General features: G+C 73.0%; 46 protein-coding genes. 17 read left to right on the forward strand and 29 right to left on the reverse strand.

The genetic code is table 11. The features are described 5' to 3' along the window. Positions 1-13: 13 nt before the first annotated feature. Positions 14-466: a VOC family protein gene (locus AB0I91_RS29100; RefSeq protein WP_498779438.1), complete on the reverse strand. Its 453-nt coding sequence runs from the start codon at positions 464-466 to the stop codon at positions 14-16. 126 nt (positions 467-592) lie between these two features. Between AB0I91_RS29100 and AB0I91_RS29105 the strand changes: the two genes are divergently transcribed. Beyond that, entirely contained in the window at positions 593-1,138 is a 546-nt protein-coding gene (locus tag AB0I91_RS29105; protein WP_498779439.1) for a cysteine hydrolase family protein, read from the forward strand. A 53-nt stretch (positions 1,139-1,191) separates the two neighbouring features. Here AB0I91_RS29105 and AB0I91_RS29110 read toward each other — a convergent pair whose 3' ends face one another. The 5 genes from AB0I91_RS29110 to AB0I91_RS29130 all read right to left on the reverse strand — a co-directional run bounded on the left by AB0I91_RS29110 (position 1,192) and on the right by AB0I91_RS29130 (position 6,601). Then, positions 1,192-1,941, reverse strand: a complete 750-nt coding sequence (locus tag AB0I91_RS29110) for a GH12 family glycosyl hydrolase domain-containing protein (protein ID WP_498779440.1) — start codon at positions 1,939-1,941, stop codon at positions 1,192-1,194. Positions 1,942-2,043: 102 nt separating this feature from the next. After that, the gene (locus AB0I91_RS29115; protein ID WP_498779442.1) at positions 2,044-2,649 is read right to left on the reverse strand and encodes a hypothetical protein; all 606 of its coding nucleotides are present in this window, start codon (positions 2,647-2,649) and stop codon (positions 2,044-2,046) included. A gap of 41 nt (positions 2,650-2,690) precedes the next feature. Next, positions 2,691-4,526, reverse strand: a complete 1,836-nt coding sequence (locus AB0I91_RS29120) for a WD40 repeat domain-containing protein (RefSeq protein ID WP_499639771.1) — start codon at positions 4,524-4,526, stop codon at positions 2,691-2,693. Positions 4,527-4,570: 44 nt separating this feature from the next. After that, positions 4,571-5,953 (reverse strand): FAD-binding oxidoreductase, encoded by a 1,383-nt coding sequence (locus AB0I91_RS29125; RefSeq protein WP_499614205.1) that lies wholly within the window; start codon positions 5,951-5,953, stop codon positions 4,571-4,573. A gap of 66 nt (positions 5,954-6,019) precedes the next feature. Further along, positions 6,020-6,601 (reverse strand): TetR/AcrR family transcriptional regulator, encoded by a 582-nt coding sequence (locus tag AB0I91_RS29130; protein WP_498779447.1) that lies wholly within the window; start codon positions 6,599-6,601, stop codon positions 6,020-6,022. A 45-nt stretch (positions 6,602-6,646) separates the two neighbouring features. Between AB0I91_RS29130 and AB0I91_RS29135 the strand changes: the two genes are divergently transcribed. After that, entirely contained in the window at positions 6,647-7,855 is a 1,209-nt protein-coding gene (locus AB0I91_RS29135; RefSeq protein WP_499639773.1) for a YbfB/YjiJ family MFS transporter, read from the forward strand. Here the strand turns inward: AB0I91_RS29135 and AB0I91_RS29140 are convergent. Next, positions 7,773-8,711 (reverse strand): helix-turn-helix transcriptional regulator, encoded by a 939-nt coding sequence (locus AB0I91_RS29140; RefSeq protein WP_498779450.1) that lies wholly within the window; start codon positions 8,709-8,711, stop codon positions 7,773-7,775. The genes AB0I91_RS29135 and AB0I91_RS29140 overlap by 83 nt on opposite strands. Before the next feature lie 53 nt (positions 8,712-8,764). Next, positions 8,765-9,112: a hypothetical protein gene (locus AB0I91_RS29145; protein WP_498779452.1), complete on the reverse strand. Its 348-nt coding sequence runs from the start codon at positions 9,110-9,112 to the stop codon at positions 8,765-8,767. Between the two features lie 103 nt (positions 9,113-9,215). On the opposite strand from AB0I91_RS29145, the gene AB0I91_RS29150 reads away from it, so the two are divergent. Then, positions 9,216-9,791: an RDD family protein gene (locus AB0I91_RS29150; protein WP_499614197.1), complete on the forward strand. Its 576-nt coding sequence runs from the start codon at positions 9,216-9,218 to the stop codon at positions 9,789-9,791. Between the two features lie 54 nt (positions 9,792-9,845). Here AB0I91_RS29150 and AB0I91_RS29155 read toward each other — a convergent pair whose 3' ends face one another. Together AB0I91_RS29155 and AB0I91_RS29160 are read right to left on the reverse strand one after the other, a co-directional pair. Continuing rightward, on the reverse strand, positions 9,846-10,649 hold the full coding sequence (locus tag AB0I91_RS29155) for a hypothetical protein (RefSeq protein WP_498779454.1): 804 nt from the start codon (positions 10,647-10,649) through the stop codon (positions 9,846-9,848). After that, positions 10,649-11,149: a SigE family RNA polymerase sigma factor gene (locus tag AB0I91_RS29160; protein WP_498779455.1), complete on the reverse strand. Its 501-nt coding sequence runs from the start codon at positions 11,147-11,149 to the stop codon at positions 10,649-10,651. The genes AB0I91_RS29155 and AB0I91_RS29160 overlap by 1 nt, the downstream gene beginning before the upstream one ends. A gap of 159 nt (positions 11,150-11,308) precedes the next feature. Between AB0I91_RS29160 and AB0I91_RS29165 the strand changes: the two genes are divergently transcribed. After that, positions 11,309-12,454 (forward strand): acyl-CoA dehydrogenase family protein, encoded by a 1,146-nt coding sequence (locus tag AB0I91_RS29165; protein WP_499639776.1) that lies wholly within the window; start codon positions 11,309-11,311, stop codon positions 12,452-12,454. Here AB0I91_RS29165 and AB0I91_RS29170 read toward each other — a convergent pair whose 3' ends face one another. Then, positions 12,455-13,381, reverse strand: coding sequence for an NAD(P)-dependent alcohol dehydrogenase (locus AB0I91_RS29170; protein ID WP_498779459.1), 927 nt, complete (start codon positions 13,379-13,381; stop codon positions 12,455-12,457). Positions 13,382-13,473: 92 nt separating this feature from the next. Between AB0I91_RS29170 and AB0I91_RS29175 the strand changes: the two genes are divergently transcribed. Beyond that, entirely contained in the window at positions 13,474-14,091 is a 618-nt protein-coding gene (locus AB0I91_RS29175; RefSeq protein ID WP_498779460.1) for a TetR/AcrR family transcriptional regulator, read from the forward strand. A 94-nt stretch (positions 14,092-14,185) separates the two neighbouring features. On the opposite strand, the gene AB0I91_RS29180 is transcribed toward AB0I91_RS29175, so the two are convergent. The 3 genes from AB0I91_RS29180 to AB0I91_RS29190 all read right to left on the reverse strand — a co-directional run bounded on the left by AB0I91_RS29180 (position 14,186) and on the right by AB0I91_RS29190 (position 18,491). After that, positions 14,186-15,004 carry a siderophore-interacting protein gene (locus AB0I91_RS29180; RefSeq protein WP_499639778.1) on the reverse strand — a complete coding sequence of 273 codons (819 nt, stop codon included), beginning with the start codon at positions 15,002-15,004 and terminating at the stop codon, positions 14,186-14,188. Positions 15,005-15,420: 416 nt separating this feature from the next. Further along, positions 15,421-16,512: a hypothetical protein gene (locus tag AB0I91_RS29185; protein ID WP_499639780.1), complete on the reverse strand. Its 1,092-nt coding sequence runs from the start codon at positions 16,510-16,512 to the stop codon at positions 15,421-15,423. 218 nt (positions 16,513-16,730) lie between these two features. After that, on the reverse strand, positions 16,731-18,491 hold the full coding sequence (locus AB0I91_RS29190; RefSeq protein ID WP_499639782.1) for an aminotransferase-like domain-containing protein: 1,761 nt from the start codon (positions 18,489-18,491) through the stop codon (positions 16,731-16,733). Between the two features lie 58 nt (positions 18,492-18,549). Between AB0I91_RS29190 and AB0I91_RS29195 the strand changes: the two genes are divergently transcribed. The 3 genes from AB0I91_RS29195 to AB0I91_RS29205 all read left to right on the forward strand — a co-directional run bounded on the left by AB0I91_RS29195 (position 18,550) and on the right by AB0I91_RS29205 (position 20,705). Further along, positions 18,550-19,155: a LysE family translocator gene (locus AB0I91_RS29195; RefSeq protein WP_499639784.1), complete on the forward strand. Its 606-nt coding sequence runs from the start codon at positions 18,550-18,552 to the stop codon at positions 19,153-19,155. Between the two features lie 48 nt (positions 19,156-19,203). Beyond that, a complete protein-coding gene (locus tag AB0I91_RS29200; RefSeq protein ID WP_498779469.1) occupies positions 19,204-19,824 on the forward strand; it encodes an L-threonylcarbamoyladenylate synthase in 621 nt (206 codons plus the stop codon). A 101-nt stretch (positions 19,825-19,925) separates the two neighbouring features. Then, the gene (locus tag AB0I91_RS29205; protein ID WP_498779470.1) at positions 19,926-20,705 is read left to right on the forward strand and encodes a hypothetical protein; all 780 of its coding nucleotides are present in this window, start codon (positions 19,926-19,928) and stop codon (positions 20,703-20,705) included. Between the two features lie 78 nt (positions 20,706-20,783). Here AB0I91_RS29205 and AB0I91_RS29210 read toward each other — a convergent pair whose 3' ends face one another. Continuing rightward, on the reverse strand, positions 20,784-21,326 hold the full coding sequence (locus tag AB0I91_RS29210; protein WP_498779472.1) for an RICIN domain-containing protein: 543 nt from the start codon (positions 21,324-21,326) through the stop codon (positions 20,784-20,786). A gap of 309 nt (positions 21,327-21,635) precedes the next feature. Between AB0I91_RS29210 and AB0I91_RS29215 the strand changes: the two genes are divergently transcribed. Next, the gene (locus tag AB0I91_RS29215) at positions 21,636-23,129 is read left to right on the forward strand and encodes a methionine--tRNA ligase (protein WP_498779474.1); all 1,494 of its coding nucleotides are present in this window, start codon (positions 21,636-21,638) and stop codon (positions 23,127-23,129) included. A gap of 45 nt (positions 23,130-23,174) precedes the next feature. On the opposite strand, the gene AB0I91_RS29220 is transcribed toward AB0I91_RS29215, so the two are convergent. Then, positions 23,175-24,677, reverse strand: a complete 1,503-nt coding sequence (locus AB0I91_RS29220) for a chitinase (protein ID WP_499639786.1) — start codon at positions 24,675-24,677, stop codon at positions 23,175-23,177. A gap of 140 nt (positions 24,678-24,817) precedes the next feature. On the opposite strand from AB0I91_RS29220, the gene AB0I91_RS29225 reads away from it, so the two are divergent. Then, positions 24,818-25,006: a DUF3072 domain-containing protein gene (locus AB0I91_RS29225; RefSeq protein ID WP_498779476.1), complete on the forward strand. Its 189-nt coding sequence runs from the start codon at positions 24,818-24,820 to the stop codon at positions 25,004-25,006. 70 nt (positions 25,007-25,076) lie between these two features. Here AB0I91_RS29225 and AB0I91_RS29230 read toward each other — a convergent pair whose 3' ends face one another. Further along, positions 25,077-25,274: a hypothetical protein gene (locus tag AB0I91_RS29230; protein WP_499639788.1), complete on the reverse strand. Its 198-nt coding sequence runs from the start codon at positions 25,272-25,274 to the stop codon at positions 25,077-25,079. Between the two features lie 167 nt (positions 25,275-25,441). Between AB0I91_RS29230 and AB0I91_RS29235 the strand changes: the two genes are divergently transcribed. Genes AB0I91_RS29235 through AB0I91_RS29250 form a run of 4 tightly spaced genes read left to right on the forward strand, consistent with a single transcriptional unit; the run spans position 25,442 to position 30,253 of the window. Further along, a complete protein-coding gene (locus tag AB0I91_RS29235; protein ID WP_498779479.1) occupies positions 25,442-27,904 on the forward strand; it encodes an ABC transporter permease in 2,463 nt (820 codons plus the stop codon). Continuing rightward, the gene (locus AB0I91_RS29240; RefSeq protein ID WP_498779480.1) at positions 27,897-28,562 is read left to right on the forward strand and encodes an ABC transporter ATP-binding protein; all 666 of its coding nucleotides are present in this window, start codon (positions 27,897-27,899) and stop codon (positions 28,560-28,562) included. The genes AB0I91_RS29235 and AB0I91_RS29240 overlap by 8 nt, the downstream gene beginning before the upstream one ends. Continuing rightward, complete coding sequence (locus tag AB0I91_RS29245) at positions 28,559-29,203, forward strand: ABC transporter ATP-binding protein (RefSeq protein WP_498779482.1); 645 nt, start codon at positions 28,559-28,561, stop codon at positions 29,201-29,203. The genes AB0I91_RS29240 and AB0I91_RS29245 overlap by 4 nt, the downstream gene beginning before the upstream one ends. 6 nt (positions 29,204-29,209) lie before the next feature. After that, positions 29,210-30,253, forward strand: coding sequence for a GDSL-type esterase/lipase family protein (locus AB0I91_RS29250; protein ID WP_498779483.1), 1,044 nt, complete (start codon positions 29,210-29,212; stop codon positions 30,251-30,253). A 13-nt stretch (positions 30,254-30,266) separates the two neighbouring features. Here AB0I91_RS29250 and AB0I91_RS29255 read toward each other — a convergent pair whose 3' ends face one another. Both AB0I91_RS29255 and AB0I91_RS29260 read right to left on the reverse strand, forming a co-directional pair. Further along, entirely contained in the window at positions 30,267-30,887 is a 621-nt protein-coding gene (locus AB0I91_RS29255) for a histone deacetylase (protein ID WP_498779485.1), read from the reverse strand. 17 nt (positions 30,888-30,904) lie between these two features. Beyond that, positions 30,905-31,495, reverse strand: a complete 591-nt coding sequence (locus AB0I91_RS29260) for an ArsR/SmtB family transcription factor (protein ID WP_498779486.1) — start codon at positions 31,493-31,495, stop codon at positions 30,905-30,907. 76 nt (positions 31,496-31,571) lie between these two features. Between AB0I91_RS29260 and AB0I91_RS29265 the strand changes: the two genes are divergently transcribed. Continuing rightward, positions 31,572-32,780, forward strand: a complete 1,209-nt coding sequence (locus tag AB0I91_RS29265) for an MFS transporter (RefSeq protein WP_499639791.1) — start codon at positions 31,572-31,574, stop codon at positions 32,778-32,780. A gap of 4 nt (positions 32,781-32,784) precedes the next feature. Here the strand turns inward: AB0I91_RS29265 and AB0I91_RS29270 are convergent, their stop codons facing one another. The 6 genes from AB0I91_RS29270 to pdhA are packed head-to-tail and all read right to left on the reverse strand — an operon-like array spanning position 32,785 to position 37,743. After that, positions 32,785-33,036: a hypothetical protein gene (locus AB0I91_RS29270; protein WP_498779489.1), complete on the reverse strand. Its 252-nt coding sequence runs from the start codon at positions 33,034-33,036 to the stop codon at positions 32,785-32,787. 7 nt (positions 33,037-33,043) lie between these two features. Further along, positions 33,044-33,625: a GNAT family N-acetyltransferase gene (locus tag AB0I91_RS29275; protein ID WP_498779491.1), complete on the reverse strand. Its 582-nt coding sequence runs from the start codon at positions 33,623-33,625 to the stop codon at positions 33,044-33,046. Positions 33,626-33,635: 10 nt separating this feature from the next. Further along, a complete protein-coding gene (locus AB0I91_RS29280) occupies positions 33,636-34,412 on the reverse strand; it encodes a class I SAM-dependent methyltransferase (protein WP_498779492.1) in 777 nt (258 codons plus the stop codon). A 10-nt stretch (positions 34,413-34,422) separates the two neighbouring features. Then, positions 34,423-35,658 carry a dihydrolipoamide acetyltransferase family protein gene (locus tag AB0I91_RS29285; protein WP_499639793.1) on the reverse strand — a complete coding sequence of 412 codons (1,236 nt, stop codon included), beginning with the start codon at positions 35,656-35,658 and terminating at the stop codon, positions 34,423-34,425. After that, positions 35,651-36,673: an alpha-ketoacid dehydrogenase subunit beta gene (locus tag AB0I91_RS29290; protein ID WP_498779495.1), complete on the reverse strand. Its 1,023-nt coding sequence runs from the start codon at positions 36,671-36,673 to the stop codon at positions 35,651-35,653. Before AB0I91_RS29290 ends, AB0I91_RS29285 begins: the two co-directional genes overlap by 8 nt. After that, the gene (gene pdhA / locus AB0I91_RS29295) at positions 36,670-37,743 is read right to left on the reverse strand and encodes a pyruvate dehydrogenase (acetyl-transferring) E1 component subunit alpha (RefSeq protein ID WP_499639795.1); all 1,074 of its coding nucleotides are present in this window, start codon (positions 37,741-37,743) and stop codon (positions 36,670-36,672) included. Before pdhA ends, AB0I91_RS29290 begins: the two co-directional genes overlap by 4 nt. A gap of 131 nt (positions 37,744-37,874) precedes the next feature. Here pdhA and AB0I91_RS29300 point away from each other — a divergent pair, with 131 nt between their 5' ends. Beyond that, positions 37,875-38,357, forward strand: coding sequence for an Lrp/AsnC family transcriptional regulator (locus tag AB0I91_RS29300; RefSeq protein ID WP_498779499.1), 483 nt, complete (start codon positions 37,875-37,877; stop codon positions 38,355-38,357). Here the strand turns inward: AB0I91_RS29300 and AB0I91_RS29305 are convergent. The 4 genes from AB0I91_RS29305 to AB0I91_RS29320 form a co-directional block, all read right to left on the reverse strand. Continuing rightward, positions 38,339-39,058, reverse strand: a complete 720-nt coding sequence (locus tag AB0I91_RS29305; protein ID WP_499639796.1) for a CAP domain-containing protein — start codon at positions 39,056-39,058, stop codon at positions 38,339-38,341. The two genes, AB0I91_RS29300 and AB0I91_RS29305, sit on opposite strands and share 19 nt — an antisense overlap. Positions 39,059-39,279: 221 nt before the next feature. Further along, positions 39,280-40,560, reverse strand: coding sequence for a HAMP domain-containing sensor histidine kinase (locus AB0I91_RS29310; RefSeq protein WP_499639798.1), 1,281 nt, complete (start codon positions 40,558-40,560; stop codon positions 39,280-39,282). After that, positions 40,557-41,237 carry a response regulator transcription factor gene (locus tag AB0I91_RS29315; protein WP_499618567.1) on the reverse strand — a complete coding sequence of 227 codons (681 nt, stop codon included), beginning with the start codon at positions 41,235-41,237 and terminating at the stop codon, positions 40,557-40,559. The genes AB0I91_RS29310 and AB0I91_RS29315 overlap by 4 nt, the downstream gene beginning before the upstream one ends. Before the next feature lie 49 nt (positions 41,238-41,286). Next, on the reverse strand, positions 41,287-41,847 hold the full coding sequence (locus tag AB0I91_RS29320) for a TetR/AcrR family transcriptional regulator (protein WP_499639800.1): 561 nt from the start codon (positions 41,845-41,847) through the stop codon (positions 41,287-41,289). Between the two features lie 135 nt (positions 41,848-41,982). On the opposite strand from AB0I91_RS29320, the gene AB0I91_RS29325 reads away from it, so the two are divergent. Continuing rightward, a complete protein-coding gene (locus tag AB0I91_RS29325) occupies positions 41,983-42,765 on the forward strand; it encodes an SGNH/GDSL hydrolase family protein (RefSeq protein WP_498779508.1) in 783 nt (260 codons plus the stop codon). Positions 42,766-42,797: the final 32 nt, after the last annotated feature.

A 42,797-nucleotide genomic window follows, 5' to 3' on the forward strand; every position in this document is an offset into this window, starting at 1 on the left:
AAGTTCTCCCGCCCTACGACGCGCAGAACTCGTTGCCTTCCGGGTCCCGCATGACCCACCAGTGCCCGGCCGGACCCTTGTCGAACTCGGTGACGCGGGTCGCGCCGAGACCCTCCAGGCGGGCCACCAGCTCGTCCAGGCCGCCCGGCTCGCCGTGGATGTCGATGTGCAGGCGGTTCTTGCCGGACTTGGCCTCGGGCACGTCCTGGAACAGCAGCCGCCGCCCGCGCCCGACGCCGCTGGTCGCGTCGAACGGGTCCTCGGGGTGGCGGACGGCGGCGAAACCGCGGAAGTTCTTGCGACCGTTGTGCTCGATGACCGCTTCCGCGCCGAGGTGACCGGCCGCCAGCAGCTGCTCGATGAGCGCGCTCGGGTCCTCCACCTCGTAGTCCAGGGCCGCGGCCCAGAAGTCCGCGAGGGCGGGTGCGTTCTTGGTGTCGATGACCAACTTCCAGCTCAGTGCCATGTAACTGGTTATATAGGTTACAGCGGTCCCGGCGCAAACCGAGGCCCACCGCGAACGGCCGGACCGGCCGTTCCGTCGCGGCGCGACCGACCGCGTCGAGCCCGCCCGCGGCTAGGCTGCGTCGGCATGAACGCGGCACTGCTGATCGTCGACCTGCAGGAGATGTTGGTCCCGCTCGTCTGGCGCGGCGAGGAACTGGTCGACCGCGTCGCCGCGTTGGCGCGCGAGGCCCGGCGCAACGGCGTGCCGGTGGTCGCGTTGCGGCAGATCGGGCCCGGCGGCACGCCGTTCGACCCGGCGAACCCGGGAACGCGGATCAGCTCACGCCTCGGCCTCGAACCGACCGACGTGGTGCTCGACAAGACGGCGACCGACGCCTTCTACCGCACGGACCTCGCCGCGCTGCTCGCCGAACGGGACGTGGACACCGTGGTGCTGACCGGCCTGGCCACCGACTACTGCGTGGACGCCACGGCGCGGTCGGCGTTGAGCCACGGCCTGGACGTCGTGCTGGTCAGCGACGGCCACTCGCCGGCGGCCGACGGCGACCCGGAGGCGGGCCTCACCGCCGAGCAGGTCGTCGCGCGGCACAACCGGCTCCTCGGCACGGCCGTCCACCCCGGCGGCGCGGTGCGCCTGGTGCCGGCGGCGGAGGTCGTGTTCGAGCGCTGACCGCGCCGAAGGGCCGGTCCGGGGTGTCGGCCCGGACCGGCCCGGTGCTCGGATCAGCCGCTGACCGAGGCGGAGAAGTTGTTGACCGCCAGGCCGGTGCCGCCGTTCCACGGCTCGAAACCGGCTTGGATGCTGGTCAGGTACCAGGACGTGGTGATCGCGCCGCGGTTGCGGACGTCGTTGACGAAGTCGAGCACGTTGAACGACCACGACGTGATCGGCGACGGCGCGACGTAGGAGATCACGTTGTTGGCGCCGTTGCTGCCGCGCCAGACCTGCCAGCTGCGGCCACCGATGGTGGTGTTGCCGACCGCGCTGCCGATCGGCTGGATCGAGCCCTGGCGGTTGAACCAGATCATGATCTCCATCTGGTTGACCCCGTTCGTCTTGGGCGTCGGGTCGAGCCAGATGTCGTAGGAGGCGTTGTAGGTGCCGCCCACGTAGGTGTAGTTGATCGAGGACGAGGCGCTGCGGATCCGACTGACCTGCATGGGCAGGTTGCTGCCCGGCGAGCAGTTGGAGTAGTGGCAGCCGAGGAACACCGACGGGTACGACAGCGGTGCGCCGTTGGTCGGCGCCGAGCCCTGCTGCTGGGTGATCCGGAAACCGGTCGAGGTGACGTTGATGCACTGGGTGGCCGACGAGCCCCAGCGGTTGTTCTGGACCACGTAGCGGCCCTGGATGGTGGTCGATCCGTACTGCTCGCAGATCGTGGTGTCGGCCTGGGCCGGCCCGGCTGCGGCGACGACCGCGGACGCGGCCATCAGCCCGGCCAGCACGAAGGCGCGGACAGTGCTTCGCATGGAACTCCTTCCGAAGGGTCCACGACGGCGGGGAATCTCCTGGGAGCGCTCCCAGGGTAGCCCGGAACACCCTCGGACGCCTACGGCGCACCGGATCCGTTCCTAGTCGTACGTCGCCAGCACCAGGCAGAGCAGCGTGCCGTCGTCGTCCACGATCTCGTGACCCGTGAGGTTCTCGGCCGCCACGGGGAGGACGATCCCGTTGAGCCCGGTCTCCGGGTCCAGCACCACGTCCACCCAGTTGTCGGGCCGGTGGTGCGGCCCCTTGGCCAGGATGCGGTCCCGCGCGTCGGGGAAGAAGGAGGGCACGTCGTCCTCGAACGGGAGCGTGGCGCGCATGGCCTCGTCGCCCCACAGCACGGCGTAGTCCTCGATCAGGTGGATGTCGTCGTACCCGTCGTGGTCCCACTCCGCCGCCGCGATGCGCGCGGGCTCGGCCAGCGGGATCACGACCATGCTCGCGAAGTACCGGAACCGGTCGGGTTCCCAGTGGTCCGCGATCACGGTGTGCGAGCCCACGTAGACCGGGTGGGGGCCGGCTGGCAGCGCGTGGGTGAAGCCGGCCTCGGTGCGCCACGGCGTCTCCCAGGTCACCCGACCGTCCGCCACGACGAGGTCGCCCGCGTGGTCGAACCAGTCGGGCCGGACCGTGTCCGAGCGCTTCGTGTACTCGTCGGCCAAGCGCCACAACAGCTTCTGCACGTCCACGTGGTCGTGTCCTCCCGGTCGTCCGTCGTCCCGCGCCGTCGTCACGCGGTCAGCCGCCGCGTCGTGATGCCCGTGTCCGAACCGGTGATGACGACCAGTCCGCCGTCCGGCGTGCCGAGGGCGGTCAGCTTCACCGCCCGGCCGCCGGAGTGGATCGGCTCACCCAAGCGGCGGCCGGTCTCCGCGTCCCACCGCAGCACGAGCCCGTCGGGCCCGGCGCTGACGAGCACCGGGCGCCCGCCACCAGGCCGGGCCGCGACCAGCGCGGTCACCGAGTGGGTCGGCGTGTGCCCCGCCATGGGCTCGCCGACGGGCTGCCCGGTCTCCGCGTCCCACCGGCGCACGACACCCTTGCGGCCCCCGCCGGCGAGCAGCACGCGCCCGTCGTCCAGGACGACCGCGGCCACGGGCCCGCGAACGCCGTCCTCACCCGTGATCGGCTCGCCCACCAGCGCTCCGGTCTCGACGTCCCACCGCAGCACGGTCTTGTCGTAGGCGGCGCTGACCAAGAGCGTGCGGCCGTCGCGGAGGCGCACGGCGACCAGCGACCGCACGTGGCCGCTGTGGCCGGTGAGCGGTTCGCCGACGGGACGGCCCGTCCCGGCGTCCCAGAGGCGCACGGTGTGGTCCTGGGAGCCGCCCGCGACCAGGACGCGCCCGGCGTGCTCGAACGCGAGCACGCACGTCACGGTCTTGGTGTGCCCGGTGAGGGGCTCGCCCAGTTGACGGCCGGTGGTGAGGTCCCAGCGCCGCACCGCCAGGTCCTCTCCCCCGCTGACGAGCAGCGTGCCGAGGGCGGCCACCGACCACACCGGGGCGGTGTGCCCCACGAGCGGTTCGCCGACGGGTCGGCCGGTGTCCAGGTCCCAGCGGCACACCTCGGCGCCGCTCGCGCCGACGAGCAGCGACCCGCTGGTGGTCAGCGACCGCACGCCCCGGGGCGGGCCGGTCAGCCGGTCGCCGACGGCCTCGCCGGTGGCCGCGTCCCAGCGGCGCACGTCGCCGTCGTCGCCGCCGCTGAACAACGTCGTGCCGACGACGGCCAGCGACCGCACGGGACCGCGATGGCCGGTCAGGGGCTCCCCCACCGGGGTTCCGCCGTCCCACCGGTGCACCGAGCCGTCACGGCAGCAGGCCACGAGCAGCGTGCGGCCGTCGTCCACCACGACCGGGAGCAGCGACAGCACCGCGGCGGGGTGGCCGGTGAGCGGGTCGCCCGCCGGCTGCCCGGTCGCCACGTCCCACCGGCGCACGCTGCCGTCGTCGGAGGCGCTGAACAGCGTGGTGCCGACCACGGCCAGCGACCGCACCGGACCGGCGTGGCCCATCACCGGCTCGCCTTCGGGCCGGCCCGTCACCGCGTCCCAGTGCCACAGCGCGCCGTCCGCGTAACCGCCCACGACCAGCGTGCGGCCGTCGGGCAGCGCCGCGGCGGCCAGTGACCAGACCGAGGACGCGCGGCCGCGCAACGGGTCACCCACCGGCAGACCGGTCGTCACGTCCCACCGGCGCACGTCGCCGTCGTCGGAACCGCTGAACACCACCGTGCCGACGACGGCCAAGGCCCGCACCCACCCGGTCCGGGGCACTTCCGCCAAGGGCTGGCCGGTGGCCGCGTCCCACCGCACCACGCGGCCGTCCCCGAACCCGCCGACGACCAGTGCGCGTCCGTCCTCTGTGGACGCGGCGGCCAGCGACCACACCCAGGCCCGACCGTCGAGCGGGTCGTCCAGCGCCTGTCCGGTGACCGCGTCCCAGCGGCGCACACCGCCGTCGTGCGACCCGCTGACGAGCACCGCCCGCCCATCGGCCCGTCGGACGGCGGTGAGCGCGGTGATCGGCCCGCGGTGCGGCGAACCGATCGACGACGTGGACATGTGAGTGATCATCCACTATCTGGTGATCACCTTTCGGTCCCGGGTCAGGCGAGCCCTTGGGGGAACGCGAGGACGCGGTCCGGGTCGTAGCGGCGCGCGACGCGGCGCAGGCGTGGGAGGTTCCGGCCGTAGTAGGCGGTCGGCCAGTCCGGCATGTCGGGGTCGATGTAGTTGACGTAGCCGGTGTCGTGGCCGATGCCGTCGCGCAGGTCGGCCATGATGCGGCGCGCTTCGGCCTCGCCGACGCCGACCACGTCGACGTACGCCTGCGCGCTGGCGATGGCGCGGCGGTGCGGGAACGCGGTGGCGTCCGGCGGCACGCGCGCGATCGCGCCGCCGAACGTGTCGAACTGGGCCCGGCCCGTCCGCCGCCCCTCCAGCAGCGCCACCACCCGCGCCGGGTCGACCGGCCGGTGCAGCATCCTGGACGACGCCACGAACGGCGAGCCGTCGTCGGGCAGGCACGCGGGCAGGCAGCCGGCGAAGAACCGCATCGCGGTGCCGTAGTCCATCGGCAGGACCGTGCGGCTGGTCGGCGCGACCTTCGCGGCGAACCGGTCGAGGAGCCGGTCCAGCTCGGCCTCGGACCCGATCCAGCTGCCGATGACGTTGGCGGGCGGCGGGCTGCCGGCCCGGACGTTGCACGCCGACCACAGGCCGTCCGGGGTGTCGAGCATCCACTCCTGCCACGCGCCCAGCACGTCGGTCGCCGCACCCGCCGGGAACTCCAGGACGAACGCGGCCACGTCCGGCGCGGGCTCGGTGTCGAACGTGAACGACGTGACGACGCCGAAGTTGCCGCCGCCACCACCGCGCAGCGCCCAGAACAGGTCGGGCTCGACGTGGTCGTCGGTGCGGCGCGGCCGCCCGCCCGGCGTCACGATCCGCGCGGCGCGCAGGTGGTCGACGGTCAGGCCGTACTTGCGCCCGACGACGCTGATGCCGCCGCCCAGCGTGAGCCCGCCGATGCCGACGGTCGGGCACGACCCGGCGGGCAGCAACCGGCCGTTGCGAGCCAACTCGTCGTACAGGTCGATCATCCGCGTGCCCGCGCCGACCTCGGCCCGGCCGCGGCGGTCCACGCGGATCCGGCGCAGCGCGGACAGGTCGACGACGAGGCCGTTCTCGGGCACCGAGTAGCCGGCGTAGCTGTGCCCGCCGCTGCGGGCGGCGACCGGGATCCGCTCCCGGGCCGCGAAGTCGAGGCACCGCGCCACGTCGGACTCGTCGGCGCACAGCGCCACGGCCGCGGGCCTGCGGTGCGCGTACACCGTGTTGTACGGCCGGCGCACGGTGTCGTATACGTCGTCACCGGGCAGGACCAGCCTGCCGGTGAGCGCGCGGCGCAGCCGGTCCCAGTCGTTCTCCCACGCGCCGAGCGCGACGAGACCGGTGGCCTGGATGAAGGTTCTGCGACCGAAATCCATGAGCACTCCCCCCGACCCATGGTCCCCCTGTCGCCCCGTCCGCCACTCCGCCGAACGGGTTCGGTGTCAGGACGCGGCGGCGAGCAGGGTGCGCGCGGCGCGCAGCGCGTGGTCGCCCGCTCCGGTCGGGCCGTGGTGCGTGGCGACCACGGTCGCGCCTTCGACCAGCATCAGGAGCTGCCGCCCGAGGAGCGCGGGGTCGGCGGCCCCGGCGCGTTCGGCGATGCCGACGAGCGTGTCGAGGTACCGGTCCAGGTGGCGTGCGGTGAGGGCGCGCACCGGCTCGACGTGGTGCTGGGCGGCGGCGTTGAGCAGGGCGCAGCCGCGGAACTCCGGCTCGTCGAAGGTCCGCTGGAAGGCGTCGAACACGGCGGTGAGCTGGTCGGCGGGATCGGGCCCGGCGGCGGCCACGGCGTCGGCCAGCGCCCGCGTCACCCGGTCGCTGCGGGCCTCCAGCACGGCCCGCACCAGGCCGTCCTTGGTGCCGAAGTGCCGGTAGAGCGTTTCCTTGGACACGCCGAGCCGCGTGCACAGCTCGGCCACGCCGATGCCGTCGAGGCCGCGTTCGTAGAGCACGGGGGTGGCCGCGTCGAGGATCGCGGCACGGGTGCGCCCCGGGTCGATCGTGGAGCCCTTGGCCACCGGCATGACTTAGATGGTACCGATCGGTTCGATCCACTGCTAGCGTGCCGGATGGTACCGATCGGTTCGATCTACGGGGGCGCGATGTGGCAGGCGGCTCGGCTCGCGCTCGGCACGGCGTCCGCGCTCGGGCTCGCCCGGTTCGCCTACGGGCTGCTCGTGCCCGCGATGCGCGACGACCTGGGCTGGACGTTGACCGAGGCCGGTGCGATGAGCACCGCCAACGGGCTCGGTTACCTGCTCGGCGCGTTGGTGACCGCGGCGGTCGTCCGCGGCTGGGGCGTCACGGCCGCCTTCCGCGGTGGCCTGGTCGGCACGGCGGTCGCGTTGGCCGCCACGGCGCTCTCCGCCGATTTCGCGGTGCTGCTGGTGGTGCGCGCGGCGGCCGGTGCGGCGGGTGCGGTGGTGTTCATCGCCGGCGGGGTGATCGCCTCGCGCATCGCCACCCGGGTCGGGTCCGGCACGCCGATCACGGTGTACTTCGCGGGCACGGGACTGGGCATCGCGTTCGGCGGCGTGACGATCCCGTTGCTGGGCAGCGGTTGGCGGGTCGCCTGGGTGGTCCTGGCCGTGGCCGCCGTCGCGGCGGCGCTGGTCGCCTGGACCGCGGCACGTGCCGGCGGTGAGGCCCCGGCCGCGACGTCCGGCCGACCGCGGTTGCGCCCCCTCTGGCGGATCGCGGTGGCGTACACGCTGTTCGCGCTCGGCTACATCACCTACATCACGTTCCTCTCGGCCTACCTCGTCGAGCGCGACGCGCCGACCTGGCAGGTGGTGCTGACGTGGGTGGCGCTCGGTCTGGCGGTGGTGGCGGCGCCCGCCCTGTGGAGCCGGCCGATCGCGAACTGGCCGGGCTCCCGGGCGCCGGCCGCGTTGCTGGGCGTGCTGGGCGGTGGCGCGGCCCTGGCGTTGGTGGCGCCGACGCCGACGGTGATCCTCGGCTCCGCCCTCGTCTACGGCGCGACGTTCATGGGCGTGCCCGCCGCCGTCACCGCGATCGTCCGCGACGCCGTGCCGACCGCCGACCTCACGGCGACGCTGGCCGCGTTCACCACGCTGTTCGCGGCCGGTCAGACCGCCGGGCCCTGGCTGGCCGGGGTCGTCGCCGACCGCACCTCGACCGACGCGACCCTGGCGTGGACCGCGGTCCTGTGCGCGGCGGCGGCCGTGATCGTGGTCAGTCCACGGCGGCGGCGAACCGCGCGGCGAGCGCCTCGACCGCGGCCCGCAGTTCCGGCCCGCCCTCGACGCGGAAGTTGACCGGCACGGTCGCCAGCCACTCCTGCGCGTACATGGCGGGGTTGCTCGTGCTGCCGACGAGGACGCACCCGTCGCCCAGCGGTTCGAGGCGGCCCATCGGTGGCCTGATCCACGGCGCCACCTGCTCCGGCGGCGCGTGGAACACCACGCGGGTCGGGAACTCCCAGCCGGTGCCCAGGTTCTCCTCCACCACCGCCACCGGGTCGAGGTCGGCCGGCGGCTCGAACCCGTGCTCGGTCTCCCGGACCGCCCGGACCCGGTCGATCCGGTAGGTGCGGAGCGCGTCCGCGCGGTGGGAGTGGCACAACAGGTACCACCGCCCGTGCCGGACGACGACCGCCCACGGGTCCACCTCGGAGTCCCACTCGCTGCCCGTGTCCGGGCGGTACGTGACCACCACGCGACGCCGGGCCGCGATGGCCGCGACGAGCGCGCTGGTCGTGGCGGGGTCCGGGCGGGCCGAGTTCCGGTCGGGCGCGGCCGACGCGTGCTCGCGCAGCGCCGCCGCCTGCTTGCCGACGTGCTCGGGCAGCGCCCGCACGACCTTGCCCAGGGCGCTGTCCACCAGGTCGTCGGCCGGGTTGTCGAGCACCGCCATGACCAGGACGAGCGCCTCGGGCTCGGTGAACACGACCGGTGGCAGCCGCGTGCCGCGCCCGAGCCGGTACCCGCCGTAGGGGCCCCGGGTCGACTCCACGGGGATGCCCGCCTCACGGAGGATCCCGACGTACCGGCGCACCGCCCGTTCCGTGACGCCCAGCCCCGCGGCGAGCTCGCCCGCCGTCACGCCGGGGCGCGCCTGGAGGATCTCCATGGCGCGCAGGGCCTTCGCGGTGGGGCTGAGTTCGGTCGGCACACCTGGACCTTAGACGTGAACCGGACGCGGGCCGTCCGGAACGCGATCCGGCCTCACTGCTGGGTCGACGCCATGAGCAGGCCCATCTCGTAGATGAACAGGGCGCCGAGGTAGAACGGCACGGACAGCAGCAGCACCGCCCAGAACGGCGGCCGCACGCGTCGGGTCAGCAGCCACGCCAGCACCGACGAGAGCACCAGCGGCACCGGCAGGTGGACGGTCACGTAGTCCAGGAGCACCGGGCCGAAGGAGACCGGTTCGCCGGTCTGGACGAAGACCGTCAGCACCACGAACACGACGAGGCCCGTCACCAGGTGCGCCAGGAAGTACGGGACGATCGACGCCTTCGGCGCAGCCGCCGCCGGCGCGCCCTGGCCGCGGGCGTTCGGATTCGGGTTCATGTCCCGGCCCCCTGACGTCGTGGAGCCCGGATCATACGTTCGCGCCCGAACCGGATTCGACGTCAGGCAGAATGTCGCCGTCACGAACCGACTGGAGGACGCCATGGCCGCTCCGGGCCTCGACCGGCCGCCGACGAGGCTGGAGGTCGTCCGGGCCGAGACGGCGCACGTCCTCGGGGCGAGGGCCGCCGGGCGGATCGAGTCGTTCCCCGACGGGGTCCTCTACGTCCGGGCCGGCGAGCTGCGCCGGCTGCTGGCCTGGCTCGTCGACTTCGTGGTGTTCCTGCTCGCGGTCGGCGTCGGCCTGGTCGTGCTCAGCGTGCCGTACGCGTCCGGGAGGATCGACGACGGTCAGCTCGCCCTCGCCGCCATCGCGCTGCTGCTCGTGGTGCCCCCGCTGTACGGCCTGTGCTACGGCAACGGCCGCGCGCTCGGCGCCGTGCTCACCGGCACCCGACTCGTGCGACTGGCCGACGGCGGCCGGATCGGGCTGAAGGCGCCGTGGGCGATGACGGTCCGGACCGTGCTGCTGCCGCTGGTCATCGTCTCGATCTTCGTCGGCGCGGCGGCCGGCGGCGGACCGCCCGGATCACCGGTCCGGACCAGCATCGACGGCCGGAGCACCCGCCGGCTCCACGCGGCGGGCTTCCGCTCCCTCGCCGACCAGCGGCCGCGCTGAGCCCACGCACGGCCGTCGACGCGCCTCGGACGGGGCACGCCGACGGCGGTGCGATCACGGCAGGTAGCCGAAGCCGGGCTTCGTGACCAGGTCGACCAACTGCCGCTCGGTGAACGGCACGCTGTCGCGAGTGGTCGGCCGGGTGTACGGCGAGCCGTGGTCCATCACCGTGGTCTGGTTGGTGACGGTGACCTCCACGACGGTGCCGTCCGGGAAGCGCGCTTCCGCCGACACCCGCCCCGGCAGGCCGGTGCGGAGGTCGCGCGCGACCTCCACCTCGACACCGTCGACGGACTTCACGGCCGGCTGGTCGAAGAACGGGCCGTTCATCGCGGTGAAGCGCACGCAGCCGCTCTCCACCGTGCAGTTCTCCGGCGCGGTGGCCGACCGCACGTAGAGCGCCAACGTCACGCTGCCCTCGGCGTCGGAGAACACGGCCGAGGCCAGGTAGCCGCCCGAGGTGTCCGGCCCGTGGGCGCTGAAGCGCAGCGGCGGCTCGTTCCGCTCCGAGACCACCGGGAGGATCTCGAAGCCGTCGGGGACGACGTCCGCCGCGGCCAGCCTCGCGGTCAGCTCGGCGGCGTGCCCGGGCGTGGTCGGCGCCGGGGGCACGTCGGTCGGCGTGGTCGTGAGCACAGGGCCCGACGCCGACTCCACAGTGGACCGATCGGTCACGGCGAAGAGCACGCTCGCCCCGATCGCCAGCACGACACCGACGGACAGCACACCGGCCACCGCCCGCCGTTGCGCCACCGCCTTGCGCGCCGACGTCAACACCTCTTCCGGCGAGTGCCGGGGCCCGGTGTCGCCTGCCAGCACCGGCGCGAGCATCCGCCGCACCTCGTCCACGTCGTTCATCACGCCACTCCTCCCTTGTCCAAGGTGCTGCCCAGCTCGCGGCGCAACGCCGCGAGGCCTTTGGCGCACTGGCTCTTGACCGTCCCCTCGCTGCACGCGAGCACCTTCGCCACCTGCGAGACCGACTGGTCCTCCCAGTACCGCAGCACGACGGCCGCGCGTTGCCCCGGTGGCAACGCCGCCAGCGCGCGCTGCACGTCGATGCCGCTCTCGTGCTCGACCTCGTCGGCGGGCAGGTCCGGCGGCTCCGCCACCGGCTTCTCCGAGCCCTTCAGCGGCCGCCGGTGGTCGATCACGGTGCGCACGAGCACCGTGCGCCAGTACGCGTCGACGGAGTCGGCCCGCCGCACGCGTGACCACGAGCGGTACAGCTTGAGCAACGTGGCCTGCGCCAGGTCCTCCGCCAGGTGCCAGTCGGCGCACAGCAGGAACGCCGTCCGCCGCACGTGGCGGTGCTTCGCGCGCACGAACTCGACGAACTCGGCGTCTTTGTCCTTCACCCGTCCACCCCCTCTCCCAGGACGACGAGACGGCGTCGGCGTTCGGTTGCCCTCGACCCGTTCGGCGGGACCGGGCCACGCGAATGGTCGTGCCGGTCCGACGGCCGGCGGTGGGACGATCGACTGGCCGCCGCCGCTGTCGTCGAAGGGGGTTTCGTGATGAGCTCCGGGGTCCTGACCGCCATCGCCGCCCTCGCGCCGCGGTTGACCGCTGCCGCCGCGCGGGCCGAGGAGGAGCGCCAGGTCTCCGGCGACACCGTGGCGGCCATGCGGGACGCGGGCACGTTCCGCGTCACGCGGCCCGCGCGGTACGGCGGCGGGGAGGGATCGATCCGCACGCACCTGGACGTGTCGGCGGCGGTGGCCGAGCTCGACGGTGGCGCGGGCTGGTGCACGGCGCTGTGGAACGGCAGCAACTGGATCACCTCCCTGTTCCCCGAGCAGGCTCAGGACGACGTGTGGGGCGCCGATCCCGAAGCCCTGGTCGCCGGGACGCTGATGCCGAGCGGGCCGGTCGAGCGCGTGGCGGGCGGCTACCGGCTCAGCGGCGAGTGGACCTACGCCTCCGGCATCGGGCACGCGTCGTGGGGGCTGGCGGCGGCCGTGCTGGACGGCAACCTGGCGTGGACGCTGGTGCCCCGCGAGGACTTCGAGGTCGTGGACGAGTGGCACGTGGCCGGGATGAGGTCCACCGGCAGCAACCGGTTCGTGGTGCGGGACGCGTTCGTGCCCGACCACCGCGTGCTGCGGCTGGAGCGGATGGTGACGGGCGCCAACGTCGCGCCCGACACCCCCGTCGCCTACCGCGCCGCGTTCGTGCCGTCGCTCGTGACGATGATCAGCGGCCCGTTGGTCGGGCTGGGCCGTGCGGCCCTGGCGCACGTCATCGCCGCCGCGGCGGACAAGGGCATCGCCTACACCGGCTTCGACCGGCAACGCGACTCGGCCGCGTTCCAGCTCCTCGTCGCCGAGGCCGCCTCGGCGGTGGACAGCGCCGAGCTGCACGCCTACCGCGCCGCCGACCTCCTCGACCGGTACGCCGCCGAGGCCGAGTACCCCTCCGAACTGCTCCGCGCCCGGTGCCGCGCCGACTCCTCCGTGGCCGTCCGCCACGTGACCCGCGCCTTGGAAACGCTGCTGTACGCGCACGGTTCGCGCGGCTTCGCCGACTCCAGCCCGTTGCAGCGGATGTGGCGTGACGCGAACGTGGCCGCGCGCCACGGCATGCTCCTCCCCCAGGTGAACCTGGAGATCTACGGCGCGACCCTGGTGGGCGCGGAGACCACCATCAGCCCGTTCGTGTGATCAGAGGACTCGGATCACGTGCTTCCCGCGCACCCCGCCTGCTTCCAGCGCACGGTGGGCCTCGGCGATCCCGGCCACCGGGTGGACGGCCTCGACCACGGGTCGGACCGCGCCGCCCTCGACGAGCGCCGTGAGGTCGGCGAACAGGTCGGTCCCGGGGTTGCCGCTGAAGAAGCGGACGCGGCGCGGGCCGAACACCGCGGACGCGAGGAGGTAGCCGACGTCGGCGGCGGAGCGGAACGCGATGCCGACCATGCGGCCACCGGGCCCGAGCAGGCGGCGGTACGCGCGCGGCGTGCCACCGTACGTGTCGAGGACGACGTCGAAGCGGCCGAGGTCGGCGGGATCGGTGCGGTAGTCGATCGCCTCGTCCGCGCCCAGTTCGCGGACGAAGTCGAAGGCGCCCTTGCCCGCCAGGGCGGTGACGTGCGCGCCGTAGGCCTTGCCCACCTGCACCGCGACGCTGCCCACTCCCCCGCTCGCGCCGCGCACGAGGAGGCGTTCGCCCCGGCGCAGCTTCGCCTTGTCGCGCAGGGCGGTGATGGCGGTCGTGCCGACGCCCGGCAACGCGGCGGCCTGGACCAGGTCGAGGCCGGCGGGGCTGGGCGCGAGTTGGCGCGGGCGCACGGCGACGTACTCGGCCACGCTGCCGAACCGGCCACGCGGCAGGCCGCCCCACACGTGCGCGCCCGGCGCGAAGCCGGGCCCGGACACGACCTCGCCCGCGAAGTCGATGCCGACCCGCTTGGGGAACTTCGGGCCGAGCAGGACCTTGAGCTTGCCGGACCGGCCCATCAGCTCGCCACCGTTGACGCTGGCCGCGTGGACCCGCACCAGCACGTGCCCCGGTGGGACCTCCGGGTCGGGCACGACGCCCTCGTACAGGACCTCCGGCGGCCCGTACCGGTCGAACAGCGCTGCGCGCATTCCTCACCCCTCACAGAAGTGGAAGACACCCTCCACTTCGACGCTACCACGACAAACGGAAGGCACCTTCCATTTCAGGTAAAGTGAGAGACGTGCCAGGGAGGACGACTCAGTTGCGCGTGGACGCCAGGCAGAACCGCGAACGCATCGTCGCCTCGGCGAGGGAGACCTTCGCCGCCGACGGCCTGGACGTGTCGATGACCGAGATCGCCCGCCGGGCCGGGGTCGGCGTCGCCACCCTCTACCGCCGCTTCCCGACCAAGGAGGAACTGGTCAGGGAGGTGTTCGCGGAGCAGTTGGAGGCGTGCACGAGCGAGGTCAGCCGGGCGGCGGAGGACCCCGACGCGTGGCGCGGCTTCTGCCGCGTGGTGGAGAAGCTGTGCGAGATGCAGGCCAGGGACCGGGGGTTCAGCGCGGCGTTCCTGACCGCGTTCCCCGACACCGTGCCGGTCGACGAGCTGCGCACGCGGGCCGAGGAGGCGTTCGCCGGGCTGGTGGCCCGCGCCAAGGCGACCGGCAGGCTGCGACCCGACTTCACCCTCGACGACCTGACGCTCGTGCTGATGGCCAACAACGGCCTGGTCACCGAGTCGGTGGACGCGACGGTGGCCGCCTCGCGCCGCCTGGTCGCCTACTTCCTCCAGTCGTTCCAGGCCCGCGACCCGCTGCCGCCGCCGGTGCGCCTCGGCCTGCGCGACGCGCTCGGGTGACGAAACGACCGTCCGAGCCGGGCCCGCCGCGCGAGTTCCACGCGCTCGACGACGCCCTGGGCCTGCTGGACGAGACGGCTGACGCCGCGGACCGCTAACCCTGTTCCTGCTCGACCCGCCGGTTCCACTCGCCCTTGGACGACTGCCAGCCGTCCTCGTCCGCGCCGAGCCTCCAGTAGCCGGAGATCGACATCTGCTCGCGCGGGACGCCCCGCTCCACCTTCAGGTGGCCGCGCAGGTCCTTGACCATGTTCGCCTCGCCGTGCACGAACACCTGGACCACGCCCTCGGGGAACGTCGAGGCCTTCACCGCGTCCACGACGAGTCGTCCGCGCGGACCGCCGTCGCGGTGCAGCCACCGCAGGTCCACCCGACCCGCCGACCGCACGGGCTGCTCGTCGTCGGGCCCGTCGACCTCGACGAACACCTCCGCCCGGGCGCCGGCGGGCAACGCCTCCAGCGCCGCCGCGATGGCGGGCCACGCGCTCTCGTCGCCGGCCATCAGGTGCCAGGCGACGTCCAGGTCGGGCGCGTACCCGCCGCCGGGACCGGCGAAGTGCAGCACGTCACCCGGCTGTGCCTTCGCCGCCCACGGACCGGCGACGCCGACGTCACCATGCGTGACGAAGTCGATCCACAACTCGCCGGCGTCCGCGTCCCACTTGCGCACGGTGTACGTGCGGGTGCGTGGCCACTGGTCGCGGGGCATGGTCGCGCGGATCGCGGCGAGGTCGAACGGCTCGGGGTAGAGCACGTCCTCCAGCGGGAACGCGAGCTTGACGTAGCTGTCGGTGTACGGCCCGACGGCGAAGTCCGCGAGTCCTTCACCGCCGAGGACCACGCGGACCATCCGCGGCGCGATCCACTCGGTGCGCACCACGCGCCCGCTCCTGGCACGGGACCGTTCAGCCATGTCGCGTACTCCTCGGTGATTCCAACGGCGCAACCCGCCTTCACCGTACGTGCCGGTCCACCGCGACCGACGGAGGCCGCCACCAAGCAGGGCTCCACCGGCACCACCACGACCGTCGACGTGAACGCGCCGGGGCCGCACCGGCCACCACGTGAACTACCGGGGGGTGCCGGCCACCACGTGATCTGCACGGTGTGGCAGGCCAGGCCACCTGCACCGGTCGTACTACTTCTGCAGCGACGTCACGTTCGGGTGACCCGGCGAGCGGGGGTCGGCGCCGGACCGGCCCCCGCTCCACCCGCGGGTCGTTCGGCACGAGGCCGGGCGGTCGGACTCCCGGCCTGGGCCGTGGCACGTCGGGCGGTCGGCTTGCCGCAGCGGGCGGTGGGACGCCGGACGTCCCACCGCCCGAGCGGTCAGCGCACGCTCCACTCCTGCGCGAGCTTGGCGGCCAGGCCGAGGTTCGCCGCGGCGGCGTCCTCGGTCCGTCGCCCGTACCCGCACGCGGCCGCGACGCCGGCCACCGGCATGCCCAGCGCGTCCACGGTGAGCCGCAGCGCTTCGCGGGTCTCCTCGGGGTGGTCCTCGGCCACGACCCCCGCGATGACCTCCACCCCGCGCCGCAGGTGCCGCAGCTCGTCGTAGAACGCGGGGTCGGTGGGCGGCGGGTTGGCGGCACTGGCCACGGGCAGGTGCACGGTCGGCATCGGCACCCCCTGCCCGGCCAGCACGTCGGCCAGCGCGTTGAGGAACCGCACCGCCGGCCGCAGGTCGGTCGGCGTGAACACCGGCACGTGCTCCAGGTCGCCGTAGCACAGGTGCAGCACCCACCGGGTGCGCGGCGCGGCGCCCAGCACGCCGGCCACCTGCCCGGCGAGCTGGGCGGTCAGCTCCGGCCACGCGGCCGGCGGGGTGAGGTGGTAGGCCACCAGCACGGCGGGCGTCTCCAGCTGGAGCTGCAGCCGGTCGCCCCACCGGGCGACCAGTTCGGTCACCTCGTGCACCACCGCGACCTGCATGGTCGGCAGCCACTCGTGGGCGGCGTCGATCGAGCCGAACGCGAACACCGCCAGGTCGAGCGCGTTGGGGATGCCCACCTGCACGCGCAGCTCTTCACCGTTCCCGGTGACGTGCAAGCGGTCCAGCGCCGCGAACGCCGCGTCCGCCTGCGCGACGCGGGACAGGCCGATCTCCTCCGCGCACAGCTTCTGACCGGCCCGGACGCGGTAGTACGGCATGTCGTCGTAGCCGCGGCTCTCACCGCCGCGCACCTGTTCGAGGGACGGCACGGAGGACATGTGGTGGGTGAGCCAGTCGACGATCCAGCGCGGATCGCGGTCGGACGGCAGGGCGGTGAGCTCGGCGCCGCCCCGGTGCCGCAGGAACCAGTCCATGGCGGTGGCGGGGTCGTCGCACAGGGGACGCGGCAGTGAGCCGACGAGGTGGACGGGGATCGGGTGGTGGTCGTGCTCTCGATCGTGGGATTTCGTAGGTGCTTGTGCGGTCATGAGTGGAGTTCTGCTTTCGAACGACAGAGCGTGAATAACCCGGGAGTGCCGCAGGATCTCCGCGCCTGACTTCCCGGCCTCCGCTCATCGTGACCGCGCCGACCATGCATGTCCACTTAGGATGATCAACAAAATCCGACCGTGCACATCATCCACGCGATAGTGTGACTTTGCCACCGGCAATGGAATTCTGAGTGAGCACAAAACAAGAGGGACGATCACGATTGCCGGCGCGCGTCCGCGATGACGGCGACGCCTTCGGCGATGTCGGTCGGCGTGCTCGCGCCGTAGCCGAGCACCAGTCCGGGCGGCCCGGGCCGTTGCCCGTGCCACGACAACGGCTGCGTCTTCACCCCTCGGGCGAGAACTGCCGCGGCGAGGTCGGTGTCCGACACGTCGTCGTCGAAGGTCACCAGCAGGTGCAACCCCGCCGCGGCGCCGTGCACGACCGCATCGGGCAGGTGCCGGTCGATCGCCGCGATCATCGCGTCGCGCCTGCGGCGGTGGCGTCGGCGGACGAACCGCAGGTGCCGTTCCAGTTCCCCGGAGGCCATCATGGCGGCCAGGACGAGTTGGGGCAGCGCCGCATTGCCGAGATCGGCGTACCGCTTCGCTTCGATCACACTGTTTTGATTCGCACCGGGCACGAGCAACCACCCGACGCGCAATGCGGGAGCGAGCACTTTGGACACACTTCCGGCGTAACAAACACGTTCGGGGAGCATTGCTCGCAACGCGGGCACGGGCGGCCGGTCATAACGGTGTTCCGCGTCGTAATCGTCCTCGATGACAAGACCGCCGGCCTCGGCCCACCGCATCAGTTCACGTCGACGCGCGCCGCCGAGCACCACTCCGGTCGGGAACTGGTGCGCCGGCGTCAGCAGGACGGCCGGCGCTCCCCCGGCGCGCAACTCGTCCACCCGGATGCCCTCGCCGTCCACCGGCACGGGTGGTGTGTCGAGGTCCCAGTTGCGCAGGTGCTGTCGCGCGCCGAGCGACCCCGGATCCTCCACGGCGATCTCGGTCACGCCGTCGCGGCGCAGCACCCGGGCGAGCAGCCCGAGCGCTTGGGCGACGCCGGCGACGATCACCACCTCGTCCGGGTCCACGCGGACGCCCCGGTAGCGGGCGAGCCAGTGCGCGACCTCGTGCCGCAACGCCGGCGTGCCGCGCGGGTCGCCGTAGCCGAAGTCCGACGCCGACAAGGTGCGGAGCACGGCACGTTCGGCGCGCAGCCAGGCGGCACGCGGGAACGCGGTCAGGTCCGGCACACCGGGCGACAGGTCGATCCGCGCGGGGACACCGCGCAGGGCATCGAACGCGTCCGCGCCGGGCGGCCGTGCGAACACACCGCCGTCGATCGGCCGACCCACCACCGCACCACTGCCAACCGGCCGACCTACCACACCGCCGCCGTAAACCGGCCGACCCGCCACCCCACCGCCGTCGACCAGCCGGACGCCGCCCGCGACCGGCGACCTGGCCGGCACTCCCCCGGCACCCGACCCACCCGCGCCCCGCACTCCACCAGCGCCCGCCTCGCCTTCGCCCCGCACTCCCCCGATGTCCGACCGGCCCGCACCCGATTGCCGCGCGTCCCCTCCCCCAGCGCCCCGCACACCACCCACAGCCCGCGCACCACCCACAGCCCGCGCACCACCCACCCGAGGCGAGACCGCGTGGGGCGCGGCCACCACCACGGTGCCCGCCCGGCCCCGTCCGCTGACGTGGCCGTCCTCGGCGAGCCGTTGGTACGCCTCGGTGACCACCCCGCGCGAGACCCGCAACTCGCCCGCCAGCACCCGGGTCGCGGGCAGCCGACTCCCGACCGGCAGCCGTCCGTCCGCGATCGCCTCCCGGAGCCGCCGGGCCAGCCAGTCGGCCCGCCCTCCCACCGGCGCGTCGCCGATGTCGAGTTGCAGGAAGTCCGATCCCGTCGTTATGGACCTGTCGACCTGACCTGGATTGGACCTGTTCACCGGACCAGTCTGTCACCAGGGTGGACGCCATGATCCGCTCCACGACCGGGCGCGCCCGGTGACCGCCGACTTCCTGCTGACGTCCCTCGTCATCGTCGCCACACCCGGCACCGGCGTGCTCTACACGACCTCGGCCGGCCTCACCGGTGGCGTGCGCGCCGCCGCCGTGGCCGCGGTGGGCTGCACGTTGGGCATCGTGCCGCACGTGCTGGCCGCGCTCACCGGGCTGGCCGCGCTGCTCAACACCAGCACGTCCGCGTTCCAGGTCCTCAAGTACCTCGGCGTCGCCTACCTCTTCTACCTGGCGTGGAGCACGATCCGCGACAAGACCGCGCTTGCCGTCGACCCCGCCGCACCGCACCGCTCGGCGGCACGGGTGATCGCGTCCGGCGTCATGGTGAACCTGCTCAACCCGAAGCTGACGATCTTCTTCTTCGCGTTCCTGCCGCAGTTCGTGCGCCCGGACGAACCGGCCGCCGTCCCGCGCATGGTCGAGCTGAGCACGGCGTTCATGGCGCTCACGTTCGTGGTGTTCGTCGGCTACGGCTGGTCCGCCGCCGCCGTCCGCGACCACATCATCCGCCGCCCCCGCGTGCAGACGTGGATCCGGCGGGGCTTCGCGGGCGCCTTCGTCGCGCTCGGCGCCATGCTCGCGTTCACGTGACCCGCGGGCCTGCACGCGGGGCTCCTGCCGGACTACTAGGCTCCCCGCATGGCCAGGTACTTCGACGTGCACCCGGTGAACCCGCAGCGGAGGTCCATCGACCAGGCGGTGGAGCTGATCAAGTCCGACGGCCTGGTCGCCTACCCGACCGACTCCTGCTACGCGCTCGGCTGCCGGCTCGGCAACAAGGCGGGCCTGGACCGGATCCGGCAGATCCGGCACCTGGACGACCGGCACCACTTCACGCTCATGTGCCGCGACTTCTCCCAGCTCGGGCAGTTCGTGCACGTGGACAACGCGGTCTTCCGGGCGATCAAGGCGGCGACGCCGGGCAGCTACACGTTCATCCTCCCGGCGACCACCGAGGTGCCGCGCCGGCTGATGCACGCGAAGAAGAAGACGGTGGGCGCCCGCATCCCCGACCACCCGGTCGCGCAGGCCCTGCTGGACCAGCTCGGCGAACCGCTGCTGTCCAGCACGCTCCTGCTGCCCGACCAGGAGGAACCGCTGGTCCACGGCTGGGACATCAAGGAACGGCTGGACCACGTGGTCGACGCCGTGCTGGACGCGGGCGACTGCGGCACCGTGCCGACCACCGTCGTCGACTTCTCCCAGGGCGAGCCCGAGATCATCCGGCACGGCGCGGGCGATCCCTCCCGCTTCGAATAGGACCCGCGAACGGACCAGGACTTTTGCGCCGGTCAGAGGTATGGGAGCGTTCCCAGAACGGATAGCTTCCTGCTGCCCCCTCAGCGCAGAAGGAGCTACCCGTGCGGAAAAGGTTGTCCACGGCGGTCCTCGCCGTCCTGCTGTCGGTCGTCGCCCTGCCCGTCGCGGACGCCGCCGGCCCCGGTCAGGCCGACCACCGGCTGAAGTCCTGCGCCCGCGCCGACCTGCTGTTCTGCGAGGACTTCCAGCACGTGCCGACCGGCGCGGGCACCAGCCTCAAGTGGGGCGTGGACACCCGCAACGGCTCGCTGGAGGTCGAACGCGACCGGCGCGGCCAGAAGGTGCTGCACGTGCGGGCCGAGGGCAACGGCCGGGCGTTCCTCAAGGTCGACGACTTCGCCGCGCCGGGCAACAGCTTCTACGGCCGGGTCCGGGTCCGCGTCGAGGCGTTCCCGGACGCGCCGGACTGGGCGCACTACACGTTGATCGAGGCCACGGGTGACGGCCCGGAGGTCGTGCGCCCGCTGGGCGGGCAGTACGTGCCCACGCTGGACAAGGCGTTGTGGGGCGTCGGCGCGGACGGCGGCCCGACCGGCGACTGGACGAACTGGCGCGAGTCGGCGCCGTCGAAGGCAGGCGTCTGGCAGTGCGTCGAGTGGCGGATGGACGCCTCCGACAACCGGATCACGCTGTGGTTCGACGGCAAGCCGAACCCGGACCTGACCGTCTCGACCCGCGAGCACGGCGGCAACCAGGTCGACTTCCTGTTCCCGAGGTTCGACACGGTCAAGCTGGGCTGGCAGCTCTACCAGCCCAACGAGGGCAGCTACGACATCTGGTTGGACGACATCGCGCTGGGCGCCGACCGCATCGGCTGCTAGCGGACCCGGGCCCGAGTTCGCGGCCTGCCCGGGACACCGGGCAGGCCGCGTCGGTCACGGGACGGGGACGGTCGCGGGTCAGGCGGGCACCGGCACGAGCCGCCAGTGCTGCTTCGCGCCGCCCCAGCAGTCCCAGACCATCGTCCGCGCGTGGACGTGGTCGCCGCCGCCCTCGATGTCCAGGCACCGCTGGGTCAGCTGGTTCCTGATCTCGACGTAGCCACCGCCGACGTCCACGAACCGCCAGTGCTGCTTGGCCCCGCCCCAGCAGGCCCACTGCATCCCGACACCGCCCTGGTCCATTCCCGACCCGGCGATGTCGAGGCACCGCTGGCTGTTGAGCGGGTGGAGTTCGTAGTAGCCGTTGCCGACGTAGAACAGCCGCCACTTCTGGTTGGCGCCGCCCCAGCAGTCGGCGACCTCGACGGGCACACCGTCGCCGTTGCCCGCGGCCAGCACGTCCACGCACCTCTGGTTGAGCTGAGATCTGATCTCGAAGTACTGGTCGTCGGCGGCCATCACCGACCGGTCGGGCGCGGCGTTCGCCGAGGCCGGGCTCACGCCCCACGACACCGCCAGCGCGAGCACGACGATGCCGAAGCGACGCAGGAATTTCACCATTTCCCTTCACCACTTTCCTGAGGGGATTTCTCCGTGATGAATCGTGGCCGTCGCGGTCGCCGTTCGACCAGCGCCCAATCCGACCCACGCGCGCATGGGTGAGTTCACCCATCGCCGCTACGGCCAAGGGCGGACGAAAACCAGGCGCGGCACGGGTCATCACGCTGCTAACGTCGCCGCCATGTCCTCGTCGTGCCCGGTCATGGCGCCCCGCCACGCGGGGCGGCCGACGCTGCACGGATGACGAGTCCGAGGCCCCCGTCCCAGGGGGTCTCCGCCGGCCGCGAACCCCCGCACCAGGAGGTTCCGATGTCGCGCTACTACGTGACCACCGCCATCCCGTACGTCAACTCGCGTCCGCACCTGGGTTTCGCGCTGGAGATCGTGCAGGCCGACGTGCTGGCCCGGCACCACCGCCTGCGCGGCGACCGGGTGCGGTTCCTGACCGGCACCGACGACAACTCGCTGAAGAACGTGCTGGCCGCGCAGGCGGAAGGCGTGCCGACCGGCGAGCTGGTCGACCGGAACTCGGCGGCGTTCGCGGCGTTGCGCGACCCGTTGGCGTTGTCGTTCACCGACTTCATCCGCACCAGCCGGGACGCCAGGCACCGCGCCGGCGTCGAACGGCTGTGGCGGGCGTGCGCGCACGACCTCTACCGACACCACTACGAGGGCCTGTACTGCGTGGGCTGCGAGCAGTTCTACACCTCCGCCGAACTGGTGGCAGGCAAGTGCCCGGAGCACGAGGTCGAGCCGCAGCCGGTGGCCGAGGAGAACTGGTTCTTCCGGCTCTCCCGCCACGCCGACCGGCTCCGCGACCTGATCGTCGACGGCACGGTCCGGATCGAGCCCGCCGTGCGCCGCAACGAGGTGCTGGCGTTCATCGCCGCCGGCCTGCGCGACTTCTCGGTCTCCCGCTCACGCGCCCGCGCGCACGGGTGGGGCATCACCGTGCCGGGCGATCCCGACCAGGTCGTCTACGTGTGGTGGGATGCCCTGGGCAACTACATCACCAGCCTGGGTTACGGCGCGGACGGCTCGAACTACCGCCGCTGGTGGGTGGAGGGCGACCGGCGCGTGCACGTGATCGGCAAGGGCGTGGTCCGCTTCCACGCCGTGTACTGGCTGGCCATGCTGCTGTCGGCGGGCGAGCCGCTGCCGACCGACATCCTGGTGCACGACTACCTCACCACCGACGGCCGCAAGATCAGCAAGTCGGCGGGCGCGGTGGTCGACCCGGTGGCGTTGGCGGACCGGTACGGCTCGGACGCGGTGCGGTGGTGGCTGCTGCGCGACGTGCCCCGCGTCGGCGACGCGGACTTCACCGAGGCGCGCCTGGTCGCCCGCGCGAACGAGGACCTGGCCAACGGTCTCGGCAACCTGGTCAACCGCGTCACGGTCATGGTCCACCGCTACCGCGAGGGCCGACCGCCCGCGGCCGCACCGGATCCGGCCGCCGAGCCGTTGGCGGCGGCGTGCCGGGACGCGCCGGACCTCGTGCACGCCGCCGTGTCCGACTTCGACTTCAGGCGGGCGACGGCGGCGGTGTGGCGGATCGTGGAAGAGGCCAACCGGTACGTCGAACGGGTGCGACCGTGGGACCTGGCCCGTGCCGAGCGCGGCGGTGACGCCGAGGCGGGCGGGCGCCTGGACGCGGCCATCACGGCGCTGCTGGCCGCGTGCCGCGTCCTGGCCCGCGAGCTCACCCCGTTCGTGCCGACGTTGGCGACGCGGATCTCCGAGCAGTGCGTCACGCTCACGGACCGGCTCCCCCAGCCGCAGCCGTTGTTCCCCCGGTTGTGACCCGGCCGGCTGCCTGCCCACGGCGGCCGGCCGGGCCCGAACCGGTCAACGGGGCAGGTAGGCGCGGTGCGCGCGGGAGAACTCGAAACCGTTGTGGCGGTCCCAGTTGACCGACCACGTCATCAGGCCGCGCAGGTCCGGGTAGCCGGCCTTGGGCCGGTAGGCGCCGCAGTTCGCGCCCTTCATCAGGCAGTCCAACGACTTGTGCACCTCGGCGACGGAGGTGAAGCCGTTGCCCGCGTTGACGCTCGCGGGCAGGCCGATGGCCACCTGGTCCTGCCGCAGGCCCGGGAACACCCTCGTCGCGTCACCGCGCACGGGGAACCCGGCCAGCACCATGTCCGCCATGGCGACGTGGAAGTCGCTGCCGCCCATGAAGTGGTACTGGTTGTCCAGGCCCATGATCGGGCCGGAGTTGTAGTGCTGGACGTGCAGCAGGGTCAGGTCGTCGCGCAGCGCGTGGATCACCGGCAGGTACGCGCCCGCGCGCGGGTCCGCGCCGCCGCTGCCGCCGTAGTGCTGGTAGCCGACCTGGACGAAGAAGGTCTCCGGGGCCATGGTGAGCACGAACTTCGCGCCGTAGCGGGCCTTCAGCGCCTTCAACGCCTGGATGAGGTTGACGATCACCGGCGTGGTGGGCGCGCGGAAGTCGGTGTCGCCCGCGTTGAGCGACAGCGAGTGGCCCTCGAAGTCGACGTCCAGGCCGTCCAGGCCGTACTTGTCGATGATCGCCGAGGCGGAGCGGACGAACGCGTCGCGCGCGGCCGTGGTGGACAGCTGCACCTGGCCGTTCGCGCCGCCGATGGAGATCAGCACCTTCTTGCCCTTGGCCTGCTTGTCCCGGATGCCCGCGATGAACTCGGCCTCGGACTCGACGCCTCCGCACTCGGTGACGGGGCACTGGGCGAAGCGGAGGTCGCCGGAGGTGGCGGAGGTGGGTTCGGCGAAGGACAGGTTGATGATGTCCCAGTCGTCGGGGACGTCCTTCATCCGGACGTAGCCGGAACCGTTGGCGAAGCTCGCGTGCAGGTAGCCGACCAGGACTCGCTTGGGCAGGCCGGTGACCGGCGGTGTGGTGGTGGTAGTCGTCGTCGGCCCGGTCGTCGTGGTCGTAGTAGTGGTGGTCGTGGTGGTTGTCGTGGTGGTCGGTGAACCGGCGCACGACACGCCGTTGATCTTGCAGTTGGCCGGGCTCGCGGTGCCCGAGGCGTTGAAGCCGAACGTCACCGCGGCGCCGGGCGCGATGCCGCCGTTGTACTCGCGGTGGGTGAACGCGTAGTGCCCGGCCGAGTTGGTCTGCAACGCGTCCCAGTAGGCGCCGACGGTGGTGCCGGCGGGCAGGTCGAACTCGACCTTCCACCCGGAGACGGCCGAGCCGGTCTCGTTCTTGATCGAGAACTGCGCGGTGTAGCCGGTCTCCCAGCTCGACGTCCTGGCGAACGTCGCGGTGACCGACGCGGCGTAGGCGGGCGCGAAGCTGACCGCCGCCGCTCCCACCATCAACGCCGTCACCGCCGCCACCCTGGCGAACAGGACCCTGCGCGACATGCGTCTCCTCCCAGCGGTGGCGGCCTCCAGGTGGAAGAATTGGACTAGACCACATGCGGGGTGTCAAGAGTGGACCGGAGGTGGTTGACCGAACGGCGCAGCGGGTACCTCGAACGAGCGTTCGAGGTGAGGAGGCGCGCGTGGACCGCAATCCGGAGAAGGACCCCCAGGAGTGGACGACCGGTGACGAGCCGATGACCGGTCCGCAGGAGTCCTACCTGCGCACGTTGGCGCAGGAGGCGGGCGAGGAGGTGCCGGCGGAGCTGACCAAGGTGGAGGCTTCGCGGTTGATCGACCGGTTGCAGGAGAAGACGGGTCGCGGGCGCTGACGCGGGCGCGGCCATCCGCGTCCGATCGACGCGGATGGCCGCGCTCGTGCGGCGGGACGGGCCGGTGCGGTCAGTTGTCGCCGTCCTGGTCGCCGTTCTCCTGCTCGCCGTCCTGCTCGTCCTGCTGCTCGACGCCCGGCTGCTCGACGCCCGGCTGGTCGCCGTTCTCGCCGTCGCCTTCGTTCTCGCACCCGGCGCCCATGCTCAGGAGCAGGGCCGCGCCGCTGACCAGCACCGCGAGTGACTTCTTCAGCGCTTTCCGTGTCATGCGGTCCCGGTACCCCGAACGGGCCCGCGCCAACCGGAGCAAGCTCCGTGTCCGGTTTCGGGCGGCGCAACCGGACAACAGGACACGTTGTCCGGACGTTGTCCGGAGGATGACCATCGTTCACGAAAAGTCTCCTGCGCGAAGAGACCGGCGGTTACCGTTCGCGGGTGCAGATCCCGTGGCGAGCCGCCCCGCGCGCGGCCCTGTCGAGCCCGCTGACGTTGCTGGTCAGCGTGGTCACCGCGCTGTTGTCGACCTTCGTGGTGGCCGCCGCCGTGATGCACTCGGCGGCGTCCGGCAGCGCGGCGATCGACTACCAGCGGAACCGCCTGTGCCAGGAGGCGCTGCACCCGTCGCTGGAGGCCACCGGAGTGCGCCAGGACGAGGTGCCCGGGATGGTCCAGGCGATCAAGGAGTCGATGCCGGGCCACGAGCCGTTGATCGGCACCTACCTCCGCGAGGAGCGCGTCGACTTCGGCGGGCGACCCACCGACGCGAAGTTCGGCTACCGCCCGGGCGCCACGGACCACCTGAAGGTGCTCGAAGGCGGCTCGAAGGACGGCCTGTGGGTGCCGAAGAGCATCGCCGAGACCACCGACCTGCGACTGGGCGAGCGCGGCATGGGCGGGCGGCTGCCACCGGTCACCGCGGTCTACGCCGACATCCTCGACCCGCTGCCCGAGTGGTGGTGCCCGGAACGCCACTTCGTCGTGCCCAACGTGCTCGACCGCGACGAGCTGGCGACCGCCGTGGTGTGGATGCCGAGCGCCGAGTCGTTCGCCGCGCTGCCGCCGGAGCTGAACGGCGTGACCGACGTGACCGTGCGCTTCCCGGCCGCCCCGCCGGGCACGATCGCCGAGGCCGAGGAACTGCTGGCCGCGGGCACCGCGCGCGTCGCGCCGATCCAGGAGCACTTCAACCGCACGATGTCGCCGCTGGTCCTGCCGGTGGAGAACGCCAGGCAGACCGTGGCCAACGTGCGTTCCGCCGTGTTGCCGCTGACCCTGATCAGCCTGCTCATCGGCCTGGCCGGCGTCGCCACGGTGACCGTCCAGTGGGCGCAGCGCCGCCAGGCCGAGCTGCGGCTGCTGTGGGTGCGCGGCTCCGGGCCGCTCGCCCTCGGCGGGCGCGGCGTGCTGGAGCTGGGGCTGCCGCTGGTGGTCGGCGGCGTGCTCGGGTTGGGCACGGCCCGGTTGCTGCTGCCCGTCTACGCGCCGTCGGACCTGCTGCCGCCGGGCACCGTGACGACCGCGGCGCTGGCGGTGGTCGCGGTGGTGGCGTCGAGCATCGCGGTCACGTTCGCCACCGGCGCGCTGCGCACGCACCGGGCGTTCCAGGTGGCGGGTCGCGGCAACCGGCTGCGCAAGGTGCTGACCGCGTTGCCGTGGGAGCTGGCCACCGCCGCACTGGCGGTGTGGGCGTGGAACCGCGTGCAGCACAGCGGTCTCGCCACCACGACGAAGATCGGCGCGCTGCCGCGCATCGACGCCGCCGCGCTGGCGTTCCCGCTGCTGGTCGTGCTCACGGTGGCGCTGCTGACGGCCCGGTTGGCGAAGTGGGCGCTGGCCGCGTCGCACCGGGCGAAGCTGTGGTCCAAGCCCGCGGCGCAGTTGGCTATCCGGCGGCTCGCGGCCGGTGCGGGCCCGGTGACCGGCGTGCTGCTGATCGGTGTGCTGGCGGTCGGCACCATCGCGGCCGGCAGCGCCATCGCGGGGTCGCAGGAGACCGCGCTGGAGGTGAAGTCCGGCATGTACGCGGGCGCCAACAGCTACGCCCAGGTCTCGGCGGACGTCACCGAGCTGCCGGAGGCGTTGCGCGGCAACTCCACCATCGTGGGGTACGTCAAGCAGTACGAGCGCGCGGCGCTGGTGGTGGACCCGAGGACGTTCCGCGACGGCGCGTTCCCGTCCGGGATCGACCCGGCGCTGCTGTCCGAGCCGCTCCGGGTGGGCGACGCGCCGCGCGGCGAGGTCCGGTTGCCGGGGCTGCCGCCGTTCGAGCCGGAGGCGTGGGTGCCGTCGTTGCCGAAGCTCGGCCGGGCCGGCTGGGTCCTGCCGGTCGACCGGATCGAGGACCGCCGTGACGTCGGCTCCTGGTACGTGTGGTCGAGCAAGCCGTTGCGCGAGGTGACCGAGGCGCTGTCGGCGGCCGGCGTGAAGGTGTCGCACGAGGTCGGCGAGAAGGAGAAGGCGGTGCAGGGCCTGCCGTTCCTGACGATCAAGTGGACGTTCGGGTTCGTCGCGGCGCTGGGCGCGGTGCTCGCCGTGGTGGCGTCGATCGCGCTGCTGCTGGCGGTGGAGGTGCGGCGGCGGCAGAACGCGCTGTCCGGGGCGTTCAGCGCCCGGATGGGCCTCGGGCCGGCCGCGATGCTGCGCAGCCACCTGCTGGAACTGGGCGCCGTCGCCGCCGCCGCGGTGGTCGTCGGCTCCGCCGCGAGCGCGGTGAGCAGCGCCTTCACCGTGCCGAGGCTGGACCCCGCGCCACGGCTCACCCCGGCCCCGGAAGTGCCGAACGCCCTGCCGCTGCTGGTGACGACGGTGGCCGGGGGCGTGCTGGTGGTGCTGGTGGCGGCGTGGATCGCGGTGCGCGCGGTGCGTTCGGCGAAGATCGGGGAGCTGATCCGTGGTTGAGCACGTGTTGCGGTTGCGCGAGGTGGGGGTGGACTACCGCACGCCCGCCGGGGCGGTGACGGCGGTGTCGGACGTGACGCTGGACGTGCCCGCGACCGGGTTGACGGTGCTGGCCGGGCCGTCCGGGTCGGGCAAGTCGACGTTGCTGCGGGTGCTGAGCCTGGTGGAGCGGCCCACGCGCGGCGGGGTGGAGTTGCGCGGGATGGGCACGGCGCGGTTGTCGTCCGCGGCGCGGCGGAAGCTGCGGCGGACCGAGGTCGCGCTGGTGTTCCAGAACCCGGCGGACAACCTGCTCGGTCACCTGGACGTGGGCGACAACCTGCGGGCGGCGGCGCAGGCGGCGGGCCGGGTCGCGCGGGTGGACGAGGTGCTGGAGCGGTTGGGGCTGCCGGGCACGGCCGGGTGGAAGGTGTCGGCGATGTCGGGCGGGCAGCAGCAGCGGCTCGCGTTCGGGTGCGCGTTGGCGCGGCAGGCGTCGGTCGTGCTGGCCGACGAGCCGACGTCGCAGCTGGACGCGTCGTCGGCGGACCTGGTGCTGGAGACGTTGGCCGACCTGGCGCGGCGGGGCGTGCCGGTCGTGGTGGCCTCGCACGACCCGAGGCTGATCGCGTTGGCGGACACCAGGTTCGACCTGCGGGACGGAGCGTTGGCGGCATGACGGCGTTGCTGGTGAAGGGGATCGAGCGGACGTTCCGGCACGCGAGCGGGCCGGTGCACGTGCTGCGCGGGGTGGACCTGGAGGTGGCGCCGGGCGAGCTGGTGACGCTGTCCGGGCCGTCCGGGTCGGGCAAGAGCGCGTTGCTGACCGTGCTGGCGGGGTTCGACCGGGCGGACGCGGGCACGGTCGAGCTGGCCGGCGAGGTGCGGACGTCGGCGCCGTCGTGGAAGGTGTGCGCGTTGCTGCCGCAGGCGCTCGGGCTGGCCGGTGAGCTGACGCTGGCGGAGAACGTGGCGCTGCCGATCCGGCTCGGCCGCACCGGCGGCTCACTCGACCGGGTGACGGAGTTGCTGGCGGAGCTGGGCATCGACGGGTTGGCCGACCGGTACCCGGCCGAGGTGTCGTTCGGGCAGCAGCAGCGGGCCGCGCTGGCCCGGGCGGTGGTCGGCGAGCCGCGGGTGCTGCTGGCCGACGAGCCGACCGCGCACCTCGACCAGCGCAGCGCGCCGACGGCGGTGCGGGTGCTGCGGCGGGCGGCCGACGCGGGCGCGGCGGTGCTGGTCGCCACGCACCACGACGAGGTGCACCGCGCGGCGGACCGCACGCTGGTGCTCAGCGGCGGGCGGATCTCCGTAGGATAGGCACCGATGTCGCGCCGAATCGTGTCCGTTGCCCTCGTCTTCCCGCTGCTCGCCCTGTTGCTGCTGGTCAGCGACTCGCGGTACCCGACGCGGCCGGGGCCGAAGCGCGACGCGCCGCGCGCGATCGTGGCGATGGGCGACAGCACCATGGCCGGCGAGGGCGCGGGGTCCTACGAGCCGGGCACGAACGGCGAGAACGACAACTGGTGCCACCGGTCGACGAAGGCGTCGGTGCACAAGACGCAGGTCGCCGGCGTGGACAAGGTGTTCAACCTGGCGTGTTCCGGCGCGAACTCCGAGCAGGTCGGCATCACCGACCAGGTGCGCAACACCGAGGGCTCGCAGGCGAGGCAGCTGGCCGCGATCGCGCGCGAGTACCGGGTGTCGGTGGTCGTGGTGGCGGTGGGCGCGAACGACGACCCGCGGTTCGCCGACGTGCTCGGCGCGTGCCTGCGGGCGTGGATCGAACGGCGTGCCGACTGCGCGAAGGCCATGGCCGACGAGTGGAAGGCCCGGGTCGAGCGGATGACGCCCAAGGTGGAGCGCGCGCTGCGCGACATCCGCCGGGTGTTGCAGGACTTGGGCTACACGCCCCGTTCGTACACGCTCGTGTTGCAGTCCTACGCCGCGCCGGTCGCGCCGGGGTTGCCGTTCGACCTGCAGAACCTGGCGGGGTGCCCGTTGCGCACGGGTGACCTGGAGTGGGTGCGGGACAAGGCCGTCGAGCAGCTGTCGGAGGGTTTGCGGACGGCGGCCAAGGCGGCGCAGGCGCGGTTCCTCGACCTGTCGCAGGCGGGTGAGCGGCACGAGGCGTGCATGGGCGGCAAGAAGGCCGACCAGGAGTGGTTCACCCGGCTCACGGTGGACTTCGACGGCCTGCGGGACGAGGCACGGGCGCGGCACGCGTTGCAGGAGTCGTTCCACCCCAACGACCGGGGCTACGAGCAGTTCGGCCGGTGCATGACGGAGTTCCTGGCCACGACGGCGCGGGAGGCGTCGTGCGTGCCCGGTGACGACGGGAACCTCGACGCGGTGGTGGCGCAGGACTGACCGGCGCCCGTCGTCAGGGTCGCGGCGGACCGACCAGCGCCGCGATCTCGGCCGCGGACCAGAACGGGGTGCGACCGGCGAGGTAGTCGGCGATCCGCCGGGCGGTCCAGCCGTGGGTCTCGGCGAGGCCGGCCGCGAGCATGGTCAGGTAGGGGGCGGAGGGCTTGGTGTGCTCGACGTCGGCCGCGCTCCACGGTGCGGTGAACGTCAGCGCCGGGTGGCCGTCGTGCTCGCCGAGGTGGAGCAGGGTCTCGTAGCGGCCGGGCCCGAGCACGTGCCTGCCGTCGGCCATCACGGCGGTCAGGTCGAGGTCCGCGCCGGGGTCGCGGTACATCTCCTGCGCGGCGACATCGGCGAACTGCGCGGTGGTGACGAGGTAGCCGCGGGCGGCGGCGGAGCCGGGCAGCGTCGGGTCGTAGAACGCCCGGCCGCCCAGCCAGACGGGCGACCGGGTGGCGAAGTAGATCCCGCCGGGCACCTCCAACGCCCTGGTGTCCAGCGGCGGGCTGGTGTCCCGGCACCCCGGGTACCCGCGCGTCGCGCCGACCGGCGTCCCACCGGCGAGGTAGCACCTGAACCTCTCGGCGTGCAGGTTCGACCCGTAGCCGACGTACCAGACCAACCGGCGCGACATGGTGTCGATGATGCCCCTCAGGGCCCGTCCGGCGCGTAGTAGGCGGTGAACAGGCGGACCTCGACGCCGTCCTCGTGGTACCCGGTGTCGTGGAGGTCCCGGACGAGCGCGGCGAGCCGGTCGCGGAACTCGGCGGCCTTCGCGGCGGGGATCGACTCGCGGACGGCGATGACGATCGGTTCGACGTGGGTCGTCGTCACGCGTCCGGCGCGGGCGGCGTCCAGGTACTCGTCGCGGTAGTCGTCGAAGGCCGCGGTGATCGTCGCGGCGGCGTCCTCGGTGTCGCGGTGGCGACCGAAGAAGTCGGCGTCGAGCACGAGCGAGGACTGGCAGGCGCGGTAGCGGTGCTCCACGATGCCGGCGACGAGCCTCGTCTCGGCGGTCTCGATCAGGCCGCGCGCTTCGAGTTGCCTGATGTGCCGGTAGAGCCTGGTCGGCTGCTCCCCCAGCTCGCCGGCCAGCTCCTTGACGGACCTGACCCTGCCCTCGTCGCGCATGAGGACGCGGAGGATCGCCAGGCGGAGCGGATCGCCGAGTGCCTTGAACGTCTCCACGTCGGAGACCTTCCGGACGGCGACCCGGCCGCGCTCGTCGGGGTCCGTGGTCACCGGACCATCTTTTCACACCGACGCAACCATTCACGCTATGGTGAGCATTCACGTTGACGTGAATGGGGTGGGGTGTATGACGCGAGGGACGACATCGCTGTGGCGGACCCGCCGGTTCCGGCTGCTCTGGTCGGGGTCGGCGGTCAGCGTGCTGGGGCTCGAAGTGGCGGACATCGGCTACCCGTTGGCGATCCTGGCGCTCACCGGGTCACCCGCGCAGGCGGGCTTGTTCGGCGCCGTGCAGGCGGTCGCCACGCTGCTGGCCGGGCTGCCCGCCGGCGCGGTGCTGGACCGGGGTGACCGGCGGCGCGTGCTGCTGGTCACCGAGGGCACCCGGGCGGTGGTGACGACGGGGGTGGCCGTGGCCCTCACGACCGGTCACCTGCCGTTGGGCGGCCTGTTCCTGGTGGCGGTCGTGCTCGGCGCGATGCAGCCGTTCGGGGGTGCGGCCCGGATGCTGCTGATCCGCGTGGTCGTGCCGCCGGATCAGCTCACCGACGCCCTCACGCAGGACGAGGTCCGGTCGGGGTCGACGCAGCTCGTCGGCCCACCGCTGGGCGGGTTCCTGCACGGCCTGGGTCACGCGCTGCCGTTCGTGTTCACCGCGCTGTCGTTCGTGCTGTCGTGGCTGTGCGCGTTGGTGCTGCGCGTGCCGGAGGTGGAGCCGGAAGCCCGCGCACCGCGGCGGGACGCGCGCTTCCTGGCGGGTGTCAAGGGCATCTGGCACGTGCCGACGTTGCGGGCGGCGACGCTGCTCGTGGTCGCGGTCAACACGACGGGTGCGCCGATCGCGCTGATCGCCGTCGTCGTGCTGCGCGAGCAGGCGGTGGCCGCCTGGGCGATCGGGCTGGTCATGTCCGGCATGGCGGCGGGCGTGCTGGCGGGCGCCGCCCTGGTCGGGCCGTTGCACCGGCGCTTCCAGCCGGGCGCGCTGCTGCTGGGCGTGGCGCTGGCGGAGGTGCCGCTGTTCGCCGGGCTCGCCCTGCCGCTGGGGCCGTGGTGGGTGGCGGCGATCCTGTTCTGCGCCACGCTCTGCGCGCCGACCTTGCGCGTGCTGGTCGACGTGCTGATCTTCCGGCAGGTCCCCGACGAGCGGCGTGGGCGGACGATCGCCGCGGTGATGACGTTGTTCGGCGCGGGGGTGCCCGCCGGCATGGCGGCGGGCGGGCTGCTGCTGCAGCACTTCGGCACGGCGACCGCGGTGCTCGTGCCGGCGGTCGCGCTCGCGGCGCCCGCCGTGCACGCCCTGTGCCGGCCGGAGATCCGTCGCGCCCGGTGGCCCTAGAGGTTCACAGGCAGAGGCGGCACGGGCGGGCGGTCGGGTGTTCGGCTTCCAGTTCCGCGCGGTCGCCGACGAGTTTCACGTAGCTGCCCACCCAGGTGGTGCCGCGGGCCGGGGTGCCGTTGATCGTGCGGCAGGAGGCGCGGTGCAGGACGAGGTTGTCCGGGTTCAGGTTGCGCTCGGCGTTGACGACGTACTGGTCCTGGTTGTCCGCCAGCCAGTGCTCGTAGGCGCCGCTGTCCTCCATGAACCTCTGCATCCGGACATCATGCGCCGCCCGGCCGCCACCGGCTGTCCGCCATCCGGTGCCACTCGTCCTCCAGGATCGCGTAGACGAACTCCTCGCCCCATGCGCCCTTGAAGATCTCGTTGTGCCGGAAGTGGGCTTCCCGGCGCATGCCGAGCCGTTCCATCACGCGCCACGACGGCTCGTTGAACGCGTCGCACGACGCGCTGATCCGGTGCAGGCCGAGGTGGGTGAAGCCGAGGTCCAGCACGGCGGCGGCGGCTTCGGTGGCGTAGCCCTGGCCGTGGTGGTCGGGGTGGAAGATGTAGCCGACCTCGCCCTGCCGGTGCGCCTCGCTGAGCCACTTGAGCACGGCTTCGCCGATCACCTCGCCGTCGCGCTCCACGGCCAGCGCGAGGTGGTCGCCCTCCTTCTCCGGCCACGTCACCGACGCCTTCAAGGCCAGGCTCTCGGCCGTCTCCTCCGGGGTGCGCGCTTCGCCGTAGAGGTAGCGGACGACGTCCGGGCGGGACTGCCACGAGTGCAGCGCGGCGTGGTCGTCGGGGGTGAAGGGCCGCAAGGTCAGGCGCCGGGTCCGGATGGGGTAGTCGGGCTTGGTCACGTCGGGCAATCTACGAAATCCCGGCCACGCCGTCGTCCGGGTTTCCGCGCCGGAGCACCAGGTGGAAGAAGCGGGCGAGGAGCGGGTACGGCATGCGGTCGGCCAGGGCCAGTTCCAGCCGTTCGAGGTCGGCGAAGAACGCCGGGTCGTGCTTGCGGTCGTTGTCGGAGACGTAGTCGTTGACCGCGCGGATGCCGTAGTGGCCGACGAGCGCCCAGTCCGGCAGCCAGTCCCGCACCTGGTCGGCCGTGTAGAGGGTCAACGAGGTGTCGAACGTCTGCGTGTGCGCCTGGTCGGTGTCCAACGCGGCCAGCGCGGCGACCGGGTCGAGGTGCTGGGTGGCGTGCCGCAGCGGCTCGGCGTGGCGGTTCAGCGCGATGACCGACAGCAGCCCGCCCGGCGCGACGAGCCCGACGGTCGCGCGCAGGGCCGCCGCCGGGTCCGGCAGGTACTGGATCACGTTGTGCGCCAGCACCACGTCGTGCTCGACCCGCACGTCCTCGGGCAGCTCGGCGAGATCGGCCCGGACCAGTCGGACCGGCAGGTCGGCCAGGTCGAACGCCCGTTCCGCCTCGGCGAGCATCTCGGCGGACCGGTCGACCACGGTCACGTGGTGGCCGAGCCGGGCCAGCCGCAGCGCGTCCGCGCCGTCCCCGCCGGCCAGGTCGAGCACCGACGCCGGCGCGGGCGGCAGGTGGCGGGCGAGGTTGGCCTCCGCCTGCGTGTAGCGCAGCCGTCCCCACGGTGCTCGCCGCCACTCCCGCCACTGCCGCGTCGCGTCGGTCACGCCGCCCAGGCTAGAGGTCGGCCAGGGCGGTGATCGGGGACTCCACGCAGTCCGCCACGAACCGCAGGAACCCGCCCGCCGTGCCGCCGTCGCACACCCGGTGGTCGAACGCGAGCGTCAGCTGGGCGACCTTGCGCACGGCGAGTTGCCCGTCCACCGCCCACGGCCGGTCGATGATGCGGCCGATGCCGAGGATCGCGGCCTCCGGGTGGTTGATGATGGCGGCCGAGCCGTCGACGCCGAACACGCCGTAGTTGTTGACGGTGAACGTGCCGCCGGTCATCGCGGCCGGCGTGAGCTTGCCTTCGCGGGCCGACGCCGTGTGCGCGGCGATGGCGGACGCGAGCTCCGCGGTGGTCAGGGACTGGGCGTCCCGCACCACCGGCACGACCAGGCCGCGGTCGGTCTGGGCGGCGAAGCCGAGGTGCACCTGGTCCAGGACGACGATCTCGTCGCCCTCGACCCGGGAGTTCAGCTCGGGGAACTTCTTCAGTCCCAGCACGGTGAACCGCGCGAGCAGCGCGAGCAACGACACCGTCGGCAGCGCGGCGCGTGCGGCGAGGAAGTCGGTGGCGTCGACGTCCACCCACACGGTCGCCTCGGGGATCTCCCGGCGTGAGGTGGCCAGCTTCTCCGCGACCGCGCCGCGCAGGCCGCGCAACGGGATGCGACGGCCACCGGTGGGTGCGGGGTCGGGCGTGGCGCGGGCGGCGAGCGCGCGTTCCACGTCCGCCCGCCGGATGACGCCGCCCGGTCCGGTGCCGGCGATCCGGTCGAGCGCCAGGCCGTTGTCCCGCGCGAGCTGCCGCACGAGCGGGGAGATCACGGCGGGTGCGGCGGCGGTGCGTGCAACGGGGATCGTCGCCCGTTCGGGTGTCCCGAGCGGTGAACTCGGGTGCGCCGGAGGGAGGACACCCGTGTTCTGCGCGTTGGACCCGCGAGGGCGGCGTCGGCGGCGCGGGGTTTCGGAGGTGCCGTAGCCGATCAGGACGTTGCCGCTGCCCGACCGCTCCGGCTCGCCCACGGTGAGCAGCACCGAGCCGACGGCCAGCTTCTCCCCCGGCTCGCCGAACCGCGCGCTCACCACGCCCTCGTACGGGCACGGCACCTCGACCACGGCCTTCGCCGTCTCCACCTCCACCACGGGCTGGTCGATCGACACCTGGTCGCCGACCGACACCAGCCAGGTGACGATCTCGCCCTCGGTCAGCCCCTCGCCCAGGTCGGGCAGCCGGAAGTCAGGCACCGTAGCTCCCCACGACCTCGTCGTCCCACTGCAGCCGGGCGATCGCGTCGAGGATCCGGTCGACGCCCGGCAGGTGGTGCTCCTCCAGCTTCGGCGGCGGGTAGGGGATGTCGAACCCGGTCACCCGCAGCACGGGCGCGTGCAGGTGGTGGAAGCACCGCTCGGTCACCCGCGCCACGACCTCCGCGCCGTAGCCGCCGAACCCGGACGCCTCGTGCACGACCACCGCGCGCCCGGTCTTCACCACCGAAGCGCACACCGTCTCGTCGTCGAACGGCGCCAACGACCGCAGGTCCACGACCTCGACGTCCCAGCCCTCCTCCGCCGCCGCCTCGGCCGTCTCCAACGCCGTCGCCACCATCGGCCCGTACGCGATCAACGTGACGTCACGCCCGGTCCGCCGCACCAACGCCCGGTCGAACCCGATCGAGCCGGACGGCGACGACAGCGCGCCCTTGGCCCAGTACCGCCGCTTCGGCTCCAGGAAGATCACCGGATCCGGCGAGTCGATCGAGTCGCGCAGCAGGCGGTAGGCGTCGTCGGGCGTGCCCGGCGTGACGACCCGCAACCCGGGCGTGTGCGTGTAGTAGGCCTCCGACGAGTCGCAGTGGTGCTCGACCCCGCCGATGCCGCCGCCGTACGGCACCCGGATCACCACGGGCAACGACACCCGGCCGCGCGTGCGGTTGCGCAGCTTGGCCAGGTGGCTGGTGATCTGCTCGAACGCCGGGTACGCGAACGCGTCGAACTGCATCTCCACCACGGGCCGCAGCCCGTTCATCGCCATGCCGATCGCGGTGCCGACGATGCCGGACTCGGCCAGCGGCGTGTCGAAGACCCGTTGCTCGCCGAACCGCGCGGCCAGCCCGTCGGTCACCCGGAACACGCCGCCGAGCGCGCCGACGTCCTCGCCGAACACCAGCACGGTCGGGTCGGCGGCCAGCGCGTCGGCCAGCGCCCGGTTCAGCGCGCCGGCCATCGAGACCTGGGACTCCTGTGCGACGACCGCGGTCATGCCAGTTCCTCCCGCAGCGCCGCGGCCTGCTCGCGCAGGTGGCGGGGCGTGGTCGCGTAGACGTGCTCGAACAGGTCCTCCGGCGAGGGCACGACGTCGACGTTCAGCTTCGCCCGCACGGACGCCGCGAACTCCTCCGCCTCGGCCGCCACCGCCGCGCGCCGCGCGTGGTCCAGCAGCCCCCGTGAGGTCAGGTACGCCTCCAGCCGGTCCACCGGGTCGCGGTCCAGCCACGCCGCGACCTCGTCGGACGTGCGGTAGCGGGTGGCGTCGTCGGCGTTGGTGTGCGCTTCGATCCGGTAGGTCAGGGCCTCGATCAGCGTGGGCCCGCCCGACTCCACCGCCTCGCGCACGACCGCGTAGACGGCGGCCACGTCGTTGCCGTCCACCAGCACGGACGGCACGCCGTACCCGACGCCCTTGTGCGCCAACGACGGCGCGGCGTTCTGCTTGGCCATGGGCACGCTGATCGCGTAGCCGTTGTTCTGCACCAGGAACACCACCGGGGCCCGCCACACGCCGGCGAAGTTCAGCGCCTCGTGCGTGTCGCCCTCGGACGTGGCGCCGTCACCGAGCATGACCAGCGCGGCGGTGTCCTCGCCCTTGAGCCGGGCCGCGTGCGCGAAGCCCACCGCGTGCAGCGTGTTGGTCGCCAGCGGGGTGCACTGGGGGCCGACGCGGTGCTCGTAGGGGTCGTAGCCGAGGTGCCAACCGCCTTGCAGCAGGGTCAGCGTCTCGGCGGGGTCGACGCCGCGGGTGACCAGGGCGACGGAGTCGCGGTAGGTCGGGAACAGCCAGTCGTCGGGGCGCAGCGCGAGCACCGCGCCGACCTCGCACGCCTCCTGGCCGCGTGACGACGGGTAGACCGCGAGCCTGCCCTGCTTGGTCAGGGCGGTGGCCTGGGTGTCGAAGCGGCGGCCGACGACCATCCGGCGGTGCAGTTCGAGCAGCACGTCGTCGTCGGGCATGGACAGCGGCGAGTCGTCCACCGGCGTGCCGTCCTTGCGCAGCAACGACAGCGGCTCGTCACTGGGCAGCAACGTCCGCTCGGGCGCGCTGGTGCGGGCCATGGGCTCCTCCGGGTCTCTCACTGTCTCACTGGGCGAGATGGAGGGCATGGTCCAGCTCACAGGGGCCAAAGTTCCAGATCCCGGCCCCGAATCCGGACGAACGGCCGCGCGGACGGGTTATCGTCGGCCACATGACGGCCCGGGCTGGACATTCGGCACCGCTCGACGAGCTCGACCGGCGCATCGTGGAGGAGCTGCGCGCGGACGGGCGGATGTCGATGCGGTCCTTGGCGGAGAAGCTGCACATCTCACGGGCGAGCGCGTACTCGCGGGTGGAGAGGCTGCACCGGGACGGCGTCGTCACCGGGTACACGGCGGTGGTCGACCCCGAGCGCTACGGCTTCGGCATCTCCGCCTACGTCTACCTCAAGATCAGCCAGCACTCGTGGAAGGCGGTGCGGCGGCGGGTGATGGAGATCCCCGAGGTGTGGCACGGCGCGCTGGTGTCCGGCGACTACGACCTGGTGCTGCTGGTGCGCGCGCCGGACGCGCACAGCCTGCGCGACCTGGTGCTGTCGCGGTTGCAGACGATGCCGGACGTGACGTCCAGCCACACCGTGCTGATCCTGGACGAGCTGCCCGCCGGCGGCGACGGTCACCAGCCGAAGTTCTGAGTCCAGTAGATGCCGTAGGAACCGCCGCGGGCCATGCCGACGCCCAACGTCTTGAGCTTGCAGTTCAGGATGTTGGCGCGGTGGCCCGGCGAGTCCATCCAGCCCTTGATCACGGCCTCGGCGGTGCGCTGGCCCGCGGCGATGTTCTCCGCGCCGGGCGCGGGGTGGCCGGCGGCCTTGACCCGGTCGACGAAGCTGCGGCCGTCCTGGGAGACGTGGTCGAAGTAGTCCTGGGCGGCCATGTCGGCGCTGTGCGCGCGGGCGGCGGCGGCCAGCCGGTCGTCGGCGGCCAGCGCGGGGCAGCCGTTCGCGGCGCGTTCGGCGTTGGTGAGCTCGAACGCCTTGGCCTCGGCCAGCTCGACCTCGGTCTTGGTCTTGGTGGGCGCGGCGGGCGCGGGCGGCGGGGCCGGGACCTGGGCCTGCTTCGGCGGCTCGGCGGTGGTCGTGGTCGTCGTGGTGGTGGCCGGCGGCGCCTCCGACGTCGTGGCGGCGGACGAGGACGGCGTGGTCTCCGGCGCGGTGGTCGCGGTGGTCGGCACGGCGTTCGGCTGCGGCGTGGTGCGGACCGTGGCGGTGGCGCTCGCCGCGACGAGGGCCATCCCGTCGGGGTGCTCGCACCCGGCCAGGGCAAACCCGGCGAGGACGACGGCGACGGGCAGCACACTGCTCTTGCGCGACACGCGGAAAACCTCAATCTGCATTCGGCGGTATTCGGGCGCGGCGACCGCGGGTGCGCTTCTTCGCAGGGTAAGCGCACGCGGCCGCCGCACCGAAGTGGGAACCGGGCGGACCGGGCAAGGGTGGGAGCGCCGCGGCCGACTCAATTCCGTGAATAACTTTATCCGGGAATGCGGAACTGTCAACAGCCGTTTATTTAAGGAACATTTAAAGGTCGCATCAGGTGCGGAAAAGGGACCGCGGGTCAGACTGGCTCTTCCGCGCGGCCCAGCCGGAGCTGGACCCGCGTGCCGCCGAGCGGCCCGCGGTCGACCACCAGGGAGCCGCCGGTGGCCTCCGCCGCCCGGCGGGCGATGTCGAGGCCGAGGCCGGTCGAGCCCGCGCCGCTGCTGCCGCGCCGCAGCGCCGCTTCCAGGTCGTCGATGCCCGGCCCGGCGTCCTCGATCACGATGACCACGCGTTCTGGCTGGTGGAACAGCGCGACGACGAACCCGACGCCCTCCGGCGTGTGCCGGAAGACGTTGCCGAGCACGGCGTCCATCGCGGCGGCGAGGTCGCTGCGGGTGAGCGGCACGAACGCGGGGCGCTCGGTGCCGCGCAGGTTCCACAGCCGCTGCTGGTCGTCGGCGAGGGCGGACCAGAAGACCAGGCGGTCGTGCACGACCTGGGCGGCGTCGCACCGGCCGCCGTCCGGGTCGTCCAGCTCGCGGCGGGCGGCCCGGATGAGTTCGTTGACCTCGCGTTCGAGCGCGTGCACGGCCTGCCGGACGCGGTTGGCGCCGGGGTCCTGGCCGAGGGTTTCCGAATCGAGCCGCAACGCGGTGAGCGGTGTGCGCAAACGGTGCGAGAGGTCGGCCAGGATTTCGCGTTCACCGGCCACCAGTTGGCCGATCCGATCGGCCATCCGGTTGAACGCCGCGCCCGCGTCGAGCAATTCCGGCGGACCACTCGGCGTGACCCTCGTGGCGAGATCACCCTGGCCCATTTTGCGCGCGCCCTCGGCGAGGGCGGCGGAGGCCTTGACGACCCGCGCGCCGAGGCGGTCGGCGACCAGCACCGAGCCGAGCACGAGGACGACGGCGACGCCGCTGAGCGCGAGCCAGGCCTGCTCGACGCCCCGGGACAGCTCGGCGCGCGGCACGAAAGCCTCGACCACGGCCACCCGGCCCTCCCCCAGCAGCACGGGTTGCAGGTGCACGAGACCGGCCGGTATCGGCTCGGTGGACGCCAGGCCCTGCTCCCGGGCGGTGCGGATCTGCTGGTCGGTCGCCACGGGCACGCCGACGACCTCGCCGTCGGCCAGGTGCACGGCCACCCGGCCGGCACTGGCGGTGAGGGCCTGGCCGACGGACGCCGGGTCGGAGGTGATCACCAGGACGGGGGTGAGCGCGCCGGCGAGGCGTTCGGCGTCGACGAGCGCGCGGTCCTCGGCGAGCTGGCGCACCACCAGGGCGAGCGGGATCAGGAACGCGAGCGCCACCATCGAGGTGACGGCCAGCGAGACGAGGGCGAGCGACTTCCTCACTCGGCCGCCGTGAGCTTGAACCCGACACCGCGCACGGTGTGCAGGTAGCGGGGTTGGGCGGCGCGTTCGCCGAGCTTGCGGCGCAGCCACGACAGGTGCACGTCCAGCGTCTGGTCGTCGTGCCTGCCGGGCAGGTTCCACAGGTTCGCCAGCAGTTCGGCGCGCGGCACCACCTTGCCCTCGCGCGCGGCGAGGTAGGCGAGGAGGTCGAACTCCTTGCGGGTGAGGTTGAGCTCGCGGCCGTCCAGGCGGGCCTCGCGGCGGTCGGGGTCGACGGTGAGGCGACCGATCCGGAACGCGGCGGGCGCGGCGTCCTTGCGCGCGCGCCGGAGCACCGCGGAGAGCCGGGCGGCGAGGTGCTCGCTGGAGAACGGCTTGACCAGGTAGTCGTCGGCGCCGGCGTTGAGCAGGCGGACGATCTCGCTCTCGTCGTCGCGGGCGGTGGCGACGATGACCGGCACGTCGCACACGCCGCGCATCATCCGCAGCGCGTCCGCGCCGTCCATGTCGGGCAGGCCGAGGTCGAGCACGACCAGGTCGAACGCGCCGCCGGTGATCTCGCGCAACGCCTCCAACGCGGTGCCGACGGGCAGCACCGCGTGCCCGAGCCCGGTCAGCGCCCGGGTCACCGCCGACCGCACCACCGGGTCGTCCTCGACGAGCAGCACCGAGACCATGGCGCGCACCGTAACGCGATCGGGTGTGCTCCTCGCCGCTCCCCCGGCGCTACCCGCGCACCGACCCGGCCGTGCGCCCGGCTCCGGCGACGAACAGGCCGTCCAGCAGGACGGGGATCGCGCGGTGCGGGTCGGGCGTCCGGTCGACGGCCGCCTGGAGCATCGTCAGCACGACCACGACGTCGTCGAGCACGATGTCGTGGCGCAGGTGGCCCGCCGCCCGGGAGCGGTCGAACGGCCCGCGCAGCACGTCCAGCAGTCGGCGGACGTGGCCGCGCCGGTCGGGCTCGGGGAACCGGCGCAGTTCGTCGACCAGCGGGCGCATCGACACCTGGTAGGCCATCACCGCGTGGAGCAGCGCGCGGAAGGCGGCGGGGTCGTCGGCGTCGCGCTCGGCGGCGGCCACCAGCAGGCCGAAGTGCTTGCGCGCCACCGTGAGCAGCAGCGTGCGGCGGTCGGGGAAGTGCCGGTACACCGTCGCCTGGCCGAGACCGGTGAGGCGGGCGATCCGCGCCGGTGACGGCGTCGTGCCGCCGACCACCAGCTCCTCGGCCGCGCGGAGGATCGACGCCCGGTTCCTCAGGGCGTCGCTGCGGCGCGGAACGGTCATGGCGGCACCCCGACGAAGCAGTCCAGGTTACTCGCAGGTAATGAGAATAACACCGACTGTGATCCCTCGGAACGCCTTCGTAACGTCGTCGCCCTGCCGCCTTCACGCAGGTGATGTCTCGAGGAAGGACTGGACGTGCGCGGACGTCTTCTCAGGGTCGTGTGCGCGGTGCTGCCCGCCGCCTTGGCCGCCATGCTCACCTCGACCGCGGCGCAGGCCGCCGCCCCGGTCGACTACGTCGCCCTCGGCGACTCGTACTCCTCCGGCACGGGCGCGCCGCCGTACCTCAGCGGTTCGTGCTACCGCAGTTCCCGCGGGTACGCCCAGCTGTGGGCGAACACGCACGAGGTGTCGTCGTTCAAGTACGCCGCCTGCGGCGGTGCGACCACGCAGAGCATGACCGACCAGTTCGCCTCGCTCGACGCGGGCACCGACCTGGTCTCGATCACCATCGGCGGCAACGACGTCGGGTTCGCCAACACCATGATCACCTGCGTCACGGGCAGCGACACCAGCTGCGTCAACGCGGTGAACGCCGGCATCGAGACCGCGCGCACCACGTTGCCCGGGCGGCTGGACGCCACGTACGCCACGATCCGCGACCGCGCGCCGAACGCCGCCGTGGTCGTGCTGGGCTACCCGCGCCTGGTGGAGCCGAACGGCACGTGCATGAGCGCGACCAAGCGTGCGGCCCTCAACCGGGGCGCCGACGACCTGCACACCGTGATCTCGGCCCGGGCCGCGGCCGCCGGCGTCCGCTACGTCGACGCCCGCGCCCACTTCGCGGGCCACGGCGCGTGCGGCAGCTCGCCGTGGATCAACTCGTTCTCCCTGTTCCGCCTGGTGGAGTCGTTCCACCCCAACGCCACCGGCTACGCCCAGGGCTACCTGCCCCTGCTGAACTCCGCCACCTCCTGACCCGCGCGTGCCGAACGCTCAGGTCCCGCTGG

The sequence above is a fragment of the Actinosynnema sp. NPDC049800 genome (genome assembly GCF_040656635.1).
Taxonomy (GTDB): domain Bacteria; phylum Actinomycetota; class Actinomycetes; order Mycobacteriales; family Pseudonocardiaceae; genus Actinosynnema.

Coding starts and splice junctions, on each gene's coding strand:
- AB0I91_RS29100 (WP_498779438.1), bottom strand. CDS start 466: ATGGCACTGAGCTGGAAGTTGGTCATCGACACCAAGAACGCACCCGCC.
- AB0I91_RS29105 (WP_498779439.1), top strand. CDS start 593: ATGAACGCGGCACTGCTGATCGTCGACCTGCAGGAGATGTTGGTCCCG.
- AB0I91_RS29110 (WP_498779440.1), bottom strand. CDS start 1,941: ATGCGAAGCACTGTCCGCGCCTTCGTGCTGGCCGGGCTGATGGCCGCG.
- AB0I91_RS29120 (WP_499639771.1), bottom strand. CDS start 4,526: ATGTCCACGTCGTCGATCGGTTCGCCGCACCGCGGGCCGATCACCGCG.
- AB0I91_RS29125 (WP_499614205.1), bottom strand. CDS start 5,953: ATGGATTTCGGTCGCAGAACCTTCATCCAGGCCACCGGTCTCGTCGCG.
- AB0I91_RS29130 (WP_498779447.1), bottom strand. CDS start 6,601: ATGCCGGTGGCCAAGGGCTCCACGATCGACCCGGGGCGCACCCGTGCC.
- AB0I91_RS29135 (WP_499639773.1), top strand. CDS start 6,647: ATGGTACCGATCGGTTCGATCTACGGGGGCGCGATGTGGCAGGCGGCT.
- AB0I91_RS29145 (WP_498779452.1), bottom strand. CDS start 9,112: ATGAACCCGAATCCGAACGCCCGCGGCCAGGGCGCGCCGGCGGCGGCT.
- AB0I91_RS29150 (WP_499614197.1), top strand. CDS start 9,216: ATGGCCGCTCCGGGCCTCGACCGGCCGCCGACGAGGCTGGAGGTCGTC.
- AB0I91_RS29155 (WP_498779454.1), bottom strand. CDS start 10,649: ATGAACGACGTGGACGAGGTGCGGCGGATGCTCGCGCCGGTGCTGGCA.
- AB0I91_RS29165 (WP_499639776.1), top strand. CDS start 11,309: ATGAGCTCCGGGGTCCTGACCGCCATCGCCGCCCTCGCGCCGCGGTTG.
- AB0I91_RS29170 (WP_498779459.1), bottom strand. CDS start 13,381: ATGCGCGCAGCGCTGTTCGACCGGTACGGGCCGCCGGAGGTCCTGTAC.
- AB0I91_RS29180 (WP_499639778.1), bottom strand. CDS start 15,004: ATGGCTGAACGGTCCCGTGCCAGGAGCGGGCGCGTGGTGCGCACCGAG.
- AB0I91_RS29185 (WP_499639780.1), bottom strand. CDS start 16,512: ATGACCGCACAAGCACCTACGAAATCCCACGATCGAGAGCACGACCAC.
- AB0I91_RS29200 (WP_498779469.1), top strand. CDS start 19,204: ATGGCCAGGTACTTCGACGTGCACCCGGTGAACCCGCAGCGGAGGTCC.
- AB0I91_RS29210 (WP_498779472.1), bottom strand. CDS start 21,326: ATGGTGAAATTCCTGCGTCGCTTCGGCATCGTCGTGCTCGCGCTGGCG.
- AB0I91_RS29215 (WP_498779474.1), top strand. CDS start 21,636: ATGTCGCGCTACTACGTGACCACCGCCATCCCGTACGTCAACTCGCGT.
- AB0I91_RS29220 (WP_499639786.1), bottom strand. CDS start 24,677: ATGTCGCGCAGGGTCCTGTTCGCCAGGGTGGCGGCGGTGACGGCGTTG.
- AB0I91_RS29230 (WP_499639788.1), bottom strand. CDS start 25,274: ATGACACGGAAAGCGCTGAAGAAGTCACTCGCGGTGCTGGTCAGCGGC.
- AB0I91_RS29245 (WP_498779482.1), top strand. CDS start 28,559: ATGACGGCGTTGCTGGTGAAGGGGATCGAGCGGACGTTCCGGCACGCG.
- AB0I91_RS29250 (WP_498779483.1), top strand. CDS start 29,210: ATGTCGCGCCGAATCGTGTCCGTTGCCCTCGTCTTCCCGCTGCTCGCC.
- AB0I91_RS29255 (WP_498779485.1), bottom strand. CDS start 30,887: ATGTCGCGCCGGTTGGTCTGGTACGTCGGCTACGGGTCGAACCTGCAC.
- AB0I91_RS29265 (WP_499639791.1), top strand. CDS start 31,572: ATGACGCGAGGGACGACATCGCTGTGGCGGACCCGCCGGTTCCGGCTG.
- AB0I91_RS29270 (WP_498779489.1), bottom strand. CDS start 33,036: ATGCAGAGGTTCATGGAGGACAGCGGCGCCTACGAGCACTGGCTGGCG.
- AB0I91_RS29290 (WP_498779495.1), bottom strand. CDS start 36,673: ATGACCGCGGTCGTCGCACAGGAGTCCCAGGTCTCGATGGCCGGCGCG.
- pdhA (WP_499639795.1), bottom strand. CDS start 37,743: ATGGCCCGCACCAGCGCGCCCGAGCGGACGTTGCTGCCCAGTGACGAG.
- AB0I91_RS29300 (WP_498779499.1), top strand. CDS start 37,875: ATGACGGCCCGGGCTGGACATTCGGCACCGCTCGACGAGCTCGACCGG.
- AB0I91_RS29305 (WP_499639796.1), bottom strand. CDS start 39,058: ATGCAGATTGAGGTTTTCCGCGTGTCGCGCAAGAGCAGTGTGCTGCCC.
- AB0I91_RS29315 (WP_499618567.1), bottom strand. CDS start 41,237: ATGGTCTCGGTGCTGCTCGTCGAGGACGACCCGGTGGTGCGGTCGGCG.
- AB0I91_RS29320 (WP_499639800.1), bottom strand. CDS start 41,847: ATGACCGTTCCGCGCCGCAGCGACGCCCTGAGGAACCGGGCGTCGATC.